Source organism: Paenibacillus sp. J22P169 (genome assembly GCF_059691995.1).
In genome coordinates, this window is the sequence record NZ_JCAUAO010000001.1 from 173,015 (window position 1) to 230,685 (window position 57,671).

Consider the following 57,671-nt stretch of genomic DNA (forward strand, 5'->3'; position numbering starts at 1 on the left):
CTGTGCTGTGGGAAGACACGATCACGTACCTGATCAGTCAAGGCGTGGATACGTTCATCGAGCTGGGCTCGGGAACCGTGCTTGCCGGCTTGATCAAAAAAGTCGACAAAACGGTGAAAACCGTATCGATTGGCAGCCTGGAAGCGCTGGACAAGTACATGCAGGAGGTGCACAATCATGTTAACGGGTAAAGTGGCGCTAGTCACAGGAGCTTCGCGTGGGATTGGTCGTGCGATTGCTTTGCATTTGGCAGAACACGGTGCTGATGTGGTTGTGAACTACGCTGGGAGTGAAGCCGCTGCCAGTGAGGTTGTAGCTGCAATTGAAGCGATGGGCCGCAAAGCGATTAAATTGCGTGCAGACGTAAGCAGCTATCAAGAATCTGACGATCTTGTGAAGCAAACGCTAGAAGTTTTTGGTAAAATTGATATTCTCGTGAATAATGCGGGCATAACAAGAGACAATTTAATCATGCGAATGAAAGAAGAAGAATTCGATCAAGTGATCGCTACGAATCTCAAAGGTGTGTTCAACTGTGTCAAAGCGGTCACACGTCCGATGATGAAGCAGCGCTTCGGTCGAATTATCAATATATCTTCTGTAGTTGGCGTGCTCGGTAACCCGGGTCAAGCTAACTATGTAGCAGCAAAAGCAGGTGTAATCGGCTTAACGAAGGCGACTGCGAGAGAGCTATCCTCGCGTGGCATTACTGTGAACGCCGTTGCGCCAGGCTTTATTGAAACCGATATGACAGACAAATTGTCTGCTGAGATGCGTGAACACATGCTGAAGCAAATTCCGCTGGAGCGCCTTGGGCAGCCAGAGGAAATTGCGAAGGTAGTTCGCTTCTTGGCTTCTGACGATGCCTCCTACATGACAGGGCAAACGCTCCATGTAGACGGCGGAATGTACATGTAAGTTTCTCCAAAATGAGAATCGCAAAATTGTCTACTGGCAATCTGTTAAAGATTCTCGTATAATACCAAATGAGGAGGTGAACCGGATGTCCGACGTATTGGATCGTGTTAAACGAATTGTAGTCGATCGTCTAGGGGTTGATGAAGCTGAAGTCACCCTCGAAGCATCTTTCAAAGAAGACCTAGGTGCTGATTCTCTCGATGTAGTTGAATTAGTAATGGAATTAGAAGATGAATTCGATTTAGAAATTTCAGATGAAGATGCTGAGAAGATTACGACAGTAGGAGAAGTTACGAATTACATAAAATCTCATACGTAATAGTCTACAGAGTCCCGTTTCTAATAAAGACGGGACTTCTCTCCATTCTCAATAACAAAAAATGAATGACTACATAGAAGGTGGTACAAATGAACAGAGTTGTAATTACAGGTATGGGCGTAGTTACTGCCCTTGGTCAAGATTTAGAAACATTCTGGGGGAACCTGACTGCTGGTAAATCCGGCGTAGGTTTGATCGAGAATTTTGATGTAAGCGAATACCCAACGCGGATTGCGGCTGAAATCAAGGATTTCAACATTGAAGAATATGTGGATCGTAAAGAATCTCGCCGGATGGACCGTTTCGTTCAATTCGCAGTTGCAGGCGCTTTAAATGCGCTTAAGGACGCGAATTTGAACGTGAAGGAAGATACGGATCCTGAGCGTGTAGGAGTTTCCGTAGGGTCAGGCATTGGCGGGTTGAACACGTGGGAAGAGCAACATCGCATTTTGCTGGAGAAAGGTCCTAAACGGGTTTCACCTTTCTTTATTCCGATGATGATTGCGAACATGGCGTCTGGTCATGTATCGATGGTCACAGGGGCGAAAGGGCCGAACTCCACAGCTGTAACAGCTTGTGCAACAGGCACGCATTCCATTGGTGACTCTTTCAAAATGATTCAACGTGGTGATGCTGACGTAATGATCTGCGGTGGTGCTGAAGCGACGATTACGCCGATTGGTGTAGCTGGCTTCTGCGCGTTGCGCGCAATGTCGACTCGCAATGAAGAGCCGCATTTGGCAAGCCGTCCATTTGATATAGGTCGTGATGGCTTTGTTATGGGTGAAGGTGCTGGCGTACTCATTCTGGAGTCACTGGAGCATGCTCAGAAGCGTGGCGCACGTATCTATGCTGAGGTTATCGGCTATGGTATGAGTGGCGATGCGTATCACATGACAGATCCAGACCCAGATGGCGCTGCACGTTGTATGGTGAAAGCGATTAAGGATGCAGGTATTGCACCGGATGCGATTTCGTACATTAACGCTCATGGTACATCGACTCCTGTTGGAGATAAGTCCGAAACGTTGGCAATCAAGAAGGCGCTAGGCGAGCATGCGTATAAGGTTGCTGTTAGTTCGACGAAATCCATGACTGGTCATTTGCTTGGCGCAGCTGGCGGTGTCGAAGCAGTAATTTGTGGATTAACAATCGCGAATAGCCTTATTGCCCCAACGATCAACTTGGACAATCAAGATCCTGAGTGCGATTTGGATTATGTACCAAACACAGCGCGCGAAGCGAACGTTGGTATTGCGATGTCGAACTCCTTCGGGTTCGGTGGTCATAATGCCACGATCATCATGAAAAAGTTTGAAGCATAATTTACCTTCCTGCGACGAAAGATAACGGAATATCATTCTCTCCGGGTGGTGAAGTAAGGCGTGAACCGTGATATTAAGGATTTACAGAAGCAGATAGGTGTCTCATTTCGTAAGTCGGAGCTGCTGAAGCAAGCTTTCACACATTCATCTTATGTGAATGAACACCGTATCGCTGGACATAAAGATAACGAACGACTTGAGTTTCTTGGAGATGCCGTACTTGAACTAACAGTTTCGGAATTTTTATATGAATCTTATCCTGGGCGTTCAGAAGGTGAATTGACGAAGCTAAGGGCATCGATTGTCTGCGAGCCCTCGCTCGTGACATTTGCCGAAGATTTGGATTTCGGTGCCTTTGTCTTACTAGGTAAAGGCGAAGAGTTAACAGGAGGACGATCACGGCCAGCCTTGTTGGCAGATGTGTTTGAATCCTTTGTTGGCGCTTTATATCTAGATCAAGGCTTGGATACCGTTAAAGCGTTTCTTCAGAAGCATGTATTCGCCAATATTTCCAGTGAAGGCAAGCTGCTTGTGATTGACTACAAGACGCAATTGCAAGAGCATACCCAGCATCACAATATGGGTTCCTTGGAATACCGGATTGTGAATGAACGGGGGCCAGCACACGAGCGAGAGTTCGTTGCTGAAGTGCTCATGGATAGCGAGCTTCTGGGGACTGGTGCTGGTCGTTCTAAGAAAGAGGCGGAACAGCAGGCTGCTGCTGGCGCACTGTCCAAGTTAAACGTAACCGTACAACGATAGTGGAAAACCAGAAGAGGCAGCTCCTGCTGCCTTTTTTGTATTTTTCTCTTATTTTCATAGGCGATATGTTACAATAATTTTTGAGGTGAGACCATGTTTTTGAAACGGATCGAATTATCCGGGTTTAAATCATTCGCGGACCGGACGGAACTCGAATTTGTGCGAGGCATTACCGCGGTTGTAGGTCCTAACGGGAGTGGGAAGAGCAATATCTCGGACGGGATCCGTTGGGTGTTAGGGGAACAAAGCGCGAAGTCCTTGCGTGGCGGTAAAATGGAAGATGTCATTTTCGCTGGTAGTGATGCACGTCGTGCTGTGAATTACGGTGAAGTCTCGTTAACATTAGATAACTCATCGCAGTCACTTCCGCTGGACTTTCATGAAGTTACAGTGACACGAAGAGTACATCGCAATGGCGATAGTGAATATCTGATCAACAAACAGCCTTGTCGGTTGAAGGATATCACGGAATTGTTCATGGACACGGGGATCGGGAAAGAAGCGTATTCCATTATTGGACAAGGTCGTATTGAAGAAATTCTAAGTACGAAATCGGAAGATCGCCGAGGTATCTTTGAAGAGGCTTCGGGGATTGTTAAATATAAATCGCGTAAGCGCGAAGCGGAGAAGAAATTGAATGATACCGAGCAGAACTTGCTGCGGATTCACGATTTAGTTTCTGAGCTTGAAGATCAAGTTGAACCGCTGCGTGATCAGGCCGAGAAGGCTATTCGGTTTAAAGAGCTGAAGGAAACGCTCAAGAGCAGCGAAATTTCTATGTATGTGCATCAGATTGATCAAATCTATGTGGCATGGAATGACGCTACGCAGTTGCTAGAGAAGTTGACGAAAGAGCAAACAGAGCTGTCAACGATCGTAAACCAGCATGATGCGCATTTGGAGAAGCATCGTTGGGAAACACGCAGGCTGGAAGAGGAACTAGAAACTCTGCAGGAAAGCTTGCTTGGTCTAAGTGAAGAATTCGAGAAATGCGAGGGTCACGGTGAGGTTCTGAAGGAACGGAAAAAGAACTATGTGACGAACCATCAGCAGCTAGGTACGTCCATTGCGATGCAGGAGCAGCGTAAATTAGATAAAGAAGCGGAATTGAGCGAACAGCGCGATAGAATTATTCAAATTGGCGCGCAATTATTCGAATTCCAAGCCAAGCTAACTGCGGAAGAACAACGCTTACAAGGGGTAAGCGGGGGCATCAGCTCTTCGCCTGAGGATCAGCTGAAGGGTGAATTGCTGGAAACCCTCAACCGTATGGCACAGTCACGTAATGAAATTCGATACGCTGAGCAGCAAATCGAAAGCATCGGACGTCGATTGGACAGACTTGATGAAGAGCGTCAGAAGTGGGCGGATCAACGTGAGAGTATTTTGCGACGCAAACAAGAGCTTTCAGCCAAGTTGGAAGAAACGGTTAAAGATATTGAGAGAGCTAGACAAGAATATGTTCAATTAACACAAGCGTTGAAGAGTAAGCAAGGGCTGCTGGATGAAGCCCAAGCGATGGTCCGGAAATGGGAGCAAAAGCTCGATGCGTTAATTTCCCGCCGCGATACGATGAAAGAAATGGCGAATGATTACGACGGCTTCCAGCAAGGTGTTAAGGAAGTGCTTAAAGCGAAATCTCGCAAAGATTTGCGCGGAATTCGAGGGGCAGTGGCCGAGCTTGTCAAAGTGCCTGCCAATGTGGAAGTAGCGATAGAAACAGCACTAGGTGGTGCGCTGCAAAATATTATCGTAGAGACAGAAGCGGATGGCCGTGAAGCGATTGCTTTCTTGAAGCGTCGCCAAATGGGACGGGCTACTTTCCTGCCGATGAATGTCATTCGCGGACGTTCGATTTCTGAGCATGAGAGTCAGACGTTGAAATCCTCAAAGGGCTTTGTCGGGATTGCGGTTGACCTCGTCTCTTTCGATTCGACGTATACGAATATATTCTCCAGTCTACTAGGAAATGTAGTTGTAGCAGAGAGTCTAGAAGATGCCAACCACATCGCAGCGAAAGCGCAGTATCGTTACCGTGTTGTGACATTAGAAGGGGACGTTGTCAATCCGGGCGGTTCGATGACGGGTGGAAGCTTGCAGAAGAAGTCGACGAATTTGTTAGGCCGTCAACGTCAAATCGAAGAGCTTGATGCTGAAATTGCAACATCCGAGGGACAGCTCAGTGGTTTGCGCAGCCAATCCAGTTCCTTGAAGCGAGATATTACCGATGAAATGCTAAAGGTTGAACAGCTACGACAACTAGGTGAACAGCAGCGGATTACAGAGCAACAAATTCGGGCGGAATTGAACCCGTTAGAATCCGAAAGCCGTACAGTAGAAGAGCAGCTAACGCTGGATAGCCAAGACAGAGGAGCGCTGCTGGAAGAACGAACTGAATTTAGCCGTAAAAAAGTCGAAAGCGAAGCCGCACTCGCTCAGTTGCAAGAAGAGGAAGCCTCTCTGCAACAAGCGATTCGTGATGCAGAGAGTTCTCGAAAAGCAAGCGAATCCGAGAAAGAAGAGCTGCAAAGCCAATTGACGGATTTGAAGGTGAAGGTAGCATCCACTTCACAAGAGAAGCAATCCCTTCAAGATCAACAAAGACGCTTACAGCAGGATCTAAGTGAAGTGGAACGTGAGATTGAAGTCAACCGCGGTCTATTAACGCAATTAGAGAGCGATATGGCAACACTTGAGCAAGAAACTGTCCAGCAGATCGAGCTGTTAAACGATTTGAAGCTTAAGAAGCAGCAATGCTCCGAAAGTATAGATTTCAAACGTGCAGAGCGTACAGACTGGTTGCAGAAGCTCGAACACGGTGAAAATGAGACAAGAACGCAGCGTATTCAGTTGAAACAAGTGGAAGAAAGTCTTCACCAAACCGAGGTTCGCGTAACACGACTAGATGTGGAGCTAGAGAATCTGCTCAAAAAGCTTGCTGAAGAATATGAGCTTAGCTATGAACTGGCGAAAATGCGCTACCCAGTGCCTGAGGATATTCAAGGCACACAAAGCAAAGTACGTGAGCTTAAACGTGAGATTGCTTCGCTAGGTGACGTGAACCTAGGGGCAATTGAGGAATATGCGCGCGTATCGGAACGCTTCGAGTTCTTGAGCTCGCAAAAGGATGATTTGATCGAAGCGAAGACAACCTTGTATCAGGTTATTCGTGAGATGGATCAAGAAATGTCCAAGCGCTTTAAAACAACGTTCGACGCGATTCGCTCCCATTTTGGGGTCGTCTTTGCTAAGCTGTTCGGCGGTGGTCGCGCAGATTTAATTCTGTCCGAGCCTGAGAACATGCTCGACACGGGCATTGAGATTGTGGCACAGCCGCCAGGCAAAAAGCTGCAAAATCTTCAATTGCTTTCCGGTGGTGAACGTGCGTTGACTGCGATCGCCTTGTTGTTCTCCATTATTCGCGTGAAACCAGTGCCATTCTGCGTACTAGATGAGGTAGAAGCCGCCTTAGATGAGGCAAACGTATCTCGATTTGCTGAGTATTTGCGTGAGTTCTCAGAAATGACACAGTTTATTGTGGTAACGCACCGTAAAGGAACAATGGAAGAGGCCGACGTGCTGTATGGTGTTACGATGCAAGAAGGCGGCGTTTCGAAGCTTGTTTCTGTTCGTTTAGAGGATGAGGAAGCGACGATGACAGCATCATAGTGTGAAATCAAAGGAGTTATATAGGAGGAACTATGAGTTTTTTTAAGCGATTGAAAGACAGTATTTCGGGTAAAGCCGAAGCGGTAACGAATAAATTTAAGGAAGGTTTGACGAAAACGCGTGATGCGTTCGTGAACCGTGTGGATGATTTATTCAGCCGTCGTAAGAAAATTGATGAAGATTTCTACGAAGAATTAGAAGAAATCCTAATTGGCGCAGACGTAGGCGTGAATACGGTTCTGAAATTGATTGATGATCTTCGTGCTGAGGTTAAAAAACGCAAAATCGAAGATCCATCCGAGCTTCAGCCGATCCTTTCAGAGAAATTAATTGAATTGCTGAAAGGCGATGCGGGCGCGGGGCTCAACCTGAATCCCAATGGCTTAACAGTTATCTTGTTCGTTGGTGTGAACGGCGTAGGCAAGACGACAACGATCGGTAAAATGGCCCACATGTTCAAATCTCAAGGCAAAAAGGTGCTGATGGCAGCTGGCGATACATTCCGTGCTGGTGCCATTGAGCAGCTAGAAACTTGGGGAGAGCGCGTTGGTGTAGATGTGATTAAACAACAATCCGGCGCTGATCCTGCCGCGGTCATGTATGATGCTGTGCAGGCGGCCAAAACGCGTGGCGTAGATATTCTTTTATGCGATACAGCGGGCCGATTACAGAATAAAGTGAACTTGATGGAGGAGCTTAACAAGATCTATCGTGTAATCCAACGCGAAGTTCCGGACGCACCCCATGAGGTTATTCTCGTTTTAGATGCAACTACAGGACAAAATGCACTCAGCCAAGCCAAGCTTTTTGGTGATAAAACAGGCCTTACGGGCTTAGTATTATCCAAATTGGACGGTACAGCCAAGGGCGGAATCGTCGTGGCGATCCGTCAAGAGCTCTCTCTACCGGTTAAATTTGTAGGCCTTGGTGAGAAAATGGATGATCTGCAGCCGTTCGATTCCGAGCAGTTTGTCCATGCGTTATTTGGCAAATGGATAGGCGATCAAGCTGACAAGGTATAATGCTTGACAATCATCTTGGAATTCAGTATGATAAGTTCTGTTGTGCTGCTGTCAAGTGTGCAACCTTTACGGAGGTAGATTATGACTGTCGATCCTATGTTGGAGAAAACGAATCGCATTAACTTGCTGTTTGATTTCTATGAACCATTGTTGACCGATAAGCAGCGAACATTCCTTGAACTGTATTTCCATGATGATTACTCCCTCGGGGAGATAGCTGAGAACTTCGCGATTAGTCGCCAAGCCGTGTATGAGCATATCAAACGTGCTGAGCTAACACTGCAGGATTATGAGAGTAAGTTAAAGCTGCTACATAAGCACGAACAACGCATGAAGCTGCGTCAAGACTTAGTTGTTGGATTGAATGACTGTGATCCGGGACTAAAGAGGAAAGTGACTGAGCTTTTTGATACAATAGTAGGTATGGATTGAACCTTAGTTTAGAAGCAGGAGGTGAAGCGCATGGCATTTGAAGGATTAGCAAACCGATTGCAGAATGTGTTCGGCAAGCTGAGAAGCAAAGGTAAGCTGACGGAAGAAGATGTAGGCGAAGCGCTTCGCGAAGTACGATTGGCACTGCTTGAAGCGGACGTTAACTTTAAAGTTGTGAAAGACTTTATTGCAAAGGTGAAAGAGCAAGCAATCGGGCAAGAAGTTCTGAAATCTTTCACGCCAGGCATGGTCGTTATTGATATCGTGAACAAAGAGCTTACAGCTCTGATGGGTGGAACGCAAAGCAAGCTTGCGCGTTCGAATCGACCACCGACGGTTATTATGATGGCGGGTTTGCAAGGGGCAGGTAAAACGACGACCTCAGGCAAATTAGCTAAAATGTTATTGAAACAGAATCACAGACCGCTTCTTGTTGCCTGTGATATTTATCGCCCCGCGGCGATTAAGCAGTTGGAAGTACTCGGTGAACAGCTGAAAGTGCCGGTTTTCTCCCTAGGTGATAAAGTGAATCCTGTTGAGATTGCGAAAGCAGGTCTTCAACACGCGAAGGATAACGGCAATGATTACGTGATTATCGATACGGCAGGTCGCTTGCACATTGATGAAAACCTCATGGACGAGCTCAAAAATGTTCGTGAAGCTACGAGCCCAGATGAGATTTTACTAGTCGTCGATGCGATGACAGGGCAAGATGCTGTCAATGTTGCAGAAAGCTTCCATCAACAGCTTGAATTATCAGGCGTTGTGTTAACCAAACTAGATGGAGATACGCGCGGTGGTGCTGCGTTATCCGTTAAGGCGGTAACAGGTTGTCCGATCAAGTTCGTAGCCAGCGGTGAGAAAATGGATGCGTTAGAGCCATTTTATCCTGACCGTATGGCATCAAGAATTCTCGGGATGGGCGATATGCTCTCCTTAATTGAGAAGGCGCAAGCTGGGATCGATATGGATAAGGCGAAAGAGATGGAGCGCAAGATGCGCAACGCCGAATTCACCTTCGAGGACTTCATTGAGCAGATGGAGCAAGTGAAGAAGATGGGGCCACTTGACCAAATTCTTGATATGCTGCCTGGTGCGAACAAGATTAAAGGTATGAAAGATATGAAGGTTGACGAGAAACAGATGGCTCGCGTGGAAGCGATCGTGAAGTCCATGACAACCGAAGAGAAGCGTAAACCCGAACTGCTGAATGCGAATCGTCGCAAACGGATTGCAGCGGGGAGCGGAAATACGGTTCAAGAAGTCAATCGATTCATTAAGCAATTCGATGATATGCGTAAAATGATGAAGCAATTCTCGGGTATGATGGGACCGAAAGGTGCCAAAGGCATGAAAAAGTTGGGTAAGGGATTCAAATTTCCCTTTTAAATAATGGTGTTTATTCTAAGTAGGAGGTGATTTTTCAATGGCAGTACGTATTCGTCTTAAACGTGTAGGCGCTCATAAAGCTCCTTTCTACCGTGTCGTGGTTTCGGATTCCCGTTCCCCGCGTGATGGTCGTTTTATCGAAGAAATCGGTACTTATAATCCAATTGCTGAACCAGCAGCTGTGGTTCTTGATGAGGAAAAAGCGCTTAAATGGCTTCAAACTGGCGCTCAACCGTCCGATACAGTTCGCAGCCTGTTCTCAAAAGCAGGTTTGATGACTAAGTTTCACGAGCTGAAATTACAGAAGTAATCTGTTATCTTTCGGAGGGTGGGTTCATGAAGGATCTTATCACCGTAATTGCTAAGGCTCTTGTCGATCATCCGGAAGAGGTACGTGTCGCTGTGGTGGAGAAAGAGGACAAGATCGAGTACAGGCTTTCTGTTCATCCCGACGATGTCGGTAAAGTGATTGGCAAGCAAGGCAAGATTGCGAAATCGCTCCGTACAGTTGTCACGTCGGCAGCTGTGAAAGAAACGAAGCGGGTAGCCGTAGAAATCGTTTCATAAGAAATGAGGTTAGGATTCAATTCCTAGCCTTTTTTCGCATATGTAGAAGGTAATTTAATGTGGAGGTTGGGCAAGCGCATATGACCGATAAACTTGTAACTGTTGGTAAAGTAGTCAATAGCCACGGCATTCGTGGAGAGTTAAAAATTGTACCGGAAACCGATTTTCCTGAACGTTTTGATGTTGGGAATTCTTTGATTATTGTGGACTCTCAAAATAAGCAAACGCCGGTGACGGTGAAAACGTCCCGCTTACATAAGAATGTATTTATTGTTTTGTTTGATCAATTCTCGAACATTAACGATGTTGAGAAATTTAAAGGCTCTCTGCTTAAAATTGAAGCTAAGAATCAAAAGCCGCTCGAAGAGGGAGAGTATTATTATCACGAAATCATCGGCTGTAAAGTTGTTACAGAAGAAGAGCAAGAACTGGGTTTGATCTCTGAAATACTAACGCCTGGAGCAAATGATGTCTGGGTGGTTTCTTTACCCAAAGGTAAACAACTATTACTACCCGTGATAGATGATGTGATTCTTAAGGTAGATATTCCGAACAAAACAATTCGGATTCATCTGATGGAAGGGTTATTGGAATGAGAGTTGATGTCTTAACCTTATTCCCAGAAATGTTTGAGGGCGTGTTCTCTTCTAGTATTTTAGGAAAAGCGCGTGATAAAGGAATTGTTTCGCTGAGCACGGTTAATTTTCGAAATTATTCCACGAACAAGCATAATACGGTGGATGATTACCCATATGGTGGCGGTGGGGGCATGGTACTAAAGCCAGAGCCGATCTTTGGAGCCGTCGAAGACTTGCCAACGCATGAAACAGCTGAAGGAGTAGCGGTAAAGCCGCGGGTCATCCTGTTATGTCCGCAGGGGGAGACCTTCACACAGAAGAAAGCGGAAGAGCTAGCTGGTGAAGAGCATCTCGTGTTTATTTGCGGTCATTATGAGGGGTATGATGAACGGATTAGACAGTATCTGGTGACGGACGAGCTGTCCGTTGGTGATTATGTACTAACCGGCGGTGAAATACCCGCTATGGTCATTATAGACAGCGTAGTGAGACTCTTACCTGGCGTGCTGGGGAATGAGATGTCCGCTGTGACGGATTCGTTCTCAACAGGACTTCTGGAGTATCCGCATTACACGAGACCTGCCAAGTTCAGAGATTGGGAAGTTCCTGAAATGCTCTTATCTGGTCACCATGCCAATGTGAAAAAATGGCGGAACAAGGAGTCACTCATCCGGACCTTAGAGCGTCGGCCTGATTTACTTGAGGGCAGAACGTTGTCCAAAGAGGAGAAGCTGTGGGTAGCTGAATGGAAGAAGCAGAAGCAGGAATAAGATATGCAGCTCCTCGGAAACTTCTCTATTGAATTAATCCTTGGACTATGATATTATATATTCTGTTGTGATTTTTTCAACAGTTCGAGTCTGGTGGTCCTCTACGCATAACAACTTAGATTTACTAACTATTAGCGGAATGAACACCTGTGTGGAAGGAGGGAGTCAACTATGAATCTTATTCAAGAGATTACGAAAGAGCAACTCCGTACGGATATTCCTAATTTCCGTCCAGGAGACACACTTAAAGTACACGTAAAAGTTATCGAGGGTACACGTGAGCGTATTCAGCTGTTCGAAGGTGTTGTTATTAAACGCCACGGCGGTGGAATCAGCGAAACGTTTACAGTTCGTAAAATTTCTTACGGTGTGGGTGTGGAAAGAACTTTCCCATTCCATTCTCCGAAGATTGACAAGATTGAAGTGGCTCGCCGTGGTAAAGTTCGTCGTGCGAAACTTTATTATCTGCGTGGTCTTCGTGGTAAAGCAGCAAGAATTAAAGAAATTCGATAGTAAAATGGGGGGCTTGTTCAGTCAAGTCTCCTTTTCATTTTTTCTGTACATAATAGGACATAATAGAGATCATACCAAAACTGGAAGAGAGGCCGTCAGTGATGGAACATAACGATCAAATGCAACCTAATCAGCCGATCAATGCTGCACCAGCAAAGACCGTGCAAACAAAAAGTGAAACGTGGGAATGGATTAAAGCGCTAGTAATTGCAGGGGTACTTGTTATTATTATTCGTTGGTTCCTCTTCTCCCCATTTATTGTTGATGGAGATTCGATGCATCCGAATTTCTTTACGGGTGAGCGATTGATCGTCAATAAAATAGTGTACGATATTCGTGATCCGAAGCGAGGCGAAGTCATCGTATTCCATGCACCTGAAGGCAAGGATTATATTAAGCGTGTCATTGCACTCCCAGGAGAAACTGTAAAGGTTACAGGGGACAAGGTGTACATTAACGGAGAAGAATTGGCTCAACCGTATATTCAAGCCGCGATTGATCAAGCAGTAAAAGAAGGGCATCCGTATAATACTTTACTGGATTTCCCTGAAACGAAAGTACCTGAAGGTGAGATCTTTGCCATGGGTGACAATCGACCGAATTCCAAAGATAGTCGTACGAAAAGTGTTGGCTTTGTGCCTTACAATAAAATCGTAGGCCGTGCAGAAGTGATTTTCTGGCCGGTGAAGAAAATTAGTTTCATACATTTTTGAGGTGAAGAGAAATGACCATTCAATGGTTTCCCGGTCACATGACCAAGGCTCGCAGACAGATCGAGGAAAAGCTTAAACTGATTGACGTCGTGATTGAGCTCTTGGATGCCCGAATCCCGTTATCCAGCCGGAACCCGATGGTTGATGAGATTTTGAAAGGTAAGCCGCGTCTCGTGTTGCTTAACAAGAATGATCTTGCTGACCCTCAAGTAACAGCTGAATGGGTGAAATACTTTGCGGATCAAGGCTTGCCTGCTTTGCCGATTGACGCTGCGAACGGAACGCATGTCAAGGAGATTTTGCCTAGAGTCAAACAGCTTTGGGCCCATAAAATTGAGACGATGCTGCGTAAAGGGATTAATCCCCGAGCGATTAGAGCGCTCATTGTAGGGATTCCGAATGTAGGTAAGTCCACGTTGATCAATCAGTTGGCAGGTAAGAAAATTGCTGCAACCGGAGATAAGCCAGGTGTGACCAAAGGTCAGCAATGGATTAAGGTCGGGACTGAAATGGATCTGCTGGATACCCCAGGGATATTGTGGCCTAAATTCGAAGACCAAATGGTTGGCATGCGCTTAGCTGCAACAGGGGCCATCAAGGAAGAGCTTCTGCATTTAGATGATGTAGCTTTGTTTACCATTAAATATATGGTTCAGCATTATGGTGCTGGCATTCAAGAACGCTTTGGTGTTCAGGAGCTGCCAGAAGATATGGATAATATTCAGGAAATGGTGAAAGTCATGGAGGCGATCGGGCGCAAGCGCGGCGCTATTGTGAGCGGGGGCAAAGTTGATTTGGACAAAGCATCCCTTATCATAATTCGTGATCTGAGAGCTGGGAAAATGGGACGTATTTCCTTGGAAAGACCATTTTAAGTAAGAGGAAGCAGGAAGAACCTGGGGCATAGCCTTGGGTTTTTCTTTTTTTATGGAATAACGTAGAAATAAATGGGTGTGGCTTGACGAACTGCCGATCCTATATAATGAAGGCATAGGAAAGGGGCATAACCGTGCTAGAATACGAGAAAGACATTTGGGAACAAGGTTTCACAGCGATAGCAGGTATTGATGAGGTTGGGCGTGGATGTCTCTTTGGAGATGTGGTGGCAGCGGCTGTAATTCTCCCGATGGGACATGTTCTTGAGGGGATCAATGACTCCAAGAAGTTATCGGAAAAGAAAAGAGAACTGCTTTTTGACCAGATTATGAACGAGGCCATTTCAGTTGGTATCGGTATTGTAGATGTGGATGGCATTGAAGCGTTAAATATCAAACAAGCATCAAGACTAGCTATGAAACTAGCAGTCGAAAAGCTAGATAACCAACCTGATTATTTACTTGTTGATGCAGAGAATGTGGACGTGGATCTGCCACAATCGGCCATTATTCATGGAGATGCGTTAAGTCAATCCATTGCAGCTGCTTCAATTATCGCCAAAGTGACGAGAGACCGCATGTGCGCGGAATGGGATGAGCAATATCCAGCGTACGGAATTGCAGTACATAAGGGTTATGCGACGAAGCACCATAGAGAGATGCTTTTGAAATATGGACCTACACCGCTACACCGGAAATTATTTATTCGTAAAATTATGGCACAGCTTGAAGTGCAAGGGAACGATGTGCAAACCGAACAGCTCTTATTTGAGTTCATCTAAACATTCTCATGTAACGAAAATCGCATCTGACGCCGATAATATACATACGTGTAATCAGATTTGAGGTGACCTGTTTGAATATTAGTGGAATAATTCGAAATTTGGTTGGGGATTTGACAGCAGCTGATCCAAAGACACTCGAATTAAAGGTAGGACAAATTGTTAAAGGTGTTGTGCTTCAGATCCTTAGTGATCAGGAAGCACTAATGAATATAGGTGGCACTCAAGTCCGTGCGAAGTTGGAAACACCACTTAAACAAGGTGATGTTACGATGCTGCAGGTTCAACCAGAATCAAAAGGTGGTCAAATTTTGCTGAAGCCGCTAGTTGCTTCAGATGTGTTGATTGCAGATGACTCCTTAGGTGAGCTACTCAAAGCCTTTGAAGTGAAGGATACGGCTGGCAACCGTCAAATGGTTCAGCAATTACAGCAGGAAGGTGTTCCTGTGTCCAAGGAAAATGTGAAAGCTTTCGAGTCTGTGATGCGTGAGATGCCACAGAGCGCGAATAAAGAAGAATGGCTGCAAGCGGCTGTGCTCGCTTCGAAGAAGGGGCTGCCGCTTACACCAACGACAGTGGAAGCTCTCAAGCAAGTGACGATCGGCCCTTCGGCAGGCCAGGTGTTAGAGAAGCTCGAGCAGCAAGCGACCGCGCTGCTTGAGCAAGACCCGACACACCCTGCGGCGGATACCGCCAAGCAGGTTGTGTCGCTGCTAAAGGAGCTGCGTGCTACGGCCGCAGCTGTACGTCCGGAGGAGCCGGCTGCGCCAGCCTCCGCCGCTGACGAGCCTGCGGCTGCGCCGCCGCAAGCCCCCAGCCCACCAGCTGCTACGCAGGCTGGTGGCACGACAGCGGCTGCGCCGCGTGGCAGCGAGCCTGCGGCCGCTGCAGGTGCAGCCCCGCCCGCCGTGCTAGCAGCAGCGGGCGAAGATCCGACCGCGCCGCCAGCTGCTGGCGCGGCGACACTGACCGCCTCGGCGAAGCCGGCGGCCGATCTGATGGCTCAGGCGCGAAGCGCTGAGCCTGTGAGGCAAGGCGAACCGCTGCAAGCGGGTTCGCCAGCGCCCTTGACCTTGCAAGCCCACCCTGCGAAGCAGGAGGGTGGGCTTGCCCCTAAAGAGGCGCGCGACGCAGCGCCTCCAAAGGCTGATCCAGAGACAAACTGGATCAGCCGGATGCTCAAAGCCGTTGGCGTTGAGCATGAATCGCATGTCGCCGCTAAGCTGGACGAGCGCGGCAATCCGATGCCTGTGCGCCAACAAGCGACAGATAACTCCTTTTCGCTTTTTAGCACCAATTCAATTGAACAACAAGGCGATACCGATAAACCAGCAACGGAAACGCTGAAAAGCCTGTTGCTTCAACTCACAGCATCTGAAGATACGCCTGCACCCCTAAAAGAAGCAGCTCAGCAAGCTGTCAGTCAAATTACGGGGCAGCAGTTAATGCTGACGAGTGACAAGAACACCATGTTCACACAAATGACCATGTTTGTCCCCTTCCTGGACAACTCAGGTCAACAAACAGCAGCAATTCATATCCAATCCCGCAAAGGAAGCCGTGGCGAGGTGGATGCAAGCAACTGTCGGCTGTTGTTTGATCTTCAGATGAAGGTGATGGGCAATACGTTACTAGATGTTCAAGTAGTGAACAAAATTGTTTCATTAAACGTTCATAATGACCATCCGGCTTTAGCTGGTTTAATGGAGTCTTCCAAAGAAGAAATTGCAGCTGCCATGAACAGTGTGGGTTATCAATTTATCTCATTAAAATGTTCGCCATATCCCAAGCCTCCTGAGATTCAAGAAGGTAAGGAAGATGCAACGAAACTAGGAACTTTGGATGGACGTGTAGATTTAAGGGAGCTATATCGACCTAGAACTTATAAAGGGGTTGATGTACGCGCATGAGTCCCCCAAAAAAAACGCCCGAGGAATCGCAGCTTAACCCGATAAAGAAGGCAGTAGCGCTACGCTATTCACCAGAAGCACAGAAGGCCCCAACCCTCGTTGCCAAAGGGAAAGGGCATATGGCTGAAGCCATTTTGCAAAAGGCGAAGGAAAGTGGTATTCCGATTCAAGAGGATAAATCGTTAGTTGAGGTGCTATCCAAACTTGATTTAGATCAAGAAATACCACCGGAGCTTTATCAATTAGTAGCTGAAGTGCTTAGTTTTATTTATCGATCTGATCAGCGGATGAGACCTTCGCGAGGCCTGAATAAATGAGCAAACTGCATAAAGATGATCGCAAAATGTTGGGAAAAAAAGGAGAGGAACTGGCGTTCTGCTATCTCGTAGAGCGGGAGTATCTGATTATCGAGCGAAATTGGCGCTGCCGCTCAGGTGAAATCGATATCATTGCAGAGAAGTCGAATAAGCTCATATTTGTTGAAGTGCGAACAAGACGTCCTTCAAACCGATTCGGAACTGCCAAAGAATCCGTGGACTACCGCAAGCAGGCGAAGGTTCGTGAAATAGCTCAATTTTATATGCATCGCTTTCAGAAATACGAGCAATCCATTCAATTCGATGTCATTGCAGTTGAGATGTCAGAAAATAACACGGATCCGCAGATTATACATATTCAAGAAGCCTTTTGACAGTCATGAAGCCTTATGACAAGTCAGAGGGCTTTTATTGTTTCATCGTGACTCTACATATAAGGTTAGTTTAGATCACAATCTCATCTATACGTTGGTTTTTATCTAAATTCCGATATTGGATGGCTTCTGCAAGATGAGCGGGGTGAATACGATCACAACCGTCTAGATCCGAAATCGTAAGCGCAAGCCGCAATATCCGATCATGCGCGCGTGCACTTAATCCTAATGCCTCGAATGAAGTACGCAATAACTGATCTCCTTCAGGCGTTAATCGACAAATTTCCCGCATTAATCTTCCGCTTAATTCATTATTATGCTGAATATCTGTTCCTACATAACGCTTCTGCTGTCGGATATGGGCCTGCATCACCTTAGCTCGCATTTCGCTAGACGACAAATTAGTAGCCGTGTCTTTTAGTTGGGCATAGCTAGGTTTAGGGACTTCAACATGGAGATCGATTCGATCAAGAAGTGGACCTGAAATTTTGGAGCGATAGTGGACGATTTTGGCGGGACTGCAGATGCAAGCATTAGCTTCTGTTTCAGCACCATAGTAGCCGCAGGGGCAAGGATTCATAGCAGCAGCCAAAATAAAATGAGAAGGAAACGTATAAACAGCTCTTGCTCTTGCGATCATTACATAACGATCTTCGAGTGGCTGTCTGAGAACTTCAAGTGCATTTCGTGTAAATTCCGGCAGCTCGTCCAGGAAAAGAATACCTCTATGAGATAAACTCACTTCACCAGGTTTGGGAATGGTTCCTCCGCCGACGAGACCGGCTGCAGAGATAGAGTGGTGCGGGGCGCGAAACGATCTTGCACGCATCAGTGTGGAACGGTCAGTCAGCTTGCCGGATGCGCTGTAAATCTTCGTAACCTCAAGTGCTTCCCGATCTGTTAAAGGTGGAAGTATGGACGGCAGACGCTTGATAAGCATCGTTTTCCCAGTTCCTGGAGGACCAAGGAGAAGTAAATTGTGCATGCCTGCGGCAGCTATCATCATGGCACGCTTTACCTGATGCTGACCATTAACGTCAGCATAATCTTCAACATAACCAAGTGGGCTATTGACAGAGATAGAAAGCTCGTTTGATTCACGCTCAGCAGAATGATAAATAAAACCGTCATGCGAACATTCGTTCCATTCCTTAAAATCAGATAGATTTGTTATGACGCAAACCTCTACACCCTCGATTAATGCAGCTTCTTGGGCGTTCGCAGTTGATAGGCAAACTCGCTTAATACCCGTATTCTTGGCAGCATGTACCATAGATAAAACACCAGGAATAGGACGAAGAGAACCGTCTAGTGCCAGTTCGCCTAGAAATAATGTGGATGCATAGCCCTCAATATGTACTTGGCCAGTAGTGATGAGAATTCCAACAGCAATCGCAAGATCGAAAGACGAGCCTTCCTTGCGCAAGTCAGCTGGGGCGAGATTTACCGTAATCCGGTCCATAGGGAAGGTGAAACCACAATTTTTAATCGATGAACGAACGCGTTCCACCGATTCACGAATCGCTGAATCTGGGAGTCCAACTAGATTTATTTGAGGTAAGCCACTCGAAATATCGACCTCTACTTCGATCGTTCGTCCTTCAATTCCTTGTAAACAAGCGCTCATGACTTTGCCATACATAAAAAACACCTTCTTCTCCATGGAATCCACAGTTGCAAGAACTGAGTTCGAATTGGATAAAAGGTGCTTCCTCATTGATCCGATTAATTTCTTTAATTATAATCGCAAATGGTAAATTTACGCAAATATTGTCGAGAGACAATTACGTTTTAAAAACGTACGACATGCACATACTGGAAGATGAGGTGATGATATGCAGGAAAAACCATATTTTTGTCCCAATTGTCGGTCAAATCGTATTAAATTTAATGTCATTACGAGCTATTCTCAGTCATTTCTGAAGGACGCACTGTCCGGAAATATTACCGAATTCCATGATCCAGGCGTCATACCTGAGCCTGAGCCAACGATTCAGTGTTTGATCTGCAACTTTTCTGCGAACGAAATGCGGTTTATTAAGCAAGCAGAGCGTGAACCTCGGGTCAATATGCCACCAACTTCGTTCTATTAACCAAGTTGAAGTATGACGTATTTTTCAGTAAATGAAAAATACGTTTTTTTTTCATTTTGTGAAGTGATAGGTAAAGTTTTTCAGTGTGAAAGGAAAATTTGAATGGATTAACGAAAAAAATAAAGAAACTGTCGAAAATAATGTGTTACAATGGTTAGGGCTTGCGAAGAAGTGTGATACTAATTCCGGTAGCAAGATATATTCTCGTGCACAACGTCAATTGGAAATTACACTTTTCCCTGTATAGCACGTATAGAAAGTCCATACTGATAGGAGGATTTAGGAAATGAATATCCATGAGTACCAAGGCAAAGAAGTCCTGAGACAGTACGGAGTCAGCGTTCCTAACGGAAAGGTTGCTTTTACAGTTGACGAGGCTGTTGAAGCAGCAAAAGAGCTTGGAACATCCGTTGTTGTAGTAAAAGCGCAAATTCATGCCGGAGGTCGCGGTAAAGCAGGCGGCGTTAAGGTAGCTAAAAGCCTCGAGGAAGTTCGTACATATGCTAGCGAAATTCTAGGTAAAGTACTTGTCACTCACCAAACAGGTCCAGAAGGTAAAGAAGTTAAACGCCTTTTGATCGAAGAAGGCTGTGACATTAAGAAAGAATATTACGTAGGTGTTGTTGTTGACCGTGCAACAGGAAGCGTCGTATTGATGGCTTCTGAAGAAGGCGGTACGGAGATTGAAGAAGTAGCTGAGCACTCTCCTGAGAAAATTTTCAAAGAAGTTGTTGACCCAGCAATCGGTCTTCAATCCTTCCAAGCACGTAGACTTGCTTACGCAATCAATATCCCGAATGAGCTTGTAAACAAAGCAGTTAAGTTCATGCTTGCTCTTTACAAAGCATTCGTTGAGAAAGACGCTTCCATTGCAGAAATCAACCCATTGGTTGTAACTGGCTCTGGCGACGTTATGGCACTTGATGCGAAATTAAACTTTGATTCTAACGCTCTTTTCCGTCACAAAGACATCGTTGATCTTCGTGACCTTGAAGAAGAAGATGCGAAAGAAATCCAAGCTTCCAAATATGACCTTAGCTACATCGCACTTGATGGAAACATCGGTTGTATGGTTAACGGCGCAGGACTTGCTATGGCCACTATGGACATTATCAAGCACTACGGCGGAGACCCAGCTAACTTCCTAGACGTAGGGGGCGGTGCTACAAAAGAGAAAGTTACTGAAGCTTTCAAAATCATCCTTTCCGATGAGCAAGTTAAAGGGATTTTCGTTAACATTTTTGGTGGTATCATGCGTTGTGACGTTATCGCTGAAGGTGTTGTAGCTGCTGCTAGAGAGCTAGGACTTTCTCGTCCACTAGTTGTTCGTCTTGAAGGTACTAACGTTGAGCTTGGTAAAAAGATTCTTAATGAATCCGGCTTGAACATTGTTGCTGCTGATTCCATGGCTGACGGCGCGCAAAAAATCGTTGCACTAGTAAAATAAAACTAAACCCGCGCGGTTTAGAATCATATAGGGGATGTGAACAATCGATCATGAGTATTTTGGTCAATAAACATACAAAAGTCATTACTCAAGGGATTACCGGCGCTACGGGTTTGTTTCATACCAAAGGCGGTCTAGACTACGGCACGCAAATGGTGGGTGGCGTAACTCCAGGTAAAGGCGGCACTACCGTTGATATCACTTTGGAAAATGGTGAGCTTGTTAAATTGCCAGTTTTCAATACAGTTGTTGAAGCGAAAAATGTAACGGGTGCTACTGCATCTGTTATCTACGTTCCTCCAGCTTTTGCTGCAGAATCCATCATCGAAGCGATTGAAGCTGAGCTTGAATTGGTTATCTGTATCACAGAAGGTATTCCTGTACTTGACATGGTACGCGTTAAGCGTTACCTAGAAGGTAAGAATACAGTTCTTATCGGACCAAACTGCCCAGGTGTCATCACACCAGGCGAGTGCAAAATCGGTATTATGCCAGGTTACATCCATACACCAGGTCACGTAGGTGTTGTTTCGCGTTCTGGAACATTGACTTACGAGGCTGTTCATCAATTGACAACTCGTGGAATTGGACAATCTTCCGCAGTTGGTATCGGTGGAGACCCTGTTAAAGGTTCCGAGTTTATCGACATCCTTAAACGTTTTAACGAAGATCCAGATACGTACGCTGTTATCATGATCGGTGAAATCGGCGGTACGGCTGAAGAAGAAGCAGCGGAGTGGGTTGCGGCAAACATGACGAAACCTGTCGTTGGATTCATCGGCGGTAAAACAGCGCCTCCAGGGAAACGTATGGGCCATGCTGGTGCCATTATTTCTGGTGGTAAAGGTACAGCTGCTGAGAAAGTTGCGACGATGGAAAGATGCGGAATCCGTGTAGCGGCTACGCCATCTGAGATGGGTTCAACACTTGTTAGCGTACTTGAAGAAAAAGGTATGCTAGATAAAGTTATCACAAAAAAATAAGCTTCGTTTCACGAAGGTAAGCAACCTTCCATTTCCCTTTATTGGGATTTGGGAGGTTTTTTTATTTTTATTAAGATGCATAGATTTGTCATTCATGGAAGGAGTGTATATACTAATGGATAATCGCAACTGTTTAATTGGCTTGCACGAGCTTGAGGGGGTTGGGTGGAAAACGATTCACCAGCTTATAAGTCGATTTCCTGAGCCTAGTGTTCTCATTGGGCTAACCGCAGTTGAAATTGCCTCATGTGGCATTCGTACGTCTATCGCTGAACTCATTGCGACACGATTAACCCCTGCGTTTATTGAACAAAAGCTGCACTTATATAGAAGGCAATCGATTCGGATTATGACTCGATATGATGAGGATTATCCATCGATCCTGGAGGAGATTGCACAGCCACCGTGGGTGTTATATGTGAAAGGTGATCCTTCCTTTTTAAATGGCCGCTTACTTGGAATTGTGGGAACACGGACACCAACTCTGTATGGGAAGAAAATCGCAGAAGAGTGGGCAGCCTCTCTTTCAAGAGCAGGATTTGGGATTGTAAGTGGGCTAGCAAGAGGAATAGATAGCAAAGCTCATATTGGTGCACTGCAAGGCAATGCGAAGACAGTGGCTGTACTTGGATGCGCGATTAATGTGATCTATCCACGAGAAAATGCGCTGTTATATCGCAATATTGAGCAGGAAGGCGTCATTATTTCGGAATACCCGATTGGCACTAGTATGCACCCAGGTATGTTTCCGCAGAGGAATCGTATCATTGCTGGATTATCTTTGGGAGTTACTGTTGTAGAAGCTGCGGAAGATAGTGGATCACTGATCACTGTTGAGTTCGCATTAGATGCTTCTCGTGATGTTTTTGCGGTCCCAGGTCCAATCAACTCACGCCAAAGCAGTGGTGTACACAAGCTTTTGAAGGATGGCGCGAAATTAGTCACTTGTGTAGAAGAAATTGTCGAAGAGTATAAACACATGATAAATGTGGATGAAATAAATGTTGCTTTGAAGCAAGAACCGAGTTTCATACTCTCAAAAGATGAAGTCGAAATTGTTCGAAAGTTGTCGGATACACCGATCTCGATAGACACTTTATTAGAAGACAGTCAATTTACGTTTGGACATTTGCATGCAGTTCTGTTATCTTTGGTATTGAAAAAGGCGATTAAACAGCTTCCGGGTTCAACTTACATTCGAGCATAGGCTAATCACGAAGTTTTGCTTCTCGCCAAGTAAACTTTACCTTGAAACCAAGAGGGGAGGAAGGACGAACCATGGCAGATTCGTTAGTCATTGTTGAGTCACCAGCAAAAGCCAAAACCATCGGCAAATATTTAGGCAGTAAGTTTATCGTAAAAGCCTCGATGGGTCATATTCGCGACCTTCCGAAAAGCCAAATTGGCGTAGAAGTCGACCGTAACTTTGAGCCTAAATACATAACGATTCGTGGAAAAGGTTCTATCCTTAAAGAACTTAAAGACGCAAGTAAAAAAGTGAAAAAAATATATCTAGCGGCGGATCCGGATCGCGAAGGTGAAGCGATTGCTTGGCATTTAGCTCATTATTTGGATGTAGGTCCTGATGAACTTTGCCGTGTCGTTTTTAATGAGATTACGAAGGAAGCCGTTAAGGATGCGTTTAAAACGCCTCGCAAGATTAATCAAGATTTGGTGAATGCGCAGCAAGCTCGTCGAATTTTGGATCGACTAGTAGGTTATAAGATTAGTCCTTTGCTTTGGAAAAAAGTGAAAAAAGGGTTGTCAGCAGGACGTGTACAATCGGTTGCGGTTAAATTAATCCAAGACCGTGAAAATGAAATTAAAGCTTTTGAACCAGAAGAGTACTGGTCTATTACAGCCGTTCTTGATGCAGGCAAAACCGTATTTGAAGCTAAGTATCATAGCCACAATGGCGAGAAAAAAGAACTGCATTCACAAGAAGATGTCGATTTGATTCTTGCTGCGATGGGTAACGATGCGTTTACTGTGAAAGAAGTGAAAGAGAAAGAGCGTCAACGTAATCCTTCCCCTCCTTTTATTACAAGCTCCTTGCAACAAGAAGCAGCGCGTAAGCTTAATTTCCGTGCATCCAAGACGATGTCTGTGGCGCAGCAATTATATGAAGGTATCGATTTAGGTAAAGAAGGTACCGTTGGTTTAATTACGTATATGCGTACGGATTCTACACGGATTTCTCCTATTGCCCAAGAAGAAGCCAAAGAATTAATTATGATGAAATACGGCCCAACCTTCTATCCTGAGACGCCACGGCAATATCTCAAGAAAAATGCGAATGCACAGGACGCGCATGAAGGGATCAGGCCGACTTCTGTACTTCGTGAGCCTGATCAAATGAAAGAATTCTTGAGTAAAGATCAATTCCGTTTGTACAAGCTGATTTGGGATCGATTTATTGCGAGTCAGATGGCTTCTGCGATTCTGGATACGATGACGATCGATTTACATGCGGGAGAAACGATTTTTAGAGCGAATGGTTCGAAAATGAAGTTTGCTGGCTTCATGAAGGTGTACGTTGAAAGTAATGATGACGGCACAACAGAAGAAGATAAGCTGCTGCCGCCTCTATCCAAAGGGGATTCATTGCCAAAACAAAGTGTGGAACCAAAGCAGCACTTTACGCAACCGCCTCCAAGGTATACAGAAGCACGTTTAGTTCGTGCACTTGAGGAAATGGGTATTGGGCGACCAAGTACTTACGCACCAACACTAGAAACAATTCAGAAACGTGGCTACGTGGCAATTGAAGAGAAGAAATTCGTGCCAACGGAGCTAGGCGAGCTTGTCATCCAATTAATGCAAGAGTTTTTCCCGGAAATTCTGGATATCGAGTTTACAGCTCATATGGAAGAAGAGCTGGACTTTGTCGAAGAAGGGAAAGAGGATTGGGTTAGGGTACTGGATACTTTCTATACTTCCTTTGAAAAGCGCTTAGAATTTGCTGAAGAGGAAATGAAAGAGATTGAGATACAGGATGAAATTTCGGATGAGATTTGTGAGAAATGTGGGAAGCATCTCGTTTATAAAATGGGACGTTTCGGTAAATTCCTAGCATGTTCAGGTTTCCCAGACTGCCGGAATACGAAACCAATCATTAAGGATATCGGTGTTACCTGCCCAACTTGTCATGCTGGGAAAATTGTTGAACGTAGAAGCAAAAAGGGGCGCGTATTCTACGGTTGTGATCAATATCCAACCTGTGATTTCGTTTCTTGGGATAAACCCGTCAATCGGCCATGTCCAGTTTGCAGTTCGATGATGATTGAGAAGCGAAGCAAGAATGGTGTAATGCTTCAATGTACACAATGTGATCATAAGGAAGAAGCAGTCGAAGATTCCGATCACACAGATGATATGAAAGATTAGAGGTGTCTGATTTTGCCAGAAAATCAAAGAGTAACAGTCATCGGCGCAGGATTGGCAGGCAGTGAAGCCGCTTGGCAAATTGCCCGTCAAGGCGTCCCTGTTACTTTATATGAAATGCGTAACAAAAGAAAAACCCCAGCTCACATTACTGATCAGTTCGCAGAGCTTGTATGTAGCAACTCCTTACGCTCTAACGGTTTAACGAATGCTGTTGGTGTTCTAAAAGAAGAGATGAGACGAATGGACTCTCTTATACTAGCTTGCGCTGACGAGCATGCTGTACCTGCTGGAGGCGCTTTAGCGGTTGACCGTGATGGGTTTTCACAAGCAGTGACGAATACGTTGCGCAATCACCCATTAATTGAGGTGCGCAATGAAGAGCTTCAAACGCTCCCAGAGGGAATTACGGTCGTAGCTACAGGGCCGCTAACATCCCCTGATTTAGCTGCAGAACTTAAAGCATTAATGGGCGAAGAGTATTTATACTTCTATGATGCAGCTGCACCGATTGTAGAGAAAGATTCCATAGATATGAATAAGGTATACTTGGCTTCTCGTTATGATAAAGGGGAAGCCGCTTACCTGAATTGCCCGATGACAGAGGAAGAGTTCAATGTATTCTACGAGGCGCTAATAACAGCTGAAGTCGCAGAATTAAAGGAATTTGAGAAAGAAATCTATTTTGAAGGCTGTATGCCTTTGGAAGTAATGGCGAAACGCGGCAAACAAACGGTGTTATTCGGACCGATGAAGCCAGTAGGGTTAATTAACCCGCATACCGGTAAAATGCCGCACGCTGTTGTACAGCTTCGTCAAGATAATGCAGCAGGTACCTTGTATAATTTAGTTGGTTTCCAAACGCATTTGAAATGGGGAGAACAGAAGCGTGTGCTTCAGCTGATCCCTGGACTTGAACAAGCGGAGTTCGTCCGTTACGGCGTCATGCATCGCAATACGTTCATTAACTCGCCTAAGCTACTTGAGCCAACTTATCAATACAAACGTCGTGAAAATCTCTTCTTTGCAGGTCAAATGACAGGCGTTGAGGGGTATGTAGAGTCTGCAGCTTCTGGTTTAATAGCTGGACTTAATGCAGGTCGAATGGCAAAGGGCCAAGATTGTGTGGTCTTGCCAGCTGAAACGACATTAGGCAGTATGGCACAGTACATTACGACAGCAGACTTCAAACATTTCCAACCAATGAATGCAAACTTCGGATTACTTCCTGCGTTGCCAGAGCGTATTCGCAACAAAAAAGAAAAATACGAAAAGCTGGCTAACCGCGCATTGGAGAGTATTCAGAATTTTGTGAAAACAGTTGCTGAATAAGTTGTAATCAGCTGATCCGCTGTGTTACTATAAATTAATGTTTTATTTGCATTTTTCATTCGTTTGATCATACATTTACCTCTAGATGCGGTCTTCTTAACTTTTGGACCTCGCTAGAGGTTTCTCTCATTTTTGCGACTCATAGGCAAGGAGAGATCTCTTTAACGGATACGATTCTTATAGAGGGGTGAATCGAAATGGAACCCAATCAAGCCACGTTTCATGCGACAACGATATTTGCGATCCGTCATCAAGGTAAAGGAGCTATTGCTGGCGACGGGCAAGTGACATTTGGCAATAGTATGATCATGAAAAGCACGGCCAAAAAAGTACGGCGTTTACATAGAGGGAAAGTCATTGCTGGTTTCGCTGGTTCCGTTGCAGACGCGATCACACTATTTGAGAAGTTTGAAGGGAAGCTGGAAGAACATCATGGTAACCTTCAGCGGGCTGCGGTAGAGCTAACCAAAGATTGGCGTCAAGATCGTGTGCTGCGAAGACTGGAAGCTATGATGATTGTCATGGATGCTTCGGGACTTCTATTGCTTTCGGGCAATGGTGAAGTAATTGAACCAGATGATGGCATTTTAGCCATTGGTTCCGGCGGGAGCTTTGCACTATCAGCGGGTAGAGCGCTTCATCGACATGCGCCTCAGCTTAGTGCGAAGGAAATCGCTCACGCGGCTTTGACGACGGCAGCTGAAATATGTGTGTTTACCAACCATAATATTATTGTTGAAGAAATTGAATAGATTAGAACGTATGTTTCTCTATGGTAACTAGCGCTCGCTCTTCATTGATCAATTGGCTTTAAGCCTACATTTAAGGAGGGGACCACATATGGCAAACAGCTCTCTAACGCCTAAACAAATTGTCCATGAATTAGATCGATATATTGTGGGTCAGAAAAAAGCAAAGAAATCCGTTGCGATCGCTTTGCGAAATCGATACCGTAGAAATCTAGTCGATGAAAGCATGAGAGATGAGATTGTACCGAAAAACATTCTCATGATTGGTCCTACTGGCGTTGGGAAGACAGAAATCGCTCGTAGACTTGCGAAGTTGGTTGGCGCTCCTTTTATTAAGGTAGAAGCAACAAAATTTACAGAAGTAGGCTATGTGGGACGAGATGTAGAATCAATGGTACGTGATTTGGTTGAAACGGCTGTCCGCATGGTCAAAGCAGAACGTATGGAGAAGGTCAAGGATCGTGCAGAGAAGCTTGCTAATGAGCGATTGGTTTCTTTACTTGCACCGAGTCCTACCCGTGCCAAAACGCAGCGCAACCCGCTTGAGATGCTGTTTGGCGGGCAAAATAAAGATGAGCAAGAAGAGACGCCGCCTGATTCAAATCTGGCTTCTAAAAGAGCTCAAGTCGCCGAACAATTATCCAACGGTAAATTAGAGAATGATCATGTAGAGATTGAAGTAGAAGACACGTCGCCTTCCATGTTAGATATGCTTGGTGGTCAAGGTAATGAACAAGCAGGGATGAATATGCAAGAAATGTTCGGAAGTCTGCTTCCCAAAAAGACGAAAAGACGAAAACTGCTTGTGAAAGAAGCTAGAAAGGTTTTGACACAAGAAGAAGCGCAAAAATTAATCGATATGGATGATGTTATCCAGGAGTCGATTAACCGTGCGGAACAAAGTGGTATCATTTTTATCGATGAAATTGATAAAATAGCAAGTAACAGCCGCGGTGGTAGCGGACCTGATATTTCGCGCGAAGGTGTTCAAAGAGATATTCTACCCATTGTTGAGGGTTCCACGGTTGTAACCAAGTATGGTCCTGTTAAAACCGACTATGTATTATTCATTGGGGCTGGAGCTTTCCACATTGCAAAGCCTTCTGATCTCATCCCAGAGTTACAGGGGAGATTCCCAATTCGAGTCGAACTAAGTGATTTAACGCTAGAAGACTTTGTTTCAATTTTAACGGAGCCCAAGAATGCTTTAACCAAACAATACACAGCTTTATTGCAAACAGAAGGTATAACTGTTGAGTTTGCGGAGGAAGCTATTCATGAAATTGCTCGTATCGCCGTAGAAGTAAATCAACAAACGGAAAATATCGGAGCTCGTCGTTTACATACGATTTTAGAAAAATTGCTCGAAGATTTATCTTATGAAGCACCAGAAATCACATTAGAGTCCATTGTGATCAATCCAGCTTATGTACGCGAGAAGCTAAGCAGTATTGTTCAAAATCGAGATTTAAGTCAGTATATTTTATAAGAACCAAGCAGGTTGCAGTTAGTAGGAGGCAGTTACATGAGTTTATTAAATAAAACAAGAAGGCTTAATCGGTTACTCCAAAAAGAAGCGGGTAATGCGGTTAGCTTTATGGATATGGCAGAAGTGCTTCGAGATGTAGTAATCGCAAATATTTACGTGGTCAGCCGTAAAGGTAAGATTTTAGGCTATGCGGTAACCAATGATCCTGTATCTCCTGAAATGAACCAAACGATTCTTATTGAACGCAGATTCCCAATTGAATCTAATAATTTGTTGCTAAAAATAGAGGAAACCTCGTCCACATCCGAACCAGACAGTCCGTATTTTTATTACACGGATCAAATGAAAGATATGTTTCCAGCAACTCATACAACCTTAGTGCCAATTATTGGCGGCGGTGATCGTTTGGGTACTTTGATTCTGAGCCGAAGTGAAGGTCACTTTATTGACGATGATTTGGTTCTTGCAGAGTATGGTTCAACGGTAATCGCAATGGAGATATTAAGAGAACGCGCGGAAGAAATTGAAGAGGAAGCACGCAGCAAAGCAGTTGTTCAAGTTGCCATTGGCTCTTTATCCTTCAGTGAAATGGAAGCTGTCGAACATATTTTCGAGGAGCTGGATGGCAAGGAAGGGTTGCTTGTGGCGAGTAAAATTGCTGATCGTGTAGGAATAACACGCTCAGTTATTGTAAATGCCCTACGTAAACTTGAAAGTGCTGGCGTTATTGAAACGCGATCACTTGGTATGAAAGGCACTTATATCCGTATATTAAACGAACAATTAATGCAAAGTATTGAACAGATGAAGTCGAAATTGTAAATAAATAGGAAAGCCCTATCTGGTAAAAAGATAGGGCTTTTTTCTTATTGTAACTTAACGTAATATCTTAGATGATAAAGAGTATAAGTCACAGGTTTACATAATTCTACATATAGAACTATTTTGTATCGGAAATCGAGAATAATGTCGAAATAAGAAGGAATCAATTCTCACGATGTTGAAGTAGTAACTGAATATTTTTAGAGTGAAGGGGAATCGTTTATGTCTTTATTAGACAAGCCTAGTTGGAATATGATGGAGCGCTCGCTGGATGCATCGACGCTAAGACAAAAAGTGGTAGCGAATAACATTGCCAATGTGGATACTCCTAACTTTAAACGTTCCGATGTTGCATTTGAAGAACTCTTACAAGGACAAATGAATGCGAATACACCCTCAATAGATGGCTTTCGAACAGACCCAAGGCATTTTGTTATTGGAAAATCAACGAAAGTGCCAAATTCTGAAATTAAATCAGATAATTCGACAGCAATTAACACTAACTTGAACAATGTAGATATGGACTACGAAATGTCATTGATGGCAAAGAATCAGCTTAAATACAACACAATGATTCAACAGATGAACAGCGACTTCAAAAAAATACGCACAGTTATTGGGGGCAAGTAATAAACGATGAGACTAACAAACGGATTTGACATCAGTGCATCTGCATTAACTGCACAACGACTGCGTATGGATGTTGTGTCATCTAATATTGCCAATGCGGATACGACGAGAGCAAAGTTTGTTGACGGCAAATGGATGCCCTATACGAGAAAGTTAGTTTCATTCGAGACGAAGTCTCAACCAAGTTTCGCCCAATCGTTGAATACAGCGATGGCTGATGGAACGGGTGAGGGAGTTCGAGTGAATAAAATATTTGAAGATAAGTCGCCGTTAAAACAAGTTTATAATCCTTCACATCCAGATGCAGATACAAATGGGTTTGTGTATATGCCAAACGTAGATATTACCAAAGAAATGGTCGACATGATATCGGCAACGCGATCTTATGAAGCCAATGTAACGGCATTAAATGCAAGTAAATCAATGATTACCAAAGCGTTGGAAATTGGTAGATAGGAGGTCGCGGGATGATTGACAAAATAAGTTATAGTCCAATAAATATAATGAGTTCCATTGTGCCGAAGGATAACACGGGTGAGGGAGCAGATGATCTTGGTAAGAAATTCGGTTCATTTCTGAATGAAGCCATGACTAATTTAAATGCACAGCAAAAGCAAGTTGATCAGTTGAACGAAAGCTTCATTAAAGGGGAACTTTCCGATGTTCATCAATTGACAATTGCCTCTGAGAAAGCTTCATTAGGACTTGAACTTACGGTTCAGGTCAGGAATAAAGTGCTAGAGGCGTACCAAGAAGTCATGAGAATGCAGCTATAAGTATAGAGATGCTGCTAAATTTGGGTCAATGAGGTGACAGAGTGAACGAGAACCTGCTCCAGTACTGGGAAAAGGTGAAGCAATACTGGAATCGTTATAATCGAACGACGAAAATTATTTTTATAGCAACTGTGTTCTTACTGGTTTTAACAGCTGCCATTATAAGTGTTAATTTATCGAAGACAGACTATTCATTGGCGTATACAGAATTGCAGCCAAGTGATGCTGCTAATATTAAATCCTATCTGGATACAGCGAAAATACCTTATCATTTGAGTGCGGACGGAAAAAGTATTGAAGTACCGACAAGTGAAGTCGCCAATGTAAAGCTTGCTGTAGAGTCGCAAGGATTGAATAAGAACGGCTCCTTGGGCTTTGAAGTTTTTAGCGGCAGCAGCTCATTCGGAATTACGGATAATGAATTTAAAGTAAAATACTTAAGTGCTATTCAAGGAGAGCTTCAACAGCTTATCAATGCGAACCAAGCCATTTCAAGCTCCAAGGTGAATATTTCGCTTCCGGAGGAAGGTCCATTCTTACAACAACAGGCAGAGAAAGCAACGGCATCTGTTGTCCTGCAAATCAAGCAGGGGTATTCATTGGATCAACCTAAAGTGGATACGATTTATAATTTGGTCTCCCATAGTATAAAGAATCTTCCAATTGAGAATATCTCCATTTCGGATCAAAATTTACTCTCTTACAAGTTTAGTGGAGAGTCTAACAACGCACCGATGGGGAACACGGATATCAATACGCAGTTCCGAAATGATTTGCAGAAAAATATCAACTCCATGCTTGGTACGATGTTTGGACGAGATAAAGTAAGTGTAAGCGTGTTTACAACTATGAATTTTGATCAAAAGAAAACGAAGGAGCAGCTTGTCCGAGCACCCAATCAAGCTGATCAAAAAGGGATTGAAATCTCTCTACAAGAAGCCAATGAGTCCTATCAAAATAAAGGTACGGATACTGGTGGTGTTCCTGGTACAGGCGAAACAGACGTCCCAGGTTATCCAGGAGCATCGAACTCTGGGAATTCCACTTCGGAGAAAAACAGCAAAACCGTCAATTATGAAGTGGATCGTATCACAAATGACATTATTGCTACACCTTACGTAGTGAAGGATGTAAGTATTAATGTCGGTATTGAGCCTCCAGTAAGAGATGATCCGAACTCTTTGACAGTAGAAACGAAAACAGCCATTCAGAATGCGCTAGTGAATATTGTTAGAACGGCACTCGCAGATAACAAGACTACTTATACAGACGATGAATTACAGAAAAAAGTTACTGTATTTGCACATTCTTTTGCTAGAACTTCGGATGCAAGTGCAACGAAGACATCGACGTACTTGACCTATGGCGCATTAGCACTAGCGGCATTAGCTATTGGAGCCTTTATTGGATTAGCGATGAGAAGACGTAAGAAAGCAGCGCAACAACTTATTGATCAAGAATTGAACGTTGCTTCCCAAAAGGCAGAGCTTCCAACGATCGATATTGAAAATGTAACGAATGACAATCAAGTGCGTAAGCAGCTCGAAACACTTGCGAGAAAGCGGCCAGAAGAATTCGTCAATCTGCTGCGTACTTGGTTAGTAGATGAATAGAGGTGCACTTGTATGGCCAGAGCCGCTTTACAAGGGTTGACCGGACGACAAAAGGCAGCTATTCTTTTGATCAGTTTAGGCCCTGAGGTATCTGCACAAATTTTTAAACATTTGCGTGAAGAAGAAATTGAACAATTAACCCTTGAAATCGCGAATGTACGGAAAGTAGACACGCTAGAAAAGGATTCGATTTTAGCCGAGTTTCACCAAATTTGTTTGGCACAGGAATTTATTTCCCAAGGTGGTATTGCCTACGCGAAAGATATTTTGGAGAAGGCGCTTGGTTCACAAAAAGCACTCGATATTATTAATCGCTTGACTGCCACACTTCAAGTTAGACCGTTTGACTTTGCAAGAAAAGCAGATCCAGCTCAAATTCTTAACTTTATTCAAAATGAGAACTCTCAAACGATTGCACTCGTATTGTCCTATTTGCAAGCGGAACAAGCATCTATTATATTGTCGTCACTCCCACAGGAGAAGCAAGCTGACGTTGCGAAACGGATCGCACTTATGGACAGTACATCACCTGAGGTCATTTCACAGGTTGAACGTGTATTGGAACAGAAGCTATCTTCTACTGTTACACAGGATTATACAAATGCTGGTGGTATTGCTTCTATCGTTCAGATTTTGAATGGTGTTGACCGTGGTACTGAACGAACGATTCTCGACTCCTTAGAGATCCAAGATCCAGAACTTGCCGAAGAAATCAAAAAACGGATGTTTGTATTCGAGGATATTGTCAACATCGACAATCGATCCATTCAACGAATTATCCGCGATATTGAAAATGCCGATTTACAGCTTGCGCTTAAAGTTGCAAGTGAAGAAGTCCGCGATGTGTTATTCAAAAATATGTCCAAACGTATGGCTGAGACATTCAAAGAAGAAATGGAATTTATGGGACCGGTTCGTTTGCGTGATGTAGAAGAAGCTCAAACCCGAATCGTTGCAACGATTCGTCGTTTAGAAGAGTCTGGGGAAATCATCATCGCACGTGGTGGAGGAGATGATATTATTGTCTAGTATCATTAAATCATTTGCCTATTATCCCATTGAAACTAAAAAGATTGTTGATAAGTTATCGCTAAGTGCCGAAGCAACCGTTGAATTGCCGACTGCAGCTGATGATGGTTTAACAGAGGAAATGCAAATTGAAATCAAAGATGCAACTTCATTAAAGAATCAAATTTTGGAGGATGCTGAAGCTTTTGCCAGTGATCAGATTGAACAGGCTAAGCAAGAATGTGCGCTAATCCGTCAACAAACGGAAGCAGATATTGCTAATTGGTGGGAAAGCAAGCGAGTAGAGGACGAAGAGTTAATTAACGCTTCGAAGCAAGCTGGATTCGATGAAGGATATCGTCAAGGTGCCGTCCAAGCGGAAAATGCACTGCGAAAAGAATATAATGAGATGCTCGCTGAAGCTAGTTCGATTCTCGAACAATCGTACAAGCTGAAGCAACAAATTATACAAGAATCAGAACCTTTTCTAATCGAATTAAGCACATCTATTGCAGAGAAAATCATTGTTCGACAATTGTCTCTAGAACCTGGATGGGTGATCGAACTCATTCAAAAGGTGCTCGCGCGTAGACGTGAAAAGGGCATAATTACTTTGTGCGTGGCTCCAACTCAATTCGCTTACATTCAAGATGCAAGAGAAGAATTAATTACTTCAATCGATTCACAGGCCGAGCTCGAAATTATTCCTGACGCTTCGGTGCAAGATCAAGGTTGTGTAATTCGCTCTTCCTATGGAAGTATCGATGCGAGAATTGACACTCAGCTGAAAGAAATTAAGTCAGCGCTTCAGCAACTGGCCATACAAAGTGAGGAATCCTAATGGCACGGACAACCATACCGAAGGCGGATAAATACAAAGAAGTATTACAAACAATTGATCCCATAAGAGTAAATGGTAAAGTGACCCAAGTAATTGGACTTACTGTTGAATCGGAGGGACCTGATGTCAGTATCGGTGATCTTTGTTATATCTATCCACATAAATCAAACAAACCGTTAAAAGCAGAAGTGGTTGGTTTCCGAAGTAATAAAGTTATTTTAATGCCTTTAGGTGATCTCGATGCAATTGGTCCAGGTTGTGATGTTGTTGGTACGGGCAAACCATTAACTGTCCAGGTTGGACATGAGTTATTGGGTAAGGTATTGGACGGTTTGGGTCAACCTTTAGATGGATCATATCTGCCTTCGAGGATGGCACAATATTCAACAAATAATGCGCCAAGCAATCCTCTTACACGTCCGCGTGTACTCAATCCAATCTCTGTTGGTGTACGTTGTATCGATGGTTTGTTGACAATCGGTAAAGGACAGCGTGTAGGTATTTTCGCTGGTTCCGGTGTTGGAAAAAGTACACTCATGGGTATGATAGCCCGAAATACGTCTGCTGATGTCAATGTCATTGCTCTCATTGGAGAGCGTGGCAGAGAGGTCTTGGATTTCATTGAGCGTGACCTAGGTCCAGAAGGTTTAGCACGATCGGTTGTCATTGTGGCAACCTCAGACCAACCTGCACTAATTCGGATTAAAGGCGCAATGATTGCAACAAGTATTGCTGAGTATTTTAGAGATCGTGGCTTAAATGTCATGATGATGATGGATTCAGTTACACGTTTTGCTATGGCACAGCGGGAAGTTGGACTAGCTGTTGGTGAACCACCAGCTACACGTGGATACACACCATCGGTTTTCGCCATGCTGCCAAGGCTATTAGAGCGCTCAGGTACAGGAGCTAAAGGATCTATTACTGCATTTTACACGGTGCTTGTAGATGGTGATGACATGAATGAGCCTATTGCTGATGCGGTAAGAGGAATCTTGGATGGTCATATCGTCCTCAATCGTAGCATTGCGAACAAAGGTCATTATCCTGCCATCGATGTATTATCGAGTGTAAGTCGCGTTATGAAAGAAATCGTTCCTTCAGAACATATGGAAGCTGCCGATCAACTTAAGCGTCTTCTCTCTATATATAAAGATTCGGAAGATCTTATCAATATAGGGGCGTACCAGAAAGGTTCAAATCCAAATATTGATATTGCAATGGAAAACATTGAGGCCATTTGGAATTTTACGAAGCAAAGAACAAGTGAAAAGCTAACCTATGAAGAAGCTCAAGAACGATTAATCCAAGAATTTTATAAGGGATGAGGGTCCTAGATGAGTTTTCGTTATTCTTTCCAGCAAATTGTCGATTTGAAAAATAATGAACGTACACAAGCAGAATGGATTTTATCTGAGGCAATGGGGCTCTTACGGAATGAAGAATCGAGCTTAAACGGATTGTTTGAACAGAAGGAAAACTTACACAACGAGATGATTCAAGCAACTAGCCATTCTGTAACGATCTCGAACATGATTATGATGCAGAGCTACATGAATCATGTGGATAATCAAATTGCTCGAAAACATCAAGATGTTAAACAAGCTAAGCATATCGTAACTGAAAAGCAGGAGCATTTATCAGTGAAAATGATAGATGAAAAAGTATGGACTAAGGCTAGAGAGAAAGCACATAACCAATTTCGAATCATGATTGCAAAAAAAGAGCAGGATGCTCTTGATGAAATGGCAACCAATCGATTCAGACGATTATCGTATTAAGCTAAAAAGGAGGGATGAAGAGATGGCCGATACAAGCGTAGAGGGTGCATCTTATAGTGCACTGGAGCGTTTTTTGATATGGTTTGTCATCCCCTTTGTGTTTACGGCGGTTCTACTCTTCGTGCTGCTTTCCATTTTTGATTATGATATCAAAAGTAGTATTCAAAAAGCATTGCACAATACGCCTGTCATTGGATTAATAGTTCCAGCACCCAAAGAGACAGCTCCGGTGACAGCTGAAGGTAAGGCAACGACATCTGAGCAAAGTGTAAAGCTGAAAGAGGATGAGATTGCGAAGCTGAATGCCCGTGTAACTGAATTAACCTCAGCACTGCAGAAGTCGGATTCGACGACTCAGCAAAAAGATCTTTCGCTAAAGGATGCAGTTGCGAAGGTTGCCGAACTTGAGGAGAAATTAAAGGATAAGACACAATCGGAAGAAGAGTATACGAATCAAATTACACAACTTGCAAATATGTACGCCAAAATGACCCCTAGTAAGGTAGCGCCAATCATAGAAGCATTGACTCCCAGCGAAATGGTACTTGTATTCTCGATGATGAAGCCAGATAACCGGGGAGCAATTCTTGAAAAAATGGATGCATCAAAGGCAGCTGTTGCTTCAATGGGTTTAAAGGATATTGTGCCAGTTCGAGACAAAGAAATAGCGGCATTACAAGAAAGACTAGCAACGAATAACACGAAGGATGCCAAGGCAGCGACTAGCACAGTAAGTACTTCGGATCTTGGTCAAACTTTTGCCAATATGGTACCAAAAAGCGCAGCGAACGTGTTGTTAGAGATGAACAAGTCAAACCCAGCAAAAGTTTTATCCATTTTAAGTGGGATGGATAATGCATCTCGTTCTAAAGTGATGTCGGCACTTTCAGATGCCAACAAAGAAACAGCTGCATCGATAGCTACAAAACTTACTCCATAGTTGGAATGAAAATGAAGAGGGGAGGTGAAAAAAATGGACGTACAAATGACTTCAATACCCGTCGCACAAACAGGTACAGTGAGCTCAACAAGTGCAGGTAAAGGAGCATCCAAAGGAAATGCTGGCACGGATACCTTTTCAGCTCTTCTTTCTGATCAAACCACTCAAGAGAATGCGCCTTTAGTAGATGAACAAGCCTCTGAAACTGACCTTTCAATGAGTATGATGCTGCAAATGCTTCAAAGCTTGGTGATGCCGATTCAAGCATCCGTGGATCAAGAAAGTAAACTATCTAATGAAGATAGTACACTTCCTGAACTGCTTTTAGAAGCGATGAATAGTAATCCTGCTCTTGCTGACAAATTATTGCAAGATCCTAAAGTGAAAAAGTGGTTTGAGGATGCAGATCAAATGTTAAGTGCACTAAGTAATACGTCAAGCACACTTGCAGCTGGATTTCTTCCTACCTGGCAACAACCAATAAATGAATCTCTGAGCCTGAAAGCGCAGAATACGTTGTTAACACTGTCGGCTTTATCTAAGCAGCAGCCTGACAATCCGATTCTGAACTACTTGAATTCAGAACTCACGAATACCATCCAACCGATACTTCCAGATATTTTAAATGGATTATCAAACGTAAGTAAGTTAGCAGGTGTACCTGTCATTGGAACCAAGGATCAAACGACATCTGATGGGCGTATCACCTCAAGCAAGTACATAAAAAATAAGGAAACTGATCAATCCGTAATGAACAGTTTTACTGACCAGCTATCAACGTTGCAGCCCAAGCAAGAGAAATTTGCTGTTAAGCATATTCCGGTAGCGGTTATTGAACAGTCTACAAGCATTGCTGAGATGCCAACTCGAGCGCTTGTCGATCTGCCTATTGAAACCAGTACAACAACGAATACAGTTGTGACGATTGGTGATTTGCAGAAAGCACAGCAAGTAACGGTAACAGTCGAGAAGACGCCTGTGACAACGTTAACTGCTGCTAATTTTACAGAAGAGATGACTACGCATGTATTGAAAAACATGAAAATTACAATGTCCGAAGGCTTTTCTGAGGCTAAACTTTCTTTGTTTCCTAAGAATTTAGGACATGTAGATGTGAGAATTTCAATGCACGATGGTCAACTTTTTGCACAGTTTGCAGCGGATACATTGGCGGGTAAACAAATGCTGGAAAGTCAGTTGCCTCAATTACGTCAAGCTTTACTTACACAAGGCTTACAGGTTGAGAAGCTAGAAGTAACACAAAGTCAAAATATGTCATCTAACATGTTCCAAGAACAACGTCAGCCTCAGTCTTTTAATCAATCACAGCGTCAACCAAAAAATCGTTCTGGTGAGATTGAAATGGATGCAGTTGATTTTAAAGATGACATGGATCAATTGGCACAGCTTCGTAAGAATACTAACGGTAATTCCTTCGATGTCATTGCTTAAAAGGATCAATGAATGAAGTTGCTGGAGGTGAACGTATGGCTACAAGCCCACTTGTAGGTAATGTATCTGATCTGATTAATAAAGGGACCACTGCGAAAACCAAGGAGAAGGATAGTGCAACTCTAGGTAAGGATGATTTTTTAAAAATCTTGATTACGCAGCTTCAAAATCAAGATCCAACGCAGCCTTTGCAGGATAAAGAGTTTATTGCACAAATGGCGCAATTTACATCTGTTGAGCAACTGACGAATATGGCTGGTGAAATGAAGTTGATGAGGCAGTCACTTGGTTTCGTTTCAGGTTTAATCGGCAAGTCCATCTCCTGGACAGGAACGGATTCATCAGGTGAAACAACGGAGATGTCTGGTGTGGTGGATTCTATCACCTTTAAAGACGGTAATCAATTTGCCACTGTCAAAGGCGTGGAAGTTTCCCTTGATAAGTTAAAGAAAATTGAGAACGTTGGAGAAACACAATGACAGAGAGAATATCCATAGGTCAACTTTATCCTAGTGCGGTTTCTCCCAATTCAGCAAGAAGAACTCCAACACAGCAAGTACCGCCTACCGGTAATCCTACCTTTCAGAAGATTTTCCAAGATCAGTTTGTACGGTTTAGTCATCATGCTGAGGTCAGGTTAAAAGAACGCGGCATACAACTCAAACCAGAGCAAATTGAGAAAATGAACCAAGCCATTGATAAAGCAGCTTCCAAAGGTGCCAAAGATGCACTGCTGATCTTAGCGGGGAATGGTTATATCGTAAATGTACCTAATCGTACCGTTGTAACTGCGCTAGATGGCCAAGCAATGAATGATCATGTTTTTACCCAGATTGATAGCGCAATGATAATTTCTTAAGTAGTAAGGGCTCGACCGTTCAGGAAGCCTGGAGTTGTGGAACGAAAGAAGCAACTCAGATTGTAATTACTTTCATCCGATTTAGGAGGCCTATTTCATGTTAAGATCGTTATACTCAGGCGTTTCAGGTATGCGTGGTTTTCAAACGAAGTTAGATGTTATTGGTAATAATATCGCTAACGTAAATACCATCGGATTTAAAGGTAGTCGTGTTATGTTTAAGGACATTCTGAGCCAAACAGTTTCAGGTGTAAGTGCACCAGATGAGAACCGTGGTGGTGTGAATGCACAGCAAGTAGGTTTAGGTGTTAGTTTGGCTGCTATTGATACGGTTCATACCGCAGGTAGTGCTATGACAACGAACGTAGTAACGGATTTACGTGTGAATGGGGATGGCTTCTTCGCAGTTGGAACGGTAGAACAAGTAGATGCTCCGTATTTGACAAGAGCTGGTAACTTCACAGTGGATCCTAATAGGAACCTTGTAAATTCTGAGGGGCTTCATGTTATGGGTCCTGATGGAGCAGGTCCCGTTGTCATTCCAGATGATATCGTATCGTTCTCGATTTCTCAAAATGGTGACATTATTGGCGTAAATGCGGATGGTGAAACGATCAATACAGGTCAACGAGTTGGCGTTGTGAAAGTAACCAACCCAGCTGGTCTTGAGAAAATCGGTGGAAACTTGTATCAAATGACCGCAAACGCAAATCCAGAGGGCGAAATTGTAATTGGCTCTGCTGGTGATCCAGAAACGGGAACAGGTACACTCATTTCTGGGCAACTAGAAATGTCCAATGTAGACTTAACTGGTGAATTTACCGAAATGATCATTGCGCAACGTGGATTCCAAGCGAACTCCAGAATTATTACAACTTCAGATCAAATCCTTCAAGAGGTTGTAAATCTTAAGCAATAATGAGTAATTGAATGAAAAGAAGGGGGAGCCGAGCTCCCCTTACCCTGATTCAGGAGGAGAATGATGATTTCTCTCACTCGTTTAAATGGTAGACCGCTTATCTTGAACGCAATTTTGATAGAACTTATCGAAGAAACTCCGGATACGATGATTACATTGACAACAGGCAAGAAAATCACAGTTCTCGAGAAGGCAGAGGTTGTGGTAAGCTTAGTGCGGACCTACATGCAAGAAATTGGATCCGTTCGCGCGACAATACAGTCTAGGGATACGGAGGGTTCGTAAGTGTTTAAGAACAAAATATTTATACTCATTGTTTCCATCCTAATTGCGATCACACTAATTCTCACAGCTGCGTTTGTGTTGTGGAATTTTATGGAGAAGAACAATCAATCCACGGATCCAGCAGTGAAGGCTCAGGACGCTGTTGCGAGTGTGAAACCGACCAAAGCGCCATCAGCTGAAACGGTTAAGGCGAATACATCGATCATTAAAGATATTTTAACAAACCTATCCGGCAGTCAAAATTTCATTAAAATTAGCTTTGCATTTGAAATGGAAAATTCGAAGGCTAAAGCTGAATTTGATAGTTTGCTTGATTCCGCTGTGAAAGGAACGATAGTCCAGATTTTGGGTGATATGACGAAGGACCAAATTGAAGGAAGCAAAGGCTCAGATAGTTTAACTTCCACAATTATGAACAAACTAAACCCATTACTGCATGAAGGAAAAATCAAACAAATTTGGATAACTGATAAAGTACTCCAGTAACTCGACAATGATTTTGCTTAAAGGAGGTGACTCGAATGGTTGATGTTTTATCGCAAAATGAGATCGATGCCTTGCTGGCTGCCTTGTCCTCTGGCGAAATGGATGCAGATGAGCTTAAGAAGGAGGATACTCAGAAGAAGGTAAGGGCTTATGATTTTAAGCGGGCAGTACGCTTCTCTAAAGATCATATTCGTAGCTTAACCCGGATTCATGAAAATTTTGCCCGATTTTTAACGACCTATTTCTCAGCTCAGCTGCGTACGTTCGTTCAAATCAGTGTAGTCCAGGTTGAACAATTGCCTTATGATGAATTTATTCGTTCGATCCCGAAAATGACCATTTTGAACATCTTTGAAGCAGAGCCTTTAGAGGGTCGAATGGTACTTGAGGTTCATCCCAATGTCGCGTTTGCTATGTTGGATCGATTATTAGGCGGAGCAGGTACAACGCCAACCAAAATCAATGCATTGACCGAGATTGAAACGATTGTTATGGAGCGAATTTTTAGTAGAGCATTCGATAGCTTACAAGAAGCATGGAAGACCGTTATTGATATTCAACCTCGTTTAGAGGCGCTAGAAACGAATCCGCAGTTTATGCAAATCGTTTCTCCCAATGAAACGATTGCATTAATATCGCTGAGCACCAAAATCGGGGACACAACAGGAATGATCAACTTATGTATTCCTCATGTTGTTATTGAACCAATCATGCCTCGACTTTCTGTACATCACTGGTTTGTTTCCCAGAAGAAGACGAGAGCACCTGAAGAAGTGGAAGCACTTCAATCACGCTTGGAGAAGACCAAGCTACCTCTCATTGCAGAGTTGGGATCGTCTGAAATTTCAATACGAGATTTCTTAGGATTAACGATAGGCGATGTAATCCCGCTGCATAAATCCGTCGAAGATTCGCTTCAAGTCAAGGTTGGCGAGAAGCTGAAATATCTCGGAAGCCCTGGTACCGTAAAAGGGAAGATGGCTGTACAAATTACAGAAATCGTGAATGAAGGAGAAGAAGAATATGATGAATAACAGAGATTATTTGTCGCAGGAAGAGATCGACGCTTTATTGAGACAATCATCTGAAGAAAGTTCTGTCTCTTCTTTTCATGGGCCTCCGCAAGTTGAAGATTTTTTATCCCCACTCGAGCAAGATGCACTTGGGGAAATAGGTAATATTACGTTCGGCAGCGCGGCGACAGCGCTATCGACGCTACTTGGCAAGAAAGTAGATATAACGACGCCTAAGGTGTCAGTGATTGGTAAAGAAGAATTGGAAGAAACGTTTCCCAGACCTCATGTTGCCGTTCATGTCAATTATGTTGATGGCTTTGATGGGATTAACTTGCTGGTCATTCAAACCAAAGATGCGCAAGTTATCGCTGATCTTATGATGGGCGGAGACGGCACTGGTGGAGATGAAAATCTCAGTGAAATTCATATCAGCGCCGTACAAGAAGCCATGAATCAGATGATGGGTTCATCAGCTACTTCCATGTCTACCATCTTTAATCGATTTGTCAATATCTCTCCACCAGGAATCGACATATTAAATTTGTCGAAAGGAGAAGGAAAACTGCCTGACGAGGACGTATTTATAAGGATATCGTTCCGACTTGCAATTGGCGATCTTATTGATTCCAACATCATGCAGTTACTGCCTGTTCCTTTCGCCAAAGAAATGGTATCGATCTTAATGGGTGGTGGTGAGACTGAATCAGCAATGGAAGCTGCACCGGCGGCGCAAGCACCACCAGTTGTAGCTCCTCCTGTGCAAGAAGCACCTAAATCGCAGCCAGCACCCATGTATGAGCAACCTGTATACCAACAACCAATGTATGAACAGCCGATGTATCAGCAGCCTCCTATGGGACAGCCGATGTATCCGCCACAACAACCGATGTATCCACCTCAGCAGCAGCCGATGTATCAACAGCCTCCAGCTGCGTTTGGTGGCATGCCTAATCGTAATGTGAATGTTCAACCGGTCCAGTTTGGTAATTTACAATCAGGCGCTTACACGCAAGCAGATGATACGAACCTGAATTTACTTCTCGATATACCGCTTAAGGTAACCGTAGAATTGGGCAGAACGAACAAGGTGATTAAAGACATCTTGGAACTGTCACAGGGGTCTATCATTGAGTTGGACAAGCTTGCTGGTGAACCGGTAGATATTTTGGTGAATAATAAGTTGATTGCCAAAGGTGAAGTTGTAGTCATCGATGAGAATTTTGGGGTTCGTGTTACTGACATTGTTAATCAATGGGAACGAATTCAAAAATTACAATAATTTAATTTTAGGGGGATATTTTCAATGGCTAACCGTATTCTAATTGTGGATGATGCAGCTTTTATGAGAATGATGATTCGTGATATTTTATCAAAAAATGGGTATGAAGTATGTGGCGAGGCGAATGATGGAGCGCAAGCTATCGAAAAATATAAGGAATTAAAGCCAGATCTGATCACGATGGATATCACGATGCCTGAGATGGACGGTATTCAAGCATTAAAAGAAATTAAAAAAATCGAGCCAAACGCAAAAGTAATTATGTGTTCCGCGATGGGTCAACAAGCCATGGTTATCGATGCGATTCAAGCAGGGGCTAAAGACTTCATCGTTAAACCATTCCAAGCTGACCGTGTAATTGAAGCTATTAAAAAGACTCTAGGTTAAACCGTCCGAATTCGGTTGAGTCTTACATAAACCGAAAGGGTTGTTCTTATGAAAAGACGTCAATCGAATAAAGTTATCTTAAGCATACTTAGTTTGTTCGCCTTGTTATATACAAACTCTGCTGTAAATGCGGAAACAGAACCGAATCAAGAGATTCCAGGCGCTGACTATCCGGGTTCAATGGGTTCAGTGGATTCCTTATTTATGGTTATGAAGGTTATTTTGGTCCTTGTATTTATTATCATTCTCTTCTATGTATTGATGAGGTATGTGGCAAAGAAAAACAAAGGCACTTTGTTTGGGAACTCGATACGCTCCTTAGGTGGAGTTCCCTTGGGTCAGAACAAATCGATCCAGATCGTTGAAATTGGGCATTCGCTCTTCGTTGTTGGCGTTGGTGAGAATATTCAGTTATTGGATAAAATCATCGACGCCGATGAAGTAGCTTATATTTCAAATCTCTTACAATCATCTCAGGATGATCGAATGGGCTTCGGTTCGATAAGCAAATGGATCAGCAAGCTGCCTTTAAAAAAGAACGATGTGGAAGAGGAAGTAGAAATTACGTCTTCGTTTCAACAAGTGTTTCATGATAAATTACGGCGAGTAACTGACCGTAATAAGAATGTCGAAGAATGGTTGTCTGATCAAAAACAAAAAGATCGGTTGAATGAAGAATGAAAAGAAATAAATTAGTTGGCGTACTGCTGCTTGTTGTGATATCCATTTTCTTATTATCTTTAACCGCTTCGGCTGCTGAAAATGATGTTACGAATCCGATTCCTGGTTTGAATGTCAATATCGGAACGAGCACGGCGACTGGAGGATCATCCAATACGGTAACACTCCTTTTATTGCTTACCGTGTTAAGTTTAGCTCCATCCTTTCTTATTTTAATGACAAGCTTCACTAGAATTGTGATCGTACTGGGTTTCGTTCGAACATCATTAGGAACTCAACAAATGCCACCTAATCAGGTTTTAATCGGACTCGCTCTGTTTTTAACCTTTTTTATTATGTCTCCAACTTTAGGGGAAGTTAATCAAACAGCGCTTCAGCCTTATTTGAAGGGTGAAATTAATCAAACGCAGGCTTTTCAGACTGCGTCACTACCCATGAAGAAGTTTATGTTTAAACATACGCGTCAGAAGGATTTGAAACTGTTTCTTGACTATTCTAAAGCTAAAGCGCCTACAGGGGTCGAAGACATCCCAATCACTTCATTAGTACCTGCTTATGCGATTAGTGAATTAAAATCAGCCTTTCAGATGGGTTTCATGATATTTATACCGTTTCTGGTTATAGATATGGTTGTATCCAGTACATTAATGGCTATGGGGATGATGATGCTCCCGCCTGTGATGATTTCACTTCCATTTAAAATCCTTCTTTTTATTCTTGTAGATGGTTGGTATCTTGTGGTGAGATCGTTACTTTTAAGCTACGGTTAAAGACCAAGATATCGGAGGGAATCTAGATGGGTTCGGAATTTGTAATACGAATTGCTGGCGAAGCTGTTTACACCGTACTTAAAGCTAGTGCGCCAATGTTGCTTATAGGGTTAATCGTTGGTCTGGCTATTAGTATTTTTCAAGCAACGACTCAGATCCAAGAGCAAACACTTGCTTTTGTTCCGAAAATTGTTGCTGTACTGCTTTCCATCCTAATTTTTGGATCATGGATTATGAATACACTAGTTGATTTCACCTTTAATCTACTCAACAATCTTTACAAATTCGTTGGTTAGGTTGTGAGTGAAATGCCAACTATTATTCAAGCGATCCCTATCTTTCTGCTTATTTTTTGTCGAATTACATCATTTTTTGTCGTGGTTCCCATTCTTTCTTCGAGAAATGTGCCAATGATGTTCAAGGTGGGACTGTCCGTCTTTATCTCATTGATTATTTTCGCGACAATGGGAATGGAGAAGACCATACCGATAGATGGTGTTTACGTGCTATTAATTATTCGTGAGATGCTAATCGGTGTACTATTAGGTTTTCTCGCGTATATTTTTTTCACTGTTGTTCAAACAGCTGGTTCATTTATGGATATGCAAATTGGATTTAGTATGGCGAGTGTAATTGACCCTTTAACGGGTGCTTCAACGCCGATGCTCGGAAACTTGAAGTATATGATTGCTGTTCTGTTGTTTTTGTCCTTTGATGGTCATCATTACTTGATCAGAGCCATAATTGACAGCTACAAATGGGTGCCGATTGATAACGCATTATTTAGTCGCATTTATGACGGACAAATATCAGATTTTTTATTTAAATCGCTCTCCAAAATGTTTTATCTGTCCTTTCAACTAGCGGCTCCCATCGTTGCAGCATTATTTTTAACCGATTTAGGATTAGGACTTTTAACGAGGGTTGCTCCGCAATTCAATATTTTTGTTATCGGTGCGCCGCTTAAAATGATCCTTGGATTTTTCTTGCTTGTCATCGTATTCCCTGAGCTAATTTCACAATTTCAGCAGCTATTCGGAATCATTTTTGAATATATGGAGAAAATGCTTCAAATTATGGGCGGCTCGCCGCAGACATCACCTAAGTAGGAGGAGAACCGTGTCCCAACAACTTCGTTTACATCTTGATTTACAATGGTTTGCTGGGGAAAAAACGGAGACTGCTACTGCTAAAAAAAGACAGGATGCCAGAAAAAAGGGTCAAGTTGCAAAAAGTATGGACTTGCCCGCGGCTTCCATTTTACTTTTTTCATTCGTGGCTTTTCTAATGTTTGGTTCATTTATGAAAGGTAAGCTTCTTCATATCTTTCGGAATGTTTATGAGAATCAGCTAGGCATGGATATAACCGTAGGGAACGTACAGGTGTTATTCATGGATTTAACGGTACAAGGATTGACCATTGTCGCTCCAATTTTTATATTGGTAGTTCTTATCGCTTTTATCGCAAACTATGCTCAAATTGGTTTTATGTTTATCGGCGAGCCCTTGATGATGAAGTTCGACAAGATTAATCCTATTAGTGGTTTTAAAAAGATTTTTTCGATGCGAACGGTTATGGACTTTCTAAAGTCGACTTTGAAAATGTTGATCATCGGGTACGCGGTCTATACCACTTTGATGGCGCAAAAAGCAAGGCTGCTGGGGTTAGGACATGCACCCTTGGAGAACACATTTTCCTTTGTTGCTTCGGTAACGCTAGGCTTAGGGATCAAAATCGGTGCTATTCTGATCGTTTTAGCCATTTTTGATTATATTTATCAAAAATATGAACATGAGAAAAGTCTCAAAATGTCCAAACAGGATATTAAGGATGAGTATAAGAAAAGTGAAGGCGATCCTCTCATCAAAGGGAAGATCCGTGCCAAACAACGTCAAATGGCCATGCAACGAATGATGCAGGAAGTTCCTAAGGCCGATGTCATCATTACCAACCCAACTCACTTCGCAGTTGCATTGAAATACGATGCAAAAAATATGCAGGCCCCGACTGTTATTGCAAAAGGTGCAGACTATGTTGCCTTGAAAATTAAAGAAGTCGCCAAACAAAATGGCGTCATGACAATGGAAAATAAGCCGCTTGCTCGAGCGATTTTTGCACAGGTGGAAATTGGTGATGCAATTCCAGCAGATTTATTCCAAGCTGTGGCAGAAGTACTAGCGTATGTATATAAGATGAAGGGTAAGACGAATTAATGTAGAGGGAGGTGCAATCTGATGAAAATCAAGGATTTATTAGTTCTAGTCGGTATTATTGGCATCGTGTTGATGATGATTGTACCTATTCCTATCCCTTTGCTGGACTTTTTACTTATTATTAATATTTCAATTGCATTAATGATCATCTTGGTTGCCATGAATACGCAGGAAGCACTCCAGTTCTCGATTTTCCCTTCCTTGCTATTGATAACTACGCTCTTTCGATTAGCGTTAAACGTGTCAACAACTCGTAATATCTTAGCTCATGCTGAAGCAGGCGACGTGGTCAGAACTTTTGGTTCATTCGTTGCACAAGGCAATATCGTTGTGGGATTCGTTGTGTTTCTCATCCTTGTCTTGGTTCAATTTATCGTTATTACCAAAGGTTCTGAGCGCGTGGCCGAGGTAGCAGCTAGATTTACCTTAGATGCAATGCCAGGAAAGCAAATGAGTATTGATGCTGATTTGAATGCTGGATTGATCAATGAGGTGCAAGCCAGAGAAAGACGACAAAAGATTGAGCGCGAAGCTGATTTCTACGGTGCCATGGATGGTGCCAGTAAATTTGTAAAAGGTGACGCGATTGCCGGGATCATCATCCTTGTTATCAATCTAATTGGTGGCTTTATTATTGGGATGACCATGAAGGGGATGGATTTTTCAGAGGCTTTGCAAACGTTCTCGATTCTTACGATCGGGGATGGATTGGTGAGCCAAATCCCTGCACTTTTAATTTCTACTGCAGCGGGTATCATCGTAACTCGAGCATCGTCCGAAGGAAACTTAGGTCATGATATAACGAAACAATTAACGGCTCAACCTAAGCTGTTATATATTGTTGCTGGTACATTGGTTGTATTAGGCACATTTACTCCTATCCATTGGTTTACAACGTATCCGATCGCTGGACTATTGGTATATGCCGCATTCAAAATGCAAAAGAATTTGGAACGTGAAGCCATTAAAGAAGAGCAATTGGTTGAAGAGCAGCAGATTGAGGAAGTTCGGAGTCCTGAGAGTGTCATTTCCTTACTTCAAGTTGATCCGATTGAATTTGAGTTTGGCTATGGGCTTATCCCACTTGCAGATACTCAACAGGGTGGCGACTTATTGGATCGTATTATTCTAATACGTCGTCAATGTGCTTTGGAGCTTGGTGTTGTTGTGCCAGTCATTCGAATTCGTGACAATATTCAATTAAGACCGAATGAGTATATCATCAAAATAAAAGGCAATACAGTTGCTCGCGGCGAACTACTTTTAAATCACTATCTAGCAATGAGTCCTGGTTTTGATGATGATTCCATATCAGGAATCGAAACAACGGAGCCAGCATTCGGCTTACCAGCTATTTGGATTGATGAAATGAATAAAGAGAGAGCTGAGCTATCTGGCTATACAGTCGTAGATCCGCCTTCCGTAGTAGCAACTCATTTAACTGAAATCATTAAGAAACACATTCATGAACTCTTGGGTCGTCAGGAAACGAAGGCGCTTATCGAAAATGTAAGAGAATCGTATCCTGCGCTTGTCGATGATCTAATTCCATCCGTGTTAGCAGTCGGAGATATTCAGAAAGTGCTTTCTAAGCTTCTTCGCGAGAAAATATCTGTACGTGACTTGGTCACAATTCTAGAAACACTAGCGGATTATGGTACTTATACGAAAGATCCTGAGATTCTAACAGAATATGTAAGGCAGTCACTATCTCGTCAAATCACACAGCAGTTTACCTCACAAGGTGATTCACTCAAAGTAATTACGGTGGGGCCGTCTGTTGAGAAGAAAATTGCAGATTCTGTGCAGCAATCAGATCAAGGAAGTTATTTGGCACTAGACCCTTCATCTTCGCAAATTATTTATCATCGTGTAACTGAGCAAGTAACGAAATTAATTCAATCGGGGCAACAGCCAGTCATTTTAACTTCACCAACAATTCGAATGTATGTTAGACAGCTTTTAGAAAGAACGCTACAAGATATACCAGTTCTTTCTTATAGTGAATTAGAGCCTAGCGTCGAAATCCAAAGCATGGGGGTAGTCAATTTATGAGAGTAAAAAGATATGTTGTTGATTCCATGCCAGACGCTTTGCAAAAAATTCGTACGGATCTTGGGAAGGATGCTGTGATTCTTAATACTAAGGAAATTCGTACTGGCGGTTTTCTTGGGATGTTTGGTAAGAAAAAGATAGAAGTCATTGCTGCTATTGATGGCGCAAATGCCAAACCTACGGCTGCTCCACAACGGGTGGCACCTCAGCCGCCGCTTTCTCAGTCCAAAGTAAATACTCAAATGGCTCAGAATAAAAATAGCTTTCATCGATCTGATTTTCCAGATGTACCTGATGTTCTAGTACCAACGGCAATAAAGAACGAACCAGTTATAATTAATGCCGTACCTGCATCAGAGAAAGTGATGACTCCCGCGCAACACCAGGCTTACTCACCTTCATCTGTACAATCGTCAGCAAGAAATTCGGTTAAAGATGATCAATTAATGGATGAACTCAAGCAAATGAAAGAAATGATGAAAAAGCTTACGCAAGTGCCCGACGAAGGGAAGCTGCCGGAAGCTTTACAAAAACTAGAGCAAAGATTGTATGACCAAGAAGTAAATCCAGCTCTGGTTCGTCAAATTATGGATGAGGTTATGGCAGATTTTCAGCTTGCGGATGAGCCTGTCACAGAAGAATCAGCCCATCAACTTGTTCGCTCCAAATTAGGTGAGATTTTTCAAACAGATCATAGTAAGCATATTTCAGCACAAACACGTGTTGTTCATTTCGTTGGGCCAACAGGTGTTGGTAAAACAACAACGATTGCGAAATTAGCTGCTGAGCAAGTATTGAAATATCACCGTAAAGTGGGGTTTATTACTTCAGACACGTATCGAATTGCTGCGATTGAGCAGTTGAAAACATATGCAACCATATTAAATGTACCACTCGAAGTCGTGTTTTCACCGCAGGATTTGACGAAAGCATTTCAGAATTTAGCAGAATGCGACATCATTTTCATGGATACGGCTGGGCGTAATTTCCGCAATGAAATGTATGTTTCAGAATTGAATTCATTACTTAAAACACAAGGGAACAGTGAAACTATTCTCGTTCTAAGCCTAACGACCAAATATCGCGATTTGCGTGCAATAACGAATAATTTCAGTAAATTCAAATTGGACAAAGTACTCTTCACCAAAATGGATGAAACGGATTCCTATGGCGCCATTTTGAATGTTGTTCATGAGTTTTCTCTCAAGCTTTCGTATGTGACAACTGGGCAAAGTGTACCCGATGATATTGCGGAAATGAACGAGTGGCAAATCATTGATTTGTTATTGGAGGAGCCTAGAACATGAAGGATCAAGCAGAAGGGTTGCGGAACTTGGTTCAGACACAGGGTGAGAAAGGCACAAGAACAACCAGGATCATTACCGTAACCAGTGGAAAAGGTGGTGTAGGTAAATCCAATTTTACGCTCAACTTCGCTTTATCACTGCAGTCTTTAGGTTACAAGGTACTTGTATTCGATGCAGATATTGGACTCGCGAACATTGACGTATTAATGGGTGTATCCTCAACCTACAGCTTATATCACCTGTTAAAGAAAGATAAGACGATTTGGGAAATCATCCAAAAGGGATCGAATGATTTAGAGTTTATTGCCGGTGGTTCTGGATTTAATGACTTACTTCGGTTAAGTGAAGAAGAATTAGATTATTTTGCAGAGCAAGTCATGCAATTGAACGGGTATGTTGACTTTATTATTTTCGATACTGGAGCAGGGCTATCTAAGGAAACACTGAAGTTCATACTTGCGGCTGAAGAAGCCATTGTGGTTACGACGCCTGAGCCAACATCTATCACAGATGCTTATGCGATCATCAAAATGGTCAATTCAATGGGGCACGATGTACCTTTTAAATTAGTCATTAATCGGGTCACAGATGCGCGAGAAGGCAAGCAAACAGCCGACAAAATTTCTTTAGTAGCTAAGCAGTTCTTAAATATTAACATACCAACCTTAGGGTTTGTAGACGATGATCCAGTAGTTTCTAAAGCAGTGAAAAGGCAAATTCCTTTCTCAATTGCATTTCCTTATTCGACAGCAACGAAAAGTATTAAGACGCTTACGGATAATTATATAAAAGGATATCGCGTAATCGAAACACCATCTACCGGTGTCAAGAGCTTTTTAAATAAAATGTTGAAACTTTTGAAATAGGAATTTTGAAAATTGTGTCGAATAAGCAGATAGAGGAGGGAAGCAGCTTGGCAATATATAACATTCTTGTCGTAGATGACTCCGTCTTTATGCGAAAAATTGTTAGTGATTTAATTTCTGAACAACCGCAATTCAAGGTCATAGGTACTGCGAAAGATGGTCAAGAAGCGATTGAACAAGTTAAGCTGCTTCGACCGGATGCTGTGACAATGGATATCGAAATGCCTGTCATGAATGGATTGGATGCGCTTAAACACATCATGGAAGAGCAACCAACTCCCGTTATTATGCTGAGCTCCTTAACGCAAGAAGGAGCAGCTGAAACAATTAAAGCTTTGGAGTTGGGAGCAGTTGACTTTATTCGAAAGCCATCGGGATCCATCTCTCTGGATTTGTATAAAGTTAAGCTATTGCTGCATGAGAAACTGCAGATGGCAGTCCGTTCAAAAGTGAATGTTAACCCGCCAGTCCGCGTGCAGACGCCATTAGCAAATGTAAATCCGTTGTCTTTGAGATCGAAGATGATCAAAGAAACTCTGAATCATTCAGATTCGAGTATCCCGCCTAGCCAAACTAGTACCCATTTTAATCATGTAGTTGCCATTGGCACTTCTACCGGTGGTCCGCGTGCTTTACATCAAGTCATCTCCAATATTCCTGCAGGATTTCCAGCACCAATATTAATTGTACAGCATATGCCACCTAATTTTACTAAATCGCTAGCCCAACGTTTGAATGATATCTCACAAATTAGGGTTGTTGAAGCGGTGGATGGCGAAGTCCTCCAAACAGCTACTGCGTATGTAGCCCCTGGGGGATGGCATATGGTGATCTACAAAGATGCGAACCGAACGTACAAAATCCGATTAACCAAAGACGAACCTGTTTCTGGTCACCGACCATCTGTTGATGTAATGTTTGAATCCTTGCTAAGCATGAATGAATTAAAGCGACATGTCGTTTTGATGACTGGAATGGGAAGTGATGGGGCCAAAGGAATGCTGTCTCTGAGGCAAGCAGGTGCAACAACAACAATTGCCGAAGCCGAAGAAACTTGCATCGTATATGGGATGCCTAGAGCCGCTGTAGAGAACCAAGCTGCAATGCATGTATTACCTCAACAGGACATTGCGATTCGTTTATCTAGGTGTGTTCAGAATGAAATGAACTAAAGCAAACATAGGGTACTGGATGATTCTATTGGAGGTGTGTGGTAGTGGAACTTAGTCAATATCTATCGATGTTTATCGATGAATCAAAAGAGCATTTGCAATCATTAAATGAAAATCTTCTGAATTTAGAAAGTAGTCCGAAAGACATAAGTATTGTACATAACATTTTTCGTTCAGCTCATACGTTAAAAGGGATGTCTGCGACAATGGGATTCGAGGACATCGCAGCACTTACTCATGATATGGAAAATGTGCTTGACCTCGTACGTAATAGCAAAATTGAGATGGACTCCTACATATTTGATTGTATTTTTAAAAGTTTAGACTCTTTAGAATCAATGGTCGAGGATATCATTCAAGGTGGGACAGGCAAAGCGGATGTAAGTCCAATTGTTGTTTCTCTGAGATCCATCGTGACAGGCGACTACAAAAAAGCAGCAGCACCTTCAACGGCAGTTGCTGTCAATGAACCTGCGAAAGGCATCGAAGTGGATGAGTTTCAATATTCCATACTTCAACAGTCGATCGACTCTGGTTTTCTTGTTTTTTACATTGAAGTTAGTGTCAATGAAAACTGTGTGCTGAAAGCTGCACGTGCTTATATGGTATTCGATGCCATGGAAAGAATGGGCGAAATTATTAAGTCCACGCCAACTGTGCAAGAAATTGAGCAGGAGAAGTTTGATCGCTCTTTCTCGCTCTACTTTATATCAAAAGTTGATCAAGCGACGTTAGAGAAAGAGATTTTGAATGTATCTGAGATTGCTTCTTGTGTGATTATTACAGTAGATACAGAATCTCTTGCTGAATTATCCCGACCGATTGCTGAGATCGAAACTGCTCGTCAAGAAATTGCAGCTGCTGTTGCGGCTACGATTCCTACACCTGAAGTATCAGTTACTAAACCATCGGAACCCGTTGTATCGGCTGCGCCTAAACCAACTGCTGGTGGAGCTCCTGTAGCAAGTCGTACGATTCGTGTAGATATCGAGCGTTTAGACACCCTGATGAATCTATTCAGTGAGCTATTGATCGATCGTGTTCGCTTAGAACAGTTAGCAAGTGAAGTGAAACGCAATGATTTAACAGAAACGGTTGAACACATGTCACGTGTGAGCAGTGATTTGCAAAATATCGTTTTGAAGCTTCGCATGGTTCCAGTAGATTCGGTATTTAATAGATTCCCGCGTATGATTAGAGATCTAGCTAAGTCTTTGGACAAAAAAGTGGATCTTGTGATTACAGGTGCAGATACAGAACTAGACCGTACTGTTATTGATGAAATCGGTGACCCGCTAGTCCATTTATTGCGAAATGCTGTTGATCACGGTATTGAATCGATCAGCGAGCGTGTTGCCGTAGGTAAACCAGAGCAAGGAACTATACAGCTTCGTGCTTTCCACAGCGGAAATCATGTCTTTATCGAGATCGAGGAAGATGGTAAAGGAATTTACCGTGATAAAGTTTTGAAAACGGCTATGAAGAATGGTCTCGTAACAACGGAACAAGCTGCCAAACTCTCGGACCATGAAGTTTACAATTTGCTATTTGCATCAGGATTCAGTACAGCTGAGAAAATCTCTGATATTTCTGGACGTGGCGTAGGCCTCGACGTTGTGAAAACGAAGATTCAGATGCTAGGCGGACATGTTCAAGTAGATTCGAAGCCAGGCTTCGGAAGCAAATTTTCCGTACAGTTGCCATTGACGCTCTCCATTATTTCGGCGATGCTAGTACGCTTGGGTAGTGAGAAATATGCCATTCCGTTGTCTTCGATTGTTGAAACATCAGCCATTCAGAAATCTCAGATCCGTAACATCCAAGGAACTAAAATGATTGATTATCGTAAATCAGTTATCCCATTGGTGTCCGTGAGCTCCTTATTCCAGGTTCCTGATTTCAACGAGGATTTGGAAGAAGAAACAGAAATCGTCGTTGTTCGCAAAGGTGATAAACAAGTAGCTCTTATGGTGGATGAGTTTATCGGCCAGCAAGAAATCGTGTTAAAAACACTTGGTAAATATTTAACGGGGATTTTCGCAATTTCTGGAGCAACCATTCTTGGGGATGGACAAGTTGCTTTGATCATTGACCCAAATGCATTGATAAAATAAACCATATTCGTTAAGGAGGATTTCAAAATGGGAGAAGAAAAAAAGGTAATTGTCTTCGCGCTTGGATCGGAAGAGTATGGTGTTGAAGTAGAGAAGGTTAGAACGATCGAAAGAATGCAGCCAATGACCCGTGTACCGAAAGCACCGGAATTCATTAAAGGTGTTATTAACTTACGTGGGGTAGTTATTCCAATTATTGATCTACGCGCTAGATTTGGTCTTGAAGAGGTAACAAGCACAGATGCAACTCGTATTATCATCGTATCTGCTGCTGAATTTGAAGTAGGATTGATTGTTGACTCTGCCAATGACGTTATTGATGTTGATACAGATAATATTAATACACCGCCTGAAGTTGTTGGTGGCATTAAAGCGAAATACTTGGACGGTATTGCACGTGTTGGCGAGAATAGATTGCTAGTACTCCTTAACTTGGAGCAAGTTTTGAATCGCAGTGAAATTCAGCAGCTGGAAAGATTTGAGGAATAGCTTGTGGACGTTTTTAGCCAATTAGAGGATTTTCAATTAGATGTGCTTAAGGAAGTAGGGAACATTGGCGCGGGGCATGCAGCAACTGCGCTTTCTACCTTACTCGATAAGCCGATTGATATGTTGGTTCCAAAAGTAAGAATGCTGCCTTTCGAAGAAATTTGCGAAAGTGTTGGTGGAGCCGAGACTGTGGTATTAGCTATCTTCTTGCGAGTTGAAGGAGATGCTCCTGGCAATATGTTTTTCATTCTTAATTTGGATGCTGCCAAAAATATGCTTCGGGATTTGGTTGGTTTATCCATATCCGATCAAGAAGAGTATTCAGAGTTAGAATTATCAGCACTGAATGAGATTGGAAATATTCTTGCTGGGTCGTATTTATCCTCACTTGCTGATTTTACGAATTTAAATATGCAGCCGACGGTTCCAGCGCTGGCGATCGACATGGCTGGTGCAATTTTAAGCTATGGTTTATTGCAATTTGGTCAAATGGGAGACCAGGCTCTTCTCATTGATACTAAATTTTTGGAAGGGGACAACGAAGTGCAAGGGCACTTTTTCTTAATCCCTGATCCGGAATCGTTTGGTAAAATCTTTTCGGCATTAGGGGTAGTCTCTCCATGACGCTAGAAAACTTAATTAAAGTAGGTATGGCTGATTTGAATGTTGCTCATCAAACTGGTGTTTTGAAGACAACAGGTTTAGGTTCATGTGTAGGGGTTACCCTATACGATAGCCGATCCAAAGTGGCAGGTATGGCACATGTCATGCTGCCTTCCTCTGAGATAGCACGAGAAGGCTCATTGAACATAGCCAAGTATGCAGACACAGCTATTCCTGAACTTATTTCAAGAATGGAAAAGCTAGGAGCAAGTATTAGCAAGTTGGAAGCTAAGCTTGCTGGTGGCGCCCAAATGTTTGCATTTGCTGGAAATAATGATACGATGAGAATCGGACCGCGGAATGTAGAATCTTGTAAAGAAATGTTGAATCGTTACAAGATTCCAATTTTGGCTGAGGATACAGGAGCAAATTATGGTCGTACGATTGAGTTCTTTAGTGCGACTGGAATCCTCCTGATCCGGAGTGTTCAATTGGGAGTAAAGGAAATTTAATGATGATTGGAACAATACGAATAAATCTCATCGTAGCTTTGTTAGCTGGAATTTTTACATTTACCCTATCGATCGGCAATAATTTATTTCTATCATCCTGCATCAAAAGCGGGTACAGCTTTCTTATTTTATTCGTTGTAACATTTGGATTTAGATGGGTGCTAGGGTTATTAATTGGATCTGTTTCTTCACTTGAGAACTCATCACTCGACAATTCCTCATCCGCTGTTGGTCAAAACCTTGACCTGCTTACACCCGATGAGGATGAGGAAACACGTCAAATGATGAAGTCGAACCACACGAATAATTCTAAAGATGCACATTCGAATGAAATGCAATTTTCACCATTGAATCCACCTAAGCTAGTCACCAAGAATAATTTGGACCCTGAACAACTGGCGGGTGCCTTGAGGCGAATGTCTGAAGATTAAGGATGGTGAATCTGAAACTCATGATTGATCAAAAGCAAGTTCAGCTTGCGAATATTGAATTGTGGAAACAGTGGAAGGAACAAGGGATTATTGCCGCGAGACAAGCGCTAATTGAGAACTATTTACCATTAGTGGAGTATGTCTCAGGTAGATTAGCTATTGGTCTTCCTAAGAGTGTTTCCAAAGACGACTTATCCAGCTTTGGGGTTATGGGATTAATCGATGCCATCGAGAAGTTCGATTATGCAAGAGGGTTACAATTTGAAACCTATGCATCTTGGAGAATTCGTGGGTCCATAATTGATGGTTTACGCCAAGGTGATTGGGTGCCGAGGTCTGTTAGAGAAAAGGCCAAAAAGGTAGAGGAAGCCTATCAAAAGCTTGAACAGCAATATCTTCGATCGGTTACAGACACGGAGATAAGCACTTATTTACAAATCAGTGAGCAGGATTTTCAACAAATGGTTCAGGATATATCCATCACGACGATTTGTTCGATTGATGATCCTATTCGTGAAGAAGAGTCCGAAACCAGATTATCTCTCATTGTAGATGAGAAGGCCAAGAATCCAGAAGCTCAAGTCAATGAGTTTTACCTTAAGGAATCGTTAGCGAAAGCGATAGACCGATTGACAGAAAAAGAGAGAACGG

General features: G+C 43.1%; 63 protein-coding genes (2 of these 63 running past the window's edge). 62 read left to right on the forward strand and 1 reads right to left on the reverse strand.

The window, feature by feature from the left end; all coding sequences use genetic code 11:
- From fabD to AC58QG_RS00970, 20 genes are all read left to right on the forward strand, one after another.
- Nucleotides 1-191, forward strand: the 3' end of a protein-coding gene (fabD, locus tag AC58QG_RS00875; protein WP_497359896.1) for an ACP S-malonyltransferase. Its footprint begins 760 nt before the window's first position; the window shows 191 of its 951 coding nt (coding positions 761-951); the start codon falls outside the window, past its left edge; the stop codon is at nt 189-191.
- The gene (gene fabG, locus AC58QG_RS00880; protein WP_310500344.1) at nt 178-918 is read left to right on the forward strand and encodes a 3-oxoacyl-[acyl-carrier-protein] reductase; all 741 of its coding nucleotides are present in this window, start codon (nt 178-180) and stop codon (nt 916-918) included. The genes fabD and fabG overlap by 14 nt, the downstream gene beginning before the upstream one ends.
- 85 nt (nt 919-1,003) lie before the next feature.
- Nucleotides 1,004-1,237: an acyl carrier protein gene (acpP, locus tag AC58QG_RS00885; protein WP_028558238.1), complete on the forward strand. Its 234-nt coding sequence runs from the start codon at nt 1,004-1,006 to the stop codon at nt 1,235-1,237.
- Between the two features lie 89 nt (nt 1,238-1,326).
- Nucleotides 1,327-2,562, forward strand: a complete 1,236-nt coding sequence (fabF, locus tag AC58QG_RS00890; protein ID WP_497359898.1) for a beta-ketoacyl-ACP synthase II — start codon at nt 1,327-1,329, stop codon at nt 2,560-2,562.
- Nucleotides 2,563-2,622: 60 nt separating this feature from the next.
- Nucleotides 2,623-3,324 carry a ribonuclease III gene (rnc, locus tag AC58QG_RS00895; RefSeq protein WP_497359900.1) on the forward strand — a complete coding sequence of 234 codons (702 nt, stop codon included), beginning with the start codon at nt 2,623-2,625 and terminating at the stop codon, nt 3,322-3,324.
- A gap of 93 nt (nt 3,325-3,417) precedes the next feature.
- On the forward strand, nt 3,418-6,993 hold the full coding sequence (gene smc, locus AC58QG_RS00900) for a chromosome segregation protein SMC (RefSeq protein WP_497359902.1): 3,576 nt from the start codon (nt 3,418-3,420) through the stop codon (nt 6,991-6,993).
- Between the two features lie 32 nt (nt 6,994-7,025).
- A complete protein-coding gene (ftsY, locus tag AC58QG_RS00905; RefSeq protein WP_497359904.1) occupies nt 7,026-8,015 on the forward strand; it encodes a signal recognition particle-docking protein FtsY in 990 nt (329 codons plus the stop codon).
- Nucleotides 8,016-8,096: 81 nt separating this feature from the next.
- On the forward strand, nt 8,097-8,447 hold the full coding sequence (locus AC58QG_RS00910; protein WP_497359906.1) for a putative DNA-binding protein: 351 nt from the start codon (nt 8,097-8,099) through the stop codon (nt 8,445-8,447).
- A 30-nt stretch (nt 8,448-8,477) separates the two neighbouring features.
- The gene (ffh, locus tag AC58QG_RS00915) at nt 8,478-9,836 is read left to right on the forward strand and encodes a signal recognition particle protein (RefSeq protein ID WP_171635759.1); all 1,359 of its coding nucleotides are present in this window, start codon (nt 8,478-8,480) and stop codon (nt 9,834-9,836) included.
- Between the two features lie 37 nt (nt 9,837-9,873).
- The gene (gene rpsP / locus AC58QG_RS00920) at nt 9,874-10,146 is read left to right on the forward strand and encodes a 30S ribosomal protein S16 (RefSeq protein WP_028558245.1); all 273 of its coding nucleotides are present in this window, start codon (nt 9,874-9,876) and stop codon (nt 10,144-10,146) included.
- Between the two features lie 26 nt (nt 10,147-10,172).
- Entirely contained in the window at nt 10,173-10,403 is a 231-nt protein-coding gene (locus AC58QG_RS00925) for a KH domain-containing protein (RefSeq protein WP_028558246.1), read from the forward strand.
- An 80-nt stretch (nt 10,404-10,483) separates the two neighbouring features.
- Nucleotides 10,484-10,999 (forward strand): ribosome maturation factor RimM, encoded by a 516-nt coding sequence (gene rimM / locus AC58QG_RS00930; RefSeq protein ID WP_497362749.1) that lies wholly within the window; start codon nt 10,484-10,486, stop codon nt 10,997-10,999.
- Nucleotides 10,996-11,751, forward strand: a complete 756-nt coding sequence (trmD, locus tag AC58QG_RS00935; protein WP_497359908.1) for a tRNA (guanosine(37)-N1)-methyltransferase TrmD — start codon at nt 10,996-10,998, stop codon at nt 11,749-11,751. Before rimM ends, trmD begins: the two co-directional genes overlap by 4 nt.
- 171 nt (nt 11,752-11,922) lie before the next feature.
- Nucleotides 11,923-12,264 (forward strand): 50S ribosomal protein L19, encoded by a 342-nt coding sequence (gene rplS / locus AC58QG_RS00940; RefSeq protein WP_028558249.1) that lies wholly within the window; start codon nt 11,923-11,925, stop codon nt 12,262-12,264.
- A gap of 101 nt (nt 12,265-12,365) precedes the next feature.
- Nucleotides 12,366-12,977 (forward strand): signal peptidase I, encoded by a 612-nt coding sequence (gene lepB / locus AC58QG_RS00945; RefSeq protein WP_497359910.1) that lies wholly within the window; start codon nt 12,366-12,368, stop codon nt 12,975-12,977.
- 11 nt (nt 12,978-12,988) lie between these two features.
- On the forward strand, nt 12,989-13,852 hold the full coding sequence (ylqF, locus tag AC58QG_RS00950; RefSeq protein WP_056624869.1) for a ribosome biogenesis GTPase YlqF: 864 nt from the start codon (nt 12,989-12,991) through the stop codon (nt 13,850-13,852).
- 134 nt (nt 13,853-13,986) lie between these two features.
- Nucleotides 13,987-14,634 carry a ribonuclease HII gene (gene rnhB / locus AC58QG_RS00955; RefSeq protein WP_497359912.1) on the forward strand — a complete coding sequence of 216 codons (648 nt, stop codon included), beginning with the start codon at nt 13,987-13,989 and terminating at the stop codon, nt 14,632-14,634.
- 74 nt (nt 14,635-14,708) lie between these two features.
- Entirely contained in the window at nt 14,709-16,544 is a 1,836-nt protein-coding gene (locus AC58QG_RS00960) for a TP0910 N-terminal domain-containing protein (RefSeq protein ID WP_497359914.1), read from the forward strand.
- Entirely contained in the window at nt 16,541-16,861 is a 321-nt protein-coding gene (locus AC58QG_RS00965; RefSeq protein ID WP_497359916.1) for an EscU/YscU/HrcU family type III secretion system export apparatus switch protein, read from the forward strand. Before AC58QG_RS00960 ends, AC58QG_RS00965 begins: the two co-directional genes overlap by 4 nt.
- Nucleotides 16,858-17,235, forward strand: a complete 378-nt coding sequence (locus AC58QG_RS00970) for a YraN family protein (protein WP_497359918.1) — start codon at nt 16,858-16,860, stop codon at nt 17,233-17,235. The genes AC58QG_RS00965 and AC58QG_RS00970 overlap by 4 nt, the downstream gene beginning before the upstream one ends.
- A 70-nt stretch (nt 17,236-17,305) precedes the next feature.
- Here AC58QG_RS00970 and AC58QG_RS00975 read toward each other — a convergent pair whose 3' ends face one another.
- Nucleotides 17,306-18,877: a YifB family Mg chelatase-like AAA ATPase gene (locus tag AC58QG_RS00975; protein WP_497362750.1), complete on the reverse strand. Its 1,572-nt coding sequence runs from the start codon at nt 18,875-18,877 to the stop codon at nt 17,306-17,308.
- Between the two features lie 193 nt (nt 18,878-19,070).
- Here AC58QG_RS00975 and AC58QG_RS00980 point away from each other — a divergent pair, with 193 nt between their 5' ends.
- The 42 genes from AC58QG_RS00980 to AC58QG_RS01185 all read left to right on the forward strand — a co-directional run.
- A complete protein-coding gene (locus tag AC58QG_RS00980; protein ID WP_497359920.1) occupies nt 19,071-19,328 on the forward strand; it encodes a hypothetical protein in 258 nt (85 codons plus the stop codon).
- Between the two features lie 286 nt (nt 19,329-19,614).
- Nucleotides 19,615-20,775 carry an ADP-forming succinate--CoA ligase subunit beta gene (gene sucC, locus AC58QG_RS00985; RefSeq protein WP_497359922.1) on the forward strand — a complete coding sequence of 387 codons (1,161 nt, stop codon included), beginning with the start codon at nt 19,615-19,617 and terminating at the stop codon, nt 20,773-20,775.
- 50 nt (nt 20,776-20,825) lie between these two features.
- On the forward strand, nt 20,826-21,758 hold the full coding sequence (gene sucD, locus AC58QG_RS00990; RefSeq protein WP_497343491.1) for a succinate--CoA ligase subunit alpha: 933 nt from the start codon (nt 20,826-20,828) through the stop codon (nt 21,756-21,758).
- Nucleotides 21,759-21,873: 115 nt separating this feature from the next.
- Entirely contained in the window at nt 21,874-22,965 is a 1,092-nt protein-coding gene (gene dprA, locus AC58QG_RS00995; RefSeq protein ID WP_497359924.1) for a DNA-processing protein DprA, read from the forward strand.
- Nucleotides 22,966-23,036: 71 nt separating this feature from the next.
- Complete coding sequence (topA, locus tag AC58QG_RS01000; protein WP_497359926.1) at nt 23,037-25,145, forward strand: type I DNA topoisomerase; 2,109 nt, start codon at nt 23,037-23,039, stop codon at nt 25,143-25,145.
- A 12-nt stretch (nt 25,146-25,157) separates the two neighbouring features.
- Nucleotides 25,158-26,474: an FADH(2)-oxidizing methylenetetrahydrofolate--tRNA-(uracil(54)-C(5))-methyltransferase TrmFO gene (trmFO, locus tag AC58QG_RS01005; RefSeq protein WP_497359928.1), complete on the forward strand. Its 1,317-nt coding sequence runs from the start codon at nt 25,158-25,160 to the stop codon at nt 26,472-26,474.
- Between the two features lie 197 nt (nt 26,475-26,671).
- Nucleotides 26,672-27,226 (forward strand): ATP-dependent protease subunit HslV, encoded by a 555-nt coding sequence (hslV, locus tag AC58QG_RS01010; RefSeq protein WP_057315711.1) that lies wholly within the window; start codon nt 26,672-26,674, stop codon nt 27,224-27,226.
- Nucleotides 27,227-27,314: 88 nt separating this feature from the next.
- A complete protein-coding gene (gene hslU, locus AC58QG_RS01015; RefSeq protein ID WP_497359930.1) occupies nt 27,315-28,712 on the forward strand; it encodes an ATP-dependent protease ATPase subunit HslU in 1,398 nt (465 codons plus the stop codon).
- 36 nt (nt 28,713-28,748) lie between these two features.
- The gene (gene codY / locus AC58QG_RS01020) at nt 28,749-29,534 is read left to right on the forward strand and encodes a GTP-sensing pleiotropic transcriptional regulator CodY (protein WP_056624907.1); all 786 of its coding nucleotides are present in this window, start codon (nt 28,749-28,751) and stop codon (nt 29,532-29,534) included.
- A gap of 222 nt (nt 29,535-29,756) precedes the next feature.
- A complete protein-coding gene (flgB, locus tag AC58QG_RS01025; RefSeq protein WP_497359932.1) occupies nt 29,757-30,164 on the forward strand; it encodes a flagellar basal body rod protein FlgB in 408 nt (135 codons plus the stop codon).
- Between the two features lie 6 nt (nt 30,165-30,170).
- Complete coding sequence (flgC, locus tag AC58QG_RS01030) at nt 30,171-30,620, forward strand: flagellar basal body rod protein FlgC (RefSeq protein WP_497359934.1); 450 nt, start codon at nt 30,171-30,173, stop codon at nt 30,618-30,620.
- Between the two features lie 11 nt (nt 30,621-30,631).
- On the forward strand, nt 30,632-30,940 hold the full coding sequence (gene fliE, locus AC58QG_RS01035) for a flagellar hook-basal body complex protein FliE (protein WP_497359936.1): 309 nt from the start codon (nt 30,632-30,634) through the stop codon (nt 30,938-30,940).
- Between the two features lie 41 nt (nt 30,941-30,981).
- On the forward strand, nt 30,982-32,553 hold the full coding sequence (fliF, locus tag AC58QG_RS01040) for a flagellar basal-body MS-ring/collar protein FliF (protein WP_497359938.1): 1,572 nt from the start codon (nt 30,982-30,984) through the stop codon (nt 32,551-32,553).
- A 12-nt stretch (nt 32,554-32,565) separates the two neighbouring features.
- Nucleotides 32,566-33,582: a flagellar motor switch protein FliG gene (fliG, locus tag AC58QG_RS01045; RefSeq protein ID WP_068662580.1), complete on the forward strand. Its 1,017-nt coding sequence runs from the start codon at nt 32,566-32,568 to the stop codon at nt 33,580-33,582.
- Nucleotides 33,566-34,402 (forward strand): FliH/SctL family protein, encoded by an 837-nt coding sequence (locus AC58QG_RS01050; protein ID WP_497359940.1) that lies wholly within the window; start codon nt 33,566-33,568, stop codon nt 34,400-34,402. The genes fliG and AC58QG_RS01050 overlap by 17 nt, the downstream gene beginning before the upstream one ends.
- Complete coding sequence (fliI, locus tag AC58QG_RS01055) at nt 34,402-35,730, forward strand: flagellar protein export ATPase FliI (RefSeq protein ID WP_497359942.1); 1,329 nt, start codon at nt 34,402-34,404, stop codon at nt 35,728-35,730. The genes AC58QG_RS01050 and fliI overlap by 1 nt, the downstream gene beginning before the upstream one ends.
- Before the next feature lie 9 nt (nt 35,731-35,739).
- Nucleotides 35,740-36,183, forward strand: coding sequence for a flagellar export protein FliJ (gene fliJ / locus AC58QG_RS01060; protein ID WP_497359944.1), 444 nt, complete (start codon nt 35,740-35,742; stop codon nt 36,181-36,183).
- Entirely contained in the window at nt 36,143-37,123 is a 981-nt protein-coding gene (locus AC58QG_RS01065) for a MotE family protein (RefSeq protein ID WP_497359946.1), read from the forward strand. The genes fliJ and AC58QG_RS01065 overlap by 41 nt, the downstream gene beginning before the upstream one ends.
- 33 nt (nt 37,124-37,156) lie before the next feature.
- Entirely contained in the window at nt 37,157-38,575 is a 1,419-nt protein-coding gene (locus AC58QG_RS01070) for a flagellar hook-length control protein FliK (protein ID WP_497359948.1), read from the forward strand.
- A gap of 35 nt (nt 38,576-38,610) precedes the next feature.
- Nucleotides 38,611-39,054, forward strand: coding sequence for a flagellar hook capping FlgD N-terminal domain-containing protein (locus tag AC58QG_RS01075; protein ID WP_497359950.1), 444 nt, complete (start codon nt 38,611-38,613; stop codon nt 39,052-39,054).
- Nucleotides 39,051-39,434 (forward strand): TIGR02530 family flagellar biosynthesis protein, encoded by a 384-nt coding sequence (locus AC58QG_RS01080; RefSeq protein ID WP_497359952.1) that lies wholly within the window; start codon nt 39,051-39,053, stop codon nt 39,432-39,434. Before AC58QG_RS01075 ends, AC58QG_RS01080 begins: the two co-directional genes overlap by 4 nt.
- A gap of 97 nt (nt 39,435-39,531) precedes the next feature.
- Nucleotides 39,532-40,353: a flagellar basal body rod protein FlgG gene (gene flgG, locus AC58QG_RS01085; RefSeq protein WP_497359954.1), complete on the forward strand. Its 822-nt coding sequence runs from the start codon at nt 39,532-39,534 to the stop codon at nt 40,351-40,353.
- A 63-nt stretch (nt 40,354-40,416) separates the two neighbouring features.
- Nucleotides 40,417-40,638: a flagellar FlbD family protein gene (locus AC58QG_RS01090; RefSeq protein ID WP_056624951.1), complete on the forward strand. Its 222-nt coding sequence runs from the start codon at nt 40,417-40,419 to the stop codon at nt 40,636-40,638.
- Nucleotides 40,639-41,124, forward strand: a complete 486-nt coding sequence (locus AC58QG_RS01095; RefSeq protein ID WP_497359956.1) for a flagellar basal body-associated FliL family protein — start codon at nt 40,639-40,641, stop codon at nt 41,122-41,124.
- Between the two features lie 35 nt (nt 41,125-41,159).
- A complete protein-coding gene (gene fliM, locus AC58QG_RS01100; RefSeq protein ID WP_057315694.1) occupies nt 41,160-42,158 on the forward strand; it encodes a flagellar motor switch protein FliM in 999 nt (332 codons plus the stop codon).
- The gene (gene fliY, locus AC58QG_RS01105) at nt 42,151-43,419 is read left to right on the forward strand and encodes a flagellar motor switch phosphatase FliY (protein WP_497362751.1); all 1,269 of its coding nucleotides are present in this window, start codon (nt 42,151-42,153) and stop codon (nt 43,417-43,419) included. The genes fliM and fliY overlap by 8 nt, the downstream gene beginning before the upstream one ends.
- 24 nt (nt 43,420-43,443) lie before the next feature.
- On the forward strand, nt 43,444-43,806 hold the full coding sequence (locus tag AC58QG_RS01110; RefSeq protein ID WP_028558282.1) for a response regulator: 363 nt from the start codon (nt 43,444-43,446) through the stop codon (nt 43,804-43,806).
- Nucleotides 43,807-43,854: 48 nt separating this feature from the next.
- The gene (locus AC58QG_RS01115) at nt 43,855-44,487 is read left to right on the forward strand and encodes a flagellar biosynthetic protein FliO (RefSeq protein ID WP_497359958.1); all 633 of its coding nucleotides are present in this window, start codon (nt 43,855-43,857) and stop codon (nt 44,485-44,487) included.
- Nucleotides 44,484-45,257, forward strand: a complete 774-nt coding sequence (fliP, locus tag AC58QG_RS01120; protein ID WP_497359960.1) for a flagellar type III secretion system pore protein FliP — start codon at nt 44,484-44,486, stop codon at nt 45,255-45,257. Before AC58QG_RS01115 ends, fliP begins: the two co-directional genes overlap by 4 nt.
- 26 nt (nt 45,258-45,283) lie before the next feature.
- On the forward strand, nt 45,284-45,553 hold the full coding sequence (gene fliQ / locus AC58QG_RS01125) for a flagellar biosynthesis protein FliQ (protein WP_028558285.1): 270 nt from the start codon (nt 45,284-45,286) through the stop codon (nt 45,551-45,553).
- A gap of 12 nt (nt 45,554-45,565) precedes the next feature.
- Complete coding sequence (fliR, locus tag AC58QG_RS01130) at nt 45,566-46,366, forward strand: flagellar biosynthetic protein FliR (RefSeq protein ID WP_497359962.1); 801 nt, start codon at nt 45,566-45,568, stop codon at nt 46,364-46,366.
- A gap of 10 nt (nt 46,367-46,376) precedes the next feature.
- Nucleotides 46,377-47,471 carry a flagellar biosynthesis protein FlhB gene (flhB, locus tag AC58QG_RS01135; protein ID WP_497359964.1) on the forward strand — a complete coding sequence of 365 codons (1,095 nt, stop codon included), beginning with the start codon at nt 46,377-46,379 and terminating at the stop codon, nt 47,469-47,471.
- Nucleotides 47,472-47,492: 21 nt separating this feature from the next.
- A complete protein-coding gene (flhA, locus tag AC58QG_RS01140) occupies nt 47,493-49,526 on the forward strand; it encodes a flagellar biosynthesis protein FlhA (protein ID WP_497359966.1) in 2,034 nt (677 codons plus the stop codon).
- On the forward strand, nt 49,523-50,833 hold the full coding sequence (gene flhF, locus AC58QG_RS01145) for a flagellar biosynthesis GTPase FlhF (protein ID WP_497359968.1): 1,311 nt from the start codon (nt 49,523-49,525) through the stop codon (nt 50,831-50,833). Before flhA ends, flhF begins: the two co-directional genes overlap by 4 nt.
- Nucleotides 50,830-51,699, forward strand: a complete 870-nt coding sequence (locus tag AC58QG_RS01150; protein WP_497359970.1) for a MinD/ParA family protein — start codon at nt 50,830-50,832, stop codon at nt 51,697-51,699. Before flhF ends, AC58QG_RS01150 begins: the two co-directional genes overlap by 4 nt.
- Nucleotides 51,700-51,746: 47 nt before the next feature.
- On the forward strand, nt 51,747-52,871 hold the full coding sequence (locus tag AC58QG_RS01155; RefSeq protein ID WP_497359972.1) for a protein-glutamate methylesterase/protein-glutamine glutaminase: 1,125 nt from the start codon (nt 51,747-51,749) through the stop codon (nt 52,869-52,871).
- 44 nt (nt 52,872-52,915) lie between these two features.
- Nucleotides 52,916-54,985, forward strand: a complete 2,070-nt coding sequence (locus AC58QG_RS01160) for a chemotaxis protein CheW (RefSeq protein WP_497359974.1) — start codon at nt 52,916-52,918, stop codon at nt 54,983-54,985.
- Nucleotides 54,986-55,012: 27 nt separating this feature from the next.
- Nucleotides 55,013-55,474, forward strand: coding sequence for a chemotaxis protein CheW (locus tag AC58QG_RS01165; RefSeq protein ID WP_310500301.1), 462 nt, complete (start codon nt 55,013-55,015; stop codon nt 55,472-55,474).
- A gap of 3 nt (nt 55,475-55,477) precedes the next feature.
- On the forward strand, nt 55,478-56,098 hold the full coding sequence (locus AC58QG_RS01170; protein ID WP_497359976.1) for a chemotaxis protein CheC: 621 nt from the start codon (nt 55,478-55,480) through the stop codon (nt 56,096-56,098).
- Entirely contained in the window at nt 56,095-56,589 is a 495-nt protein-coding gene (locus AC58QG_RS01175) for a chemotaxis protein CheD (protein WP_497359978.1), read from the forward strand. The genes AC58QG_RS01170 and AC58QG_RS01175 overlap by 4 nt, the downstream gene beginning before the upstream one ends.
- Nucleotides 56,589-57,020: a hypothetical protein gene (locus tag AC58QG_RS01180; protein ID WP_497359980.1), complete on the forward strand. Its 432-nt coding sequence runs from the start codon at nt 56,589-56,591 to the stop codon at nt 57,018-57,020. Before AC58QG_RS01175 ends, AC58QG_RS01180 begins: the two co-directional genes overlap by 1 nt.
- 20 nt (nt 57,021-57,040) lie before the next feature.
- Nucleotides 57,041-57,671, forward strand: the 5' portion of a protein-coding gene (locus AC58QG_RS01185) for a FliA/WhiG family RNA polymerase sigma factor (RefSeq protein WP_497362752.1). 158 nt of this gene lie beyond the right edge of the window; 631 of the gene's 789 nt are visible here — the first part of the coding sequence; the start codon lies at nt 57,041-57,043; its stop codon lies beyond the right edge, outside the window.

Bases quoted from the DNA above. Each gene is read 5' to 3' on its own strand.
- AC58QG_RS01065 (WP_497359946.1), top strand. From the start codon at position 36,143: ATGAAATGGCAACCAATCGATTCAGACGATTATCGTATTAAGCTAAAA.
- fliR (WP_497359962.1), top strand. From the start codon at position 45,566: ATGCCAACTATTATTCAAGCGATCCCTATCTTTCTGCTTATTTTTTGT.
- fliE (WP_497359936.1), top strand. From the start codon at position 30,632: ATGATTGACAAAATAAGTTATAGTCCAATAAATATAATGAGTTCCATT.
- AC58QG_RS01080 (WP_497359952.1), top strand. From the start codon at position 39,051: ATGACAGAGAGAATATCCATAGGTCAACTTTATCCTAGTGCGGTTTCT.
- flhA (WP_497359966.1), top strand. From the start codon at position 47,493: ATGAAAATCAAGGATTTATTAGTTCTAGTCGGTATTATTGGCATCGTG.
- sucD (WP_497343491.1), top strand. From the start codon at position 20,826: ATGAGTATTTTGGTCAATAAACATACAAAAGTCATTACTCAAGGGATT.
- AC58QG_RS00975 (WP_497362750.1), bottom strand. From the start codon at position 18,877: ATGTATGGCAAAGTCATGAGCGCTTGTTTACAAGGAATTGAAGGACGA.
- AC58QG_RS00970 (WP_497359918.1), top strand. From the start codon at position 16,858: ATGAGCAAACTGCATAAAGATGATCGCAAAATGTTGGGAAAAAAAGGA.
- rplS (WP_028558249.1), top strand. From the start codon at position 11,923: ATGAATCTTATTCAAGAGATTACGAAAGAGCAACTCCGTACGGATATT.
- fliM (WP_057315694.1), top strand. From the start codon at position 41,160: ATGGTTGATGTTTTATCGCAAAATGAGATCGATGCCTTGCTGGCTGCC.
- AC58QG_RS00965 (WP_497359916.1), top strand. From the start codon at position 16,541: ATGAGTCCCCCAAAAAAAACGCCCGAGGAATCGCAGCTTAACCCGATA.
- AC58QG_RS01110 (WP_028558282.1), top strand. From the start codon at position 43,444: ATGGCTAACCGTATTCTAATTGTGGATGATGCAGCTTTTATGAGAATG.
- dprA (WP_497359924.1), top strand. From the start codon at position 21,874: ATGGATAATCGCAACTGTTTAATTGGCTTGCACGAGCTTGAGGGGGTT.
- lepB (WP_497359910.1), top strand. From the start codon at position 12,366: ATGGAACATAACGATCAAATGCAACCTAATCAGCCGATCAATGCTGCA.
- flgB (WP_497359932.1), top strand. From the start codon at position 29,757: ATGTCTTTATTAGACAAGCCTAGTTGGAATATGATGGAGCGCTCGCTG.
- flgC (WP_497359934.1), top strand. From the start codon at position 30,171: ATGAGACTAACAAACGGATTTGACATCAGTGCATCTGCATTAACTGCA.
- fabG (WP_310500344.1), top strand. From the start codon at position 178: ATGTTAACGGGTAAAGTGGCGCTAGTCACAGGAGCTTCGCGTGGGATT.
- AC58QG_RS00980 (WP_497359920.1), top strand. From the start codon at position 19,071: ATGCAGGAAAAACCATATTTTTGTCCCAATTGTCGGTCAAATCGTATT.
- AC58QG_RS00910 (WP_497359906.1), top strand. From the start codon at position 8,097: ATGACTGTCGATCCTATGTTGGAGAAAACGAATCGCATTAACTTGCTG.
- AC58QG_RS01090 (WP_056624951.1), top strand. From the start codon at position 40,417: ATGATTTCTCTCACTCGTTTAAATGGTAGACCGCTTATCTTGAACGCA.
- fliY (WP_497362751.1), top strand. From the start codon at position 42,151: ATGAATAACAGAGATTATTTGTCGCAGGAAGAGATCGACGCTTTATTG.
- fliI (WP_497359942.1), top strand. From the start codon at position 34,402: ATGGCACGGACAACCATACCGAAGGCGGATAAATACAAAGAAGTATTA.
- trmD (WP_497359908.1), top strand. From the start codon at position 10,996: ATGAGAGTTGATGTCTTAACCTTATTCCCAGAAATGTTTGAGGGCGTG.
- hslV (WP_057315711.1), top strand. From the start codon at position 26,672: ATGGAACCCAATCAAGCCACGTTTCATGCGACAACGATATTTGCGATC.
- smc (WP_497359902.1), top strand. From the start codon at position 3,418: ATGTTTTTGAAACGGATCGAATTATCCGGGTTTAAATCATTCGCGGAC.
- acpP (WP_028558238.1), top strand. From the start codon at position 1,004: ATGTCCGACGTATTGGATCGTGTTAAACGAATTGTAGTCGATCGTCTA.
- hslU (WP_497359930.1), top strand. From the start codon at position 27,315: ATGGCAAACAGCTCTCTAACGCCTAAACAAATTGTCCATGAATTAGAT.
- sucC (WP_497359922.1), top strand. From the start codon at position 19,615: ATGAATATCCATGAGTACCAAGGCAAAGAAGTCCTGAGACAGTACGGA.
- fliG (WP_068662580.1), top strand. From the start codon at position 32,566: ATGGCCAGAGCCGCTTTACAAGGGTTGACCGGACGACAAAAGGCAGCT.
- rimM (WP_497362749.1), top strand. From the start codon at position 10,484: ATGACCGATAAACTTGTAACTGTTGGTAAAGTAGTCAATAGCCACGGC.
- AC58QG_RS01050 (WP_497359940.1), top strand. From the start codon at position 33,566: ATGATATTATTGTCTAGTATCATTAAATCATTTGCCTATTATCCCATT.
- topA (WP_497359926.1), top strand. From the start codon at position 23,037: ATGGCAGATTCGTTAGTCATTGTTGAGTCACCAGCAAAAGCCAAAACC.
- ffh (WP_171635759.1), top strand. From the start codon at position 8,478: ATGGCATTTGAAGGATTAGCAAACCGATTGCAGAATGTGTTCGGCAAG.
- AC58QG_RS01075 (WP_497359950.1), top strand. From the start codon at position 38,611: ATGGCTACAAGCCCACTTGTAGGTAATGTATCTGATCTGATTAATAAA.
- ftsY (WP_497359904.1), top strand. From the start codon at position 7,026: ATGAGTTTTTTTAAGCGATTGAAAGACAGTATTTCGGGTAAAGCCGAA.
- fabF (WP_497359898.1), top strand. From the start codon at position 1,327: ATGAACAGAGTTGTAATTACAGGTATGGGCGTAGTTACTGCCCTTGGT.
- fliQ (WP_028558285.1), top strand. From the start codon at position 45,284: ATGGGTTCGGAATTTGTAATACGAATTGCTGGCGAAGCTGTTTACACC.
- rpsP (WP_028558245.1), top strand. From the start codon at position 9,874: ATGGCAGTACGTATTCGTCTTAAACGTGTAGGCGCTCATAAAGCTCCT.
- codY (WP_056624907.1), top strand. From the start codon at position 28,749: ATGAGTTTATTAAATAAAACAAGAAGGCTTAATCGGTTACTCCAAAAA.
- AC58QG_RS00925 (WP_028558246.1), top strand. From the start codon at position 10,173: ATGAAGGATCTTATCACCGTAATTGCTAAGGCTCTTGTCGATCATCCG.
- AC58QG_RS01070 (WP_497359948.1), top strand. From the start codon at position 37,157: ATGGACGTACAAATGACTTCAATACCCGTCGCACAAACAGGTACAGTG.
- flgG (WP_497359954.1), top strand. From the start codon at position 39,532: ATGTTAAGATCGTTATACTCAGGCGTTTCAGGTATGCGTGGTTTTCAA.
- AC58QG_RS01115 (WP_497359958.1), top strand. From the start codon at position 43,855: ATGAAAAGACGTCAATCGAATAAAGTTATCTTAAGCATACTTAGTTTG.
- flhF (WP_497359968.1), top strand. From the start codon at position 49,523: ATGAGAGTAAAAAGATATGTTGTTGATTCCATGCCAGACGCTTTGCAA.
- AC58QG_RS01175 (WP_497359978.1), top strand. From the start codon at position 56,095: ATGACGCTAGAAAACTTAATTAAAGTAGGTATGGCTGATTTGAATGTT.
- fliP (WP_497359960.1), top strand. From the start codon at position 44,484: ATGAAAAGAAATAAATTAGTTGGCGTACTGCTGCTTGTTGTGATATCC.
- AC58QG_RS01150 (WP_497359970.1), top strand. From the start codon at position 50,830: ATGAAGGATCAAGCAGAAGGGTTGCGGAACTTGGTTCAGACACAGGGT.
- ylqF (WP_056624869.1), top strand. From the start codon at position 12,989: ATGACCATTCAATGGTTTCCCGGTCACATGACCAAGGCTCGCAGACAG.
- fliJ (WP_497359944.1), top strand. From the start codon at position 35,740: ATGAGTTTTCGTTATTCTTTCCAGCAAATTGTCGATTTGAAAAATAAT.
- AC58QG_RS01180 (WP_497359980.1), top strand. From the start codon at position 56,589: ATGATGATTGGAACAATACGAATAAATCTCATCGTAGCTTTGTTAGCT.
- AC58QG_RS01165 (WP_310500301.1), top strand. From the start codon at position 55,013: ATGGGAGAAGAAAAAAAGGTAATTGTCTTCGCGCTTGGATCGGAAGAG.